Source organism: Actinacidiphila sp. bgisy160, from assembly GCF_057707815.1.
This window is the reverse complement of sequence record NZ_JBYIQW010000048.1, coordinates 1-56,855: the sequence shown is the minus strand read 5'-3', so window position 1 is coordinate 56,855 and position 56,855 is coordinate 1. Positions and strand designations below refer to the sequence as shown.

At 72.3% G+C, this 56,855-nt stretch carries 48 protein-coding genes and 1 riboswitch (1 of these 49 running past the window's edge); of the genes, 13 read left to right on the top strand and 35 right to left on the bottom strand.

Annotation, left to right across the window (positions count from 1 at the left end; all coding sequences use genetic code 11):
* Positions 1-273, top strand: the final stretch of a protein-coding gene (locus AC3EUJ_RS28995) for a M23 family metallopeptidase (protein WP_431966465.1). It extends 1,110 nt beyond the left edge of the window; only the last 273 of its 1,383 coding nucleotides appear in the window; its start codon lies off the left edge, out of view; the stop codon is at positions 271-273.
* A 54-nt stretch (positions 274-327) separates the two neighbouring features.
* Here the strand turns inward: AC3EUJ_RS28995 and pcrA are convergent, their stop codons facing one another.
* Positions 328-2,769, bottom strand: a complete 2,442-nt coding sequence (gene pcrA, locus AC3EUJ_RS28990) for a DNA helicase PcrA (protein ID WP_431966463.1) — start codon at positions 2,767-2,769, stop codon at positions 328-330.
* Positions 2,770-2,991: 222 nt separating this feature from the next.
* Positions 2,992-3,150, top strand: a riboswitch (cyclic di-AMP (ydaO/yuaA leader).
* Between the two features lie 8 nt (positions 3,151-3,158).
* Between pcrA and AC3EUJ_RS28985 the strand changes: the two genes are divergently transcribed.
* A complete protein-coding gene (locus AC3EUJ_RS28985; RefSeq protein ID WP_431966461.1) occupies positions 3,159-4,295 on the top strand; it encodes a C40 family peptidase in 1,137 nt (378 codons plus the stop codon).
* A gap of 51 nt (positions 4,296-4,346) precedes the next feature.
* On the opposite strand, the gene AC3EUJ_RS28980 is transcribed toward AC3EUJ_RS28985, so the two are convergent.
* Positions 4,347-4,700, bottom strand: a complete 354-nt coding sequence (locus tag AC3EUJ_RS28980; RefSeq protein WP_431966459.1) for a hypothetical protein — start codon at positions 4,698-4,700, stop codon at positions 4,347-4,349.
* Between the two features lie 338 nt (positions 4,701-5,038).
* On the opposite strand from AC3EUJ_RS28980, the gene AC3EUJ_RS28975 reads away from it, so the two are divergent.
* The gene (locus tag AC3EUJ_RS28975) at positions 5,039-6,106 is read left to right on the top strand and encodes a C40 family peptidase (protein ID WP_431966457.1); all 1,068 of its coding nucleotides are present in this window, start codon (positions 5,039-5,041) and stop codon (positions 6,104-6,106) included.
* Positions 6,107-6,153: 47 nt separating this feature from the next.
* Here the strand turns inward: AC3EUJ_RS28975 and AC3EUJ_RS28970 are convergent, their stop codons facing one another.
* Positions 6,154-6,825, bottom strand: coding sequence for a LuxR C-terminal-related transcriptional regulator (locus AC3EUJ_RS28970; protein ID WP_431966455.1), 672 nt, complete (start codon positions 6,823-6,825; stop codon positions 6,154-6,156).
* On the bottom strand, positions 6,822-8,123 hold the full coding sequence (locus AC3EUJ_RS28965; protein ID WP_431966453.1) for a PspC domain-containing protein: 1,302 nt from the start codon (positions 8,121-8,123) through the stop codon (positions 6,822-6,824). Before AC3EUJ_RS28965 ends, AC3EUJ_RS28970 begins: the two co-directional genes overlap by 4 nt.
* Positions 8,124-8,232: 109 nt before the next feature.
* Between AC3EUJ_RS28965 and AC3EUJ_RS28960 the strand changes: the two genes are divergently transcribed.
* Positions 8,233-9,486 (top strand): PspC domain-containing protein, encoded by a 1,254-nt coding sequence (locus tag AC3EUJ_RS28960; RefSeq protein WP_431966451.1) that lies wholly within the window; start codon positions 8,233-8,235, stop codon positions 9,484-9,486.
* Positions 9,483-9,749, top strand: coding sequence for a hypothetical protein (locus AC3EUJ_RS28955; protein WP_431966449.1), 267 nt, complete (start codon positions 9,483-9,485; stop codon positions 9,747-9,749). Before AC3EUJ_RS28960 ends, AC3EUJ_RS28955 begins: the two co-directional genes overlap by 4 nt.
* Here the strand turns inward: AC3EUJ_RS28955 and AC3EUJ_RS28950 are convergent.
* From AC3EUJ_RS28950 to guaA, 3 genes are all read right to left on the bottom strand, one after another.
* Complete coding sequence (locus AC3EUJ_RS28950; RefSeq protein ID WP_431966446.1) at positions 9,687-10,205, bottom strand: DoxX family protein; 519 nt, start codon at positions 10,203-10,205, stop codon at positions 9,687-9,689. The genes AC3EUJ_RS28955 and AC3EUJ_RS28950 overlap by 63 nt on opposite strands.
* Positions 10,206-10,325: 120 nt before the next feature.
* Positions 10,326-11,117, bottom strand: coding sequence for a class II aldolase/adducin family protein (locus tag AC3EUJ_RS28945; RefSeq protein ID WP_431966444.1), 792 nt, complete (start codon positions 11,115-11,117; stop codon positions 10,326-10,328).
* 89 nt (positions 11,118-11,206) lie between these two features.
* Positions 11,207-12,790, bottom strand: coding sequence for a glutamine-hydrolyzing GMP synthase (gene guaA, locus AC3EUJ_RS28940; RefSeq protein WP_431966442.1), 1,584 nt, complete (start codon positions 12,788-12,790; stop codon positions 11,207-11,209).
* A 279-nt stretch (positions 12,791-13,069) separates the two neighbouring features.
* Between guaA and AC3EUJ_RS28935 the strand changes: the two genes are divergently transcribed.
* Complete coding sequence (locus AC3EUJ_RS28935; protein WP_431966440.1) at positions 13,070-13,348, top strand: chorismate mutase; 279 nt, start codon at positions 13,070-13,072, stop codon at positions 13,346-13,348.
* Positions 13,349-13,861: 513 nt separating this feature from the next.
* On the opposite strand, the gene AC3EUJ_RS28930 is transcribed toward AC3EUJ_RS28935, so the two are convergent.
* From AC3EUJ_RS28930 to AC3EUJ_RS28905, 6 genes are all read right to left on the bottom strand, one after another.
* Positions 13,862-15,646, bottom strand: coding sequence for a GMC family oxidoreductase N-terminal domain-containing protein (locus AC3EUJ_RS28930; protein WP_431966438.1), 1,785 nt, complete (start codon positions 15,644-15,646; stop codon positions 13,862-13,864).
* Positions 15,646-17,247, bottom strand: coding sequence for a succinic semialdehyde dehydrogenase (locus tag AC3EUJ_RS28925; protein WP_431966436.1), 1,602 nt, complete (start codon positions 17,245-17,247; stop codon positions 15,646-15,648). The genes AC3EUJ_RS28930 and AC3EUJ_RS28925 overlap by 1 nt, the downstream gene beginning before the upstream one ends.
* A gap of 329 nt (positions 17,248-17,576) precedes the next feature.
* Positions 17,577-19,463 (bottom strand): serine/threonine protein kinase, encoded by a 1,887-nt coding sequence (locus tag AC3EUJ_RS28920; protein WP_431966434.1) that lies wholly within the window; start codon positions 19,461-19,463, stop codon positions 17,577-17,579.
* Positions 19,464-19,544: 81 nt separating this feature from the next.
* The gene (locus tag AC3EUJ_RS28915; RefSeq protein ID WP_431966432.1) at positions 19,545-21,389 is read right to left on the bottom strand and encodes a protein kinase domain-containing protein; all 1,845 of its coding nucleotides are present in this window, start codon (positions 21,387-21,389) and stop codon (positions 19,545-19,547) included.
* Positions 21,390-21,510: 121 nt separating this feature from the next.
* On the bottom strand, positions 21,511-23,145 hold the full coding sequence (locus AC3EUJ_RS28910) for a serine/threonine-protein kinase (RefSeq protein ID WP_431966430.1): 1,635 nt from the start codon (positions 23,143-23,145) through the stop codon (positions 21,511-21,513).
* Positions 23,146-23,247: 102 nt separating this feature from the next.
* Complete coding sequence (locus AC3EUJ_RS28905) at positions 23,248-24,954, bottom strand: glycerol-3-phosphate dehydrogenase/oxidase (RefSeq protein ID WP_431966428.1); 1,707 nt, start codon at positions 24,952-24,954, stop codon at positions 23,248-23,250.
* Between the two features lie 328 nt (positions 24,955-25,282).
* Here AC3EUJ_RS28905 and AC3EUJ_RS28900 point away from each other — a divergent pair, with 328 nt between their 5' ends.
* Positions 25,283-26,518, top strand: a complete 1,236-nt coding sequence (locus tag AC3EUJ_RS28900; protein WP_431966426.1) for a nucleotide sugar dehydrogenase — start codon at positions 25,283-25,285, stop codon at positions 26,516-26,518.
* Between the two features lie 234 nt (positions 26,519-26,752).
* Here AC3EUJ_RS28900 and AC3EUJ_RS28895 read toward each other — a convergent pair whose 3' ends face one another.
* The 9 genes from AC3EUJ_RS28895 to AC3EUJ_RS28855 form a co-directional block, all read right to left on the bottom strand.
* Complete coding sequence (locus AC3EUJ_RS28895; RefSeq protein ID WP_431966424.1) at positions 26,753-28,825, bottom strand: acyltransferase family protein; 2,073 nt, start codon at positions 28,823-28,825, stop codon at positions 26,753-26,755.
* Positions 28,826-28,874: 49 nt separating this feature from the next.
* Entirely contained in the window at positions 28,875-29,975 is a 1,101-nt protein-coding gene (gene manB, locus AC3EUJ_RS28890) for a mannose-1-phosphate guanylyltransferase (RefSeq protein ID WP_431966422.1), read from the bottom strand.
* Between the two features lie 16 nt (positions 29,976-29,991).
* The gene (locus AC3EUJ_RS28885) at positions 29,992-31,230 is read right to left on the bottom strand and encodes a glycoside hydrolase family 113 (RefSeq protein WP_431966420.1); all 1,239 of its coding nucleotides are present in this window, start codon (positions 31,228-31,230) and stop codon (positions 29,992-29,994) included.
* 20 nt (positions 31,231-31,250) lie between these two features.
* A complete protein-coding gene (locus tag AC3EUJ_RS28880) occupies positions 31,251-32,648 on the bottom strand; it encodes a glycosyltransferase family 2 protein (RefSeq protein ID WP_431966418.1) in 1,398 nt (465 codons plus the stop codon).
* 463 nt (positions 32,649-33,111) lie between these two features.
* Complete coding sequence (locus AC3EUJ_RS28875; protein WP_431966416.1) at positions 33,112-34,377, bottom strand: glycoside hydrolase family 26 protein; 1,266 nt, start codon at positions 34,375-34,377, stop codon at positions 33,112-33,114.
* Between the two features lie 192 nt (positions 34,378-34,569).
* Positions 34,570-35,691 carry a GuaB3 family IMP dehydrogenase-related protein gene (locus AC3EUJ_RS28870; protein ID WP_431966414.1) on the bottom strand — a complete coding sequence of 374 codons (1,122 nt, stop codon included), beginning with the start codon at positions 35,689-35,691 and terminating at the stop codon, positions 34,570-34,572.
* A gap of 108 nt (positions 35,692-35,799) precedes the next feature.
* Positions 35,800-37,302 (bottom strand): IMP dehydrogenase, encoded by a 1,503-nt coding sequence (guaB, locus tag AC3EUJ_RS28865; protein WP_431966412.1) that lies wholly within the window; start codon positions 37,300-37,302, stop codon positions 35,800-35,802.
* A gap of 99 nt (positions 37,303-37,401) precedes the next feature.
* The gene (locus tag AC3EUJ_RS28860) at positions 37,402-38,016 is read right to left on the bottom strand and encodes a sigma-70 family RNA polymerase sigma factor (RefSeq protein ID WP_431966410.1); all 615 of its coding nucleotides are present in this window, start codon (positions 38,014-38,016) and stop codon (positions 37,402-37,404) included.
* A gap of 263 nt (positions 38,017-38,279) precedes the next feature.
* Entirely contained in the window at positions 38,280-38,891 is a 612-nt protein-coding gene (locus tag AC3EUJ_RS28855) for a response regulator transcription factor (RefSeq protein ID WP_003948568.1), read from the bottom strand.
* A gap of 466 nt (positions 38,892-39,357) precedes the next feature.
* Between AC3EUJ_RS28855 and AC3EUJ_RS28850 the strand changes: the two genes are divergently transcribed.
* From AC3EUJ_RS28850 to AC3EUJ_RS28835, 4 genes are all read left to right on the top strand, one after another.
* Entirely contained in the window at positions 39,358-39,672 is a 315-nt protein-coding gene (locus AC3EUJ_RS28850; RefSeq protein WP_319138961.1) for a WhiB family transcriptional regulator, read from the top strand.
* Positions 39,673-40,221: 549 nt separating this feature from the next.
* The gene (locus AC3EUJ_RS28845) at positions 40,222-41,277 is read left to right on the top strand and encodes an aminotransferase class V-fold PLP-dependent enzyme (RefSeq protein ID WP_431966408.1); all 1,056 of its coding nucleotides are present in this window, start codon (positions 40,222-40,224) and stop codon (positions 41,275-41,277) included.
* A gap of 69 nt (positions 41,278-41,346) precedes the next feature.
* A complete protein-coding gene (locus tag AC3EUJ_RS28840) occupies positions 41,347-42,006 on the top strand; it encodes an MOSC domain-containing protein (RefSeq protein WP_431966406.1) in 660 nt (219 codons plus the stop codon).
* 9 nt (positions 42,007-42,015) lie between these two features.
* Complete coding sequence (locus AC3EUJ_RS28835) at positions 42,016-42,801, top strand: SDR family NAD(P)-dependent oxidoreductase (protein WP_431966404.1); 786 nt, start codon at positions 42,016-42,018, stop codon at positions 42,799-42,801.
* A 68-nt stretch (positions 42,802-42,869) separates the two neighbouring features.
* Here AC3EUJ_RS28835 and groL read toward each other — a convergent pair whose 3' ends face one another.
* Positions 42,870-44,498, bottom strand: coding sequence for a chaperonin GroEL (groL, locus tag AC3EUJ_RS28830; RefSeq protein ID WP_431966402.1), 1,629 nt, complete (start codon positions 44,496-44,498; stop codon positions 42,870-42,872).
* A 124-nt stretch (positions 44,499-44,622) separates the two neighbouring features.
* Complete coding sequence (gene groES / locus AC3EUJ_RS28825; RefSeq protein WP_319158003.1) at positions 44,623-44,931, bottom strand: co-chaperone GroES; 309 nt, start codon at positions 44,929-44,931, stop codon at positions 44,623-44,625.
* Positions 44,932-45,228: 297 nt separating this feature from the next.
* Here groES and AC3EUJ_RS28820 point away from each other — a divergent pair, with 297 nt between their 5' ends.
* Positions 45,229-46,479, top strand: a complete 1,251-nt coding sequence (locus tag AC3EUJ_RS28820) for a THUMP-like domain-containing protein (protein ID WP_431966400.1) — start codon at positions 45,229-45,231, stop codon at positions 46,477-46,479.
* 46 nt (positions 46,480-46,525) lie between these two features.
* Here the strand turns inward: AC3EUJ_RS28820 and AC3EUJ_RS28815 are convergent, their stop codons facing one another.
* From AC3EUJ_RS28815 to tsaB, 5 genes are all read right to left on the bottom strand, one after another.
* On the bottom strand, positions 46,526-47,179 hold the full coding sequence (locus AC3EUJ_RS28815; protein WP_431966398.1) for an HAD family hydrolase: 654 nt from the start codon (positions 47,177-47,179) through the stop codon (positions 46,526-46,528).
* 140 nt (positions 47,180-47,319) lie between these two features.
* Entirely contained in the window at positions 47,320-47,580 is a 261-nt protein-coding gene (locus AC3EUJ_RS28810; RefSeq protein WP_431966396.1) for a hypothetical protein, read from the bottom strand.
* Positions 47,577-48,674, bottom strand: a complete 1,098-nt coding sequence (tsaD, locus tag AC3EUJ_RS28805) for a tRNA (adenosine(37)-N6)-threonylcarbamoyltransferase complex transferase subunit TsaD (RefSeq protein ID WP_431966394.1) — start codon at positions 48,672-48,674, stop codon at positions 47,577-47,579. The genes AC3EUJ_RS28810 and tsaD overlap by 4 nt, the downstream gene beginning before the upstream one ends.
* Entirely contained in the window at positions 48,667-49,170 is a 504-nt protein-coding gene (rimI, locus tag AC3EUJ_RS28800; protein WP_431966471.1) for a ribosomal protein S18-alanine N-acetyltransferase, read from the bottom strand. Before rimI ends, tsaD begins: the two co-directional genes overlap by 8 nt.
* Before the next feature lie 8 nt (positions 49,171-49,178).
* A complete protein-coding gene (gene tsaB / locus AC3EUJ_RS28795; RefSeq protein ID WP_431966392.1) occupies positions 49,179-49,832 on the bottom strand; it encodes a tRNA (adenosine(37)-N6)-threonylcarbamoyltransferase complex dimerization subunit type 1 TsaB in 654 nt (217 codons plus the stop codon).
* Positions 49,833-49,996: 164 nt separating this feature from the next.
* On the opposite strand from tsaB, the gene AC3EUJ_RS28790 reads away from it, so the two are divergent.
* On the top strand, positions 49,997-50,542 hold the full coding sequence (locus AC3EUJ_RS28790) for a hypothetical protein (RefSeq protein WP_431966390.1): 546 nt from the start codon (positions 49,997-49,999) through the stop codon (positions 50,540-50,542).
* Between the two features lie 211 nt (positions 50,543-50,753).
* Here the strand turns inward: AC3EUJ_RS28790 and AC3EUJ_RS28785 are convergent, their stop codons facing one another.
* The 6 genes from AC3EUJ_RS28785 to AC3EUJ_RS28760 form a co-directional block, all read right to left on the bottom strand.
* Positions 50,754-50,933: a hypothetical protein gene (locus tag AC3EUJ_RS28785; RefSeq protein WP_431966388.1), complete on the bottom strand. Its 180-nt coding sequence runs from the start codon at positions 50,931-50,933 to the stop codon at positions 50,754-50,756.
* Positions 50,934-51,057: 124 nt separating this feature from the next.
* A complete protein-coding gene (gene tsaE / locus AC3EUJ_RS28780; protein ID WP_431966386.1) occupies positions 51,058-51,582 on the bottom strand; it encodes a tRNA (adenosine(37)-N6)-threonylcarbamoyltransferase complex ATPase subunit type 1 TsaE in 525 nt (174 codons plus the stop codon).
* A gap of 11 nt (positions 51,583-51,593) precedes the next feature.
* A complete protein-coding gene (locus tag AC3EUJ_RS28775) occupies positions 51,594-52,874 on the bottom strand; it encodes an alpha/beta fold hydrolase (RefSeq protein ID WP_431966384.1) in 1,281 nt (426 codons plus the stop codon).
* A gap of 32 nt (positions 52,875-52,906) precedes the next feature.
* Complete coding sequence (gene alr / locus AC3EUJ_RS28770; protein ID WP_431966382.1) at positions 52,907-54,043, bottom strand: alanine racemase; 1,137 nt, start codon at positions 54,041-54,043, stop codon at positions 52,907-52,909.
* A 35-nt stretch (positions 54,044-54,078) separates the two neighbouring features.
* A complete protein-coding gene (locus AC3EUJ_RS28765) occupies positions 54,079-55,209 on the bottom strand; it encodes a L,D-transpeptidase (protein WP_431966380.1) in 1,131 nt (376 codons plus the stop codon).
* Positions 55,210-55,289: 80 nt separating this feature from the next.
* Positions 55,290-56,756 carry an NAD(P)H-hydrate dehydratase gene (locus AC3EUJ_RS28760; RefSeq protein ID WP_431966378.1) on the bottom strand — a complete coding sequence of 489 codons (1,467 nt, stop codon included), beginning with the start codon at positions 56,754-56,756 and terminating at the stop codon, positions 55,290-55,292.
* Positions 56,757-56,855: the final 99 nt, after the last annotated feature.

Below are 56,855 nucleotides of genomic sequence, written 5' to 3'. Positions count from 1 at the left end.
GCCGCGACCGACGGCGTCGTGCGAACCCAGTGGAACAGCGCCTACGGCAACATGGCGATAGTGACCGCCCCGGACGGCACCGAGACCTGGTACTGCCACCTGAGCAGCACCAAGATCCGCTCGGGTTCGGTCAAGGCGGGCGATGTCATCGCCTACTCCGGCAATTCGGGCAACTCCACCGGACCGCACCTCCACTTCGAGGTGCGGCCCGCCGGCGGAGCGGCCATCGACCCGCTGCAGTGGCTGCTGAAGCACGGGATCGACCCGCGCTGAGCACCGGCCGGTCCCGCCGCCGCGGGACCGGGACGGGGACCGGGACTGCAACCGCTAGAGCTTCTCCACCGGCGCGTACCGCAGCAGCAGCACCTTGGGCCGCTCGTCGCCGAAGTCGATGGTGGCCTTGGCCTTCTCCCCGCTGCCGTCGACCGCGACGACTGTGCCCAGCCCGAACGTGTCGTGCGTGACCCGGTCCCCCACCGCCAGCGAGATGACCGGGCGGTCCTGGGTGCGCCGCGTCGCGAAACCGGAGGGACCGCTCTTCGACGGGGAACGCGACAGCATCGAGGCCGCCGCCGTCACCGAGGCGGAGGGCGCCGCGGAGGCACCCGTGCGCTTCCACTCGATGAGCGGCTCCGGGATCTCCTCCAGGAAGCGCGAGGGCGGGTTGTACGAGGGCTGGCCCCAGGCGCTGCGCATGGTCGACCGCGTCACGTACAGCCGCTGCCGTGCCCGCGTGATGCCGACGTAGGCGAGCCGCCGCTCCTCCTCCAGCTCCTTGGTCTGGCCGAGCGCGCGCATGTGCGGGAAGACCCCGTCCTCCATGCCGGTCAGGAAGACCACCGGGAACTCCAGGCCCTTGGCGGTGTGCAGGGTCATCAGCGTTATGACGCCGCCGCCCTCGTCGTCGTCCGGGATCTGGTCGGAGTCGGCGACCAGCGCGACCCGCTCCAGGAACTCGGCGAGCGTGCCGGGCTCCTCCTCGGTGCGCTCCTGCTCGAACTCCAGGGCCACCGCCGCGAGTTCCTGGAGGTTCTCGATGCGGGTCTCGTCCTGCGGGTCGGTGGAGGCCTGGAGCTCGGCCAGATAGCCCGTGCGCTCCAGCACCGCCTCCAGGACGGTGGCGGGGCCGGCGCCGGAGTCGACGACGGTGCGCAGCTCCTCCAGGAGCTCGTTGAAGCGCTTGACGGCGTTGACCGAGCGCGAGGCCATGCCGAAGGCCTCGTCGACCCGGCGCAGCGCGGCGGCGAAGGAGATCCGCTCGCGTGAGGCCAGGGCGTCGACCATGGCCTCGGCGCGCTCCCCGATACCGCGCTTGGGCACGTTGAGGATGCGGCGCAGCGGGACGGTGTCCTCGGGGTTGGCGAGCACCCGCAGGTAGGCCAGGACGTCCCGGACCTCCTTGCGCTCGTAGAAGCGGACCCCGCCGACGACCTTGTAGGGCAGGCCGACACGGATGAAGACCTCTTCGAAGACACGGGACTGCGCGTTGGTCCGGTAGAAGACCGCGACCTCGCCGGGGCGGGCTTCGCCGGCGTCGGTGAGGCGGTCGATCTCGTCGGCGATGTACTGCGCCTCGTCGTGCTCCTGGTCGGCGACGTAGCCCGTGATGACGGGGCCCTGCCCGGCCTCGGTCCACAGGTTCTTCGGCCGCCGGGAGGCGTTGCGCTCGATGACGGCGTTGGCGGCGGAGAGGATGTTCTGGGTGGAGCGGTAGTTCTGCTCCAGCAGGATGGTGCGGGCCTGCGGGTAGTCCTCCTCGAACTGGAGGATGTTGCGGATCGTGGCGCCGCGGAAGGCGTAGATGCTCTGGTCGGCGTCACCGACCACGCACAGCTCGGCGGGCTCCTCGCCCTCGCCTTGGCCCTCCCCGCTCCCCGTGCCGACCAGTTCGCGCACCAGGGTGTACTGCGCGTGGTTGGTGTCCTGGTACTCGTCGACCAGGACGTGGCGGAAGCGGCGCCGGTAGTGCTCGGCGACGTCCGGGAATGCCTGGAGCAGGTTGACCGTGGTCATGATGATGTCGTCGAAGTCGAGCGCGTTGGCCTCGCGCAGCCGCGACTGATACATCGCGTAGGCCTCGGCGAGCTTCTTCTCGAACGGGTTCTCGGCCTGGTCGGCGAAGGTCTCCTCGTCGATGAGCTCGTTCTTGAGGTTGGAGACCTTGGCGCTGAAGGACTTCGGCGGGAACTGCTTGGGATCCAGGTCCAGGTCGCGGCAGACCAGGGCCATCAGGCGCTTGGAGTCGGCCGCGTCGTAGATCGAGAAGCTGGAGGTGAAGCCGAGCCTCTTGGACTCCCGGCGCAGGATGCGGACGCACGCGCTGTGGAAGGTGGAGACCCACATCACATTGGCTCGCGGACCGACCAGCTGCTCGACACGCTCCTTCATCTCCCCGGCGGCCTTGTTGGTGAAGGTGATCGCCAGGATCTGCCCGGGGTGCACCTTGCGGGCGCCCAGCAGGTACGCGATGCGGTGGGTGAGCACCCGGGTCTTGCCGGAACCGGCACCGGCGACGATGAGCAGCGGGGAGCCGGTGTGCTCGACGGCGGCGCGCTGCTGCTCGTTGAGCCCGTCGAGCAGCGCGGCCGGGTCGACGGCCGGGCGGGGGGCGCCGTCCCGGTAGTAGGCGTCCCTGTCGACGGGCGCGTCGAAGCGCCCCTCGAAGAGGTCGTCGGGGACCGTGCCGGGCTCGTCCTCGGGAGGCGGCGGGGGCTCCTCCTCCCTCGGTTCGAGGCCGGCCAGGAAGCTGTCGTCAAAGAGGCTGCTCATCGCCTCCCGAGTCTAGGCCGTGGGACGGACAGCGTTGCGCCGCTTGCCCGACCCCGACCCCGTCCCCGTCCCCGTCCCCGTCACGACCCTTCGCGGCCCGGATGGTGAAGGTCACGAAATGATTGCGGACAATTCGAGCACCAGGGTTCCCACAGGCCCCCGCAGTTGACTACCGTGCCGGATCAGGCGGTCCGCTCCACGCGGCGGCGACCGTGCCGTCACGGGCCGCCTCCGCTGAGTCCGGCGACCGCCGGAGCCGGGGACCCAACGACCTTGGGGTGAATCGGTCCGTACGAGCGCGACGCGCCCGCACGGACCGTAGGGCGGCCTTCCGAAGCCCGAACCCGACAGCTAACCCGGTAGGCGGTCCACGGAAGGAGCCGCCTGACTTGGCGACGCACCGCAAGCCGCGCCCGCGCGCGCTGACCGTCCCCGGTCCCCGGACCGCGGTGGGCCTCACGACCGCCGCGCTGGCGACCGTCACTCTCTTCGGCGAGAGCGCGAGCGCGGCGCCCGCCTCACCCGACAAACCCTCCATCACCGAGGTCAAGGCCCAGGTCGACAAGCTCTACCACCAGGCCGAGGCCGCCACCGAGCGCTACAACGGCGCCAAGGAGCAGACCGAGCAGCAGCGCACGCGCGCCGACGCGCTGCTCGACCAGGTGGCCCGAAAGACCGAGACGCTCAACGCCGCCCGCCGCACCATCGGCGAGTACGCCGCGGCGCAGTACCGCGGCGGCGGCCTGGACGGGACGACGACCTTCCTGCTCACCTCCGACCCGCAGCAGTTCCTGGACCAGGCGCACCTGATGGACCGCCTGTCCGACCGCCAGGAGCACGCGCTGGAGACCTTCCGCTCCGAGCAGGCCGAGACCACGGCCAAGCGCGCCGAGGCCGTCGAGAGCCTGCAGAGGCTGACCGAGGCGCAGCAGCGGCTGAACGCGGAGAAGACCGCGGTCAAGCAGAAGCTCGCCGCGGCGCAGAAGCTGCTGAACAGCCTCACCGCCCAGGAGAAGGCGCGGCTGGCGGCGCTGGAGAAGAAGCGCCGGGAGGAGGCCGCCGCGAAGGCCGCGGAGATCGCCGCCAAGGAGAAGGCCGCGCAGGAGGCGGCGGCGAAGGAGGGGGCCTCATCGGGCTCGTCCACCGGCTCGACGGCCCCGGCGTCCGGCACCTACGCCGCCAAGGCGGCCAAGGCGATCGAGTTCGCGCGCGCCCAGCTGGGCAAGCCGTATGTGTACGGCGCCACCGGCCCGAACTCCTACGACTGCTCCGGCCTGACCCAGGCCGCCTGGGGCGCCGCGGGCGTCTCGATCCCCCGCACCACCTACGACCAGGTCGACTTCGGCAGCCGCGTCGGCGCGGACCAGCTGCAACCCGGCGACCTGGTCTTCTTCTACTCGGACGTCACCCACGTCGGCCTCTACATCGGCGGCGGCGAGATGATCCACGCCCCCCACACCGGGACCGTGGTGAAGATCGCCCCGATCACGGAGATGCCGATCTACGGCTACGCCCGGATGGCCTGACCCCCGCCCGGACGGCCTGAGCCCGAGCCCGGCCCGTCCCCGCGGCCGGGTTCAGGTCCACAGCACCGCGATGAAGATGTTGGCGGTGGTCAGCGCACCCACGGTGCCGAAGGCCGCCGCCGGCACCTTCTCCTCGTCCCGCTTGACGTAGACCAGGCCGAGGATCACCACCAGGATCGCGAGCTTCACGCCGATCTTGATGTTGTCGACCGGCTGGTCGTCGGCCTGGTTGAGGCCGACCAGCAGCGCGCCGGTGACCAGCATGGTCAGCGCGCCGTGCAGCATGCCCGGCACGAAACGGGCCTCGCCGCGGCCCATGGCCTTCATCTGGGTGAGGAAGCCGCCCAGCAGGGCGGCGATGCCGATGATGTGCAGACCGACGATCAGGTTGATGAGTACGTCCATGACTCAGGACCCTAGCCAGGCTCTTATCAGCAACCGGCACCGAGGTCGCCCTCTCACGTCATATCGGTCACGGCCGGACCACAAGTGACCAGGTCACCCGTCGAACAGCGGTCATCCGTGGGCAGACCGCGGCCGAATCGGACCAGTCCCGTACAGTCCGGAGCCCCCTCGGGCGGCCAGGTTTAGCGTCCTGCACCAGGTGGCCGATCCCCACTGCCGCGAGGACCCCGTCCCCGGCACGGCCGCCCCCGCCGAAGGTCCGGCGGTGGACGGCTCCCCGTCCGCCCGCCGCCGGACCGCCGGGGGGCGTACGGACAGCCCGGAAGGAGTGACGGCGCGTGGCGTCGCACAGAAGGCCCAAGCAACGCGGCCTGTCAGGCACGACCGCGCGCACCGCGGCCGGTCTCGCCCTGGCGGGCGCGGCCTCCGTGACCTTGTTCGGGGAGGCCGGGCACGCCGAGCCCCGGCTGACCACGGACGAGGCCAGGGCTCGGGTGGACCGGCTGTACGAGGAGGCCGAGCAGGCCACCGAGCGGTACAACGGCGCGAAGGAGAAGGCGGACACGGCCACCGAGCGGATCGAGAGCCTGCAGGACGAGCTCGCCCGCAGGACCGAGCGCCTGAACAGCACCCGCGACGGTCTCGGCTCCCTCGTCACCGCGCAGTACCGCAGCGGTGGCATCGACCCCGCCGTCCAGCTGGCCCTCGCCTCCTCCCCCGGCGACTACCTGGAACGCGCCGGGATGCTGGACCGGATGAGCAGCCGTCAGAATGCCGCGCTGCGCGCCCTGTCGGCCCAGCGGCGGGACATCGAGCAGCTGCGCGCCGAGGCGGGCGCCGAGCTCGACGAGCTGCGCGGCACCCGCGCAGAACTCGCCCGCCACAAGCGCACCGTGGAGCAGCGCCTGGCCTCCGCGCGGCAGTTGCTCGGCCGTCTCACCGCCGGCCAGCGCGCCGAGGTACTGTCCTCGGGGGGCCACGGTTCCGCCGACCCGGCCCGCGTCGGCCGCGGCGCCGCCGGCTCCCGCGCCGGCCTGGCGCCCGCCGCCGCCCCCAACGCGCGCGCCGCCCGTGCCGTCTCCTTCGCCTACGACTCCCTCGGGCTGCCCTACGTCTGGGGCGCCACCGGGCCCTCGTCGTACGACTGCTCGGGCTTCACGCAGGCCGCGTGGCGGGCGGGCGGGGTGTCCCTGCCGCGCACGACGTACACCCAGATCAACGCGGGCACCCGGATCCCCCGCTCCCAACTGCAGCCCGGTGACCTGGTGTTCTTCTACTCAGGGATCAGCCACGTCGGCCTCTACGTCGGCAACGGCATGATGATCCACGCCCCCCGCACCGGTGACGTCGTCAAGCTCGCCCCGGTCGACCAGATGCCCTTCGCGGGCGCCACGCGTCCGGCGTGACACCCGCGGCGTGACACCCGCGGCGTGACACCCGCGGCCGCGGGGCCTCAGACCAGCCGGCGCGCGGTCGCCCAGCGGGTGAGTTCGTGCCGGTTGCTGAGCTGCAGCTTGCGCAGCACGGCCGACACGTGCGACTCGACCGTCTTCACCGAGATGTAGAGCTGCTTGGCGACTTCCTTGTACGCGTAGCCGCGCGCGATCAGCCGCAGCACCTCGCGCTCGCGCTGGGTCAGCCGGTCCAGGTCCTCGTCGACCGGCGGGGCGTCGGTGGAGGCGAAGGCGTCCAGGACGAATCCCGCCAGCCGGGGCGAGAAGACCGCGTCGCCGTCGGCGACCCGGAAGACCGAACTGACCAGGTCGGGACCGGTGATGGTCTTGGTGACGTAGCCGCGGGCGCCGCCGCGGATCACCCCGATGACGTCCTCGGCGGCGTCGGAGACCGACAGCGCCAGGAAGCGCACCGGGTGTTCGGCGTCGCCCATGAGCCCCGCACAGCGCTTGAGGACCTCGACCCCGCCGCCGCCCGGCAGGTGGACGTCGAGCAGGACGACGTCGGGCCGCGTGGCGGTGATGACGGAGACCGCCTGGTCCACGTCGGCGGCCTCGCCGACCACGTCGACCCCGGTCCGCTCGGTCTCGCCGATCTCGGCCTGCACCCCGGTGCGGAACATCCGGTGGTCGTCGACGAGGACGACCCTCACGCGTCGCTCCGTGCTCATGACGACCTCCCTGGTCCCTGGGCCCTGTCCATCTCCAGCTCCACTTCCGTCCCCCCGCCCGGTGCGGAGCGCAGCCGCGCCTCGCCGCCGTTGCGCCGCATCCGGCCGATGATCGACTCCCGGACGCCCATCCTGTCCGACGGTACGTCCTCGAGGTCGAAGCCGGGGCCGCGGTCGCGGACCGATACGAAGACCTTGCTCTCCTCGACCTCCGCGTACACCTGCACGGCTTCGTCCCCACCGTACTTGGCGGCGTTGACCATGGCCTCGCGGGCCGCCTGCATCTGCGCCACCAGCCGTTCGTCGAGCGGGCAGTCGCCGACGCACACCACCTCGACAGGGACGCCGTGCGCGTCCTCCACCTCGGCCGCGGCCCGGCGCACCGCCTCGGCCAGCGTGGCGGGCTCGTCGTCCTTGCCGTTGCCCTCGGGCCGGTAGAGCCAGGCCCGCAGCTCCCGTTCCTGCGCGCGGGCCAGCCGGGCGACCTCGCGAGGGTCCTCGGCGTGCCGCTGGATGAGGGTCAGGGTGTGCAGCACGGAGTCGTGGACGTGCGCGGCGACCTCGGCCCGCTCCTGCGCGCGGATGCGGGCGAGACGCTCGGCGGACAGGTCCTGGGTCATGCGCACGAGGTATGGTCCGGCGATCAGCGCCGCGCCGACCAGCACGGCGAGCGCGGCCTGGAGGATGGTGCCCAGGTGGCTGACCGAACCCTGCACGACGAGGAAGCCGGTCACGCCCACGCCGACCAGGATCACCCCGGCGGCGCCGCGGGCGAACGGCAGCAGCCTCTTGCGGCGGCTCAGCTCGGCCCATCGGGCGCGGCGGGCGTTGTCCGCCTGCCGCCACACCAGGGCGACGCCGAGCCCGATCAGCAGCAGCGGCCAGACGTAGGCGTTGGCCCTGCCGAGGTTGAGGTTGTCCAGCAGGATGCCGAGGCCCATGGCGAGCGCGATGAGCGCGACGATCTGGCCCCGGTCGGGCCTGCGTCCGGCGAGCCAGGAGCGGGCGTCGCGCGGCTCCTTGGCCTCGACGACCCCGCCGACGCCGAGCGGCACCACGAACCAGAAGACCGCGTACAGCAGGATGCCGAGGCCCTGGATGGTGGCCAGGACGACGAAGACGACCCGCACCCAGGCCACGGGCAGTCCGAGGTGCCCGGCCAGCCCGCGGGCGACGCCGCCGATCATCCGGCCCTCGGAGCTGCGGTAGAGCCTGCGGACCGGGGACTCGGCCGGGTCCGGCGGCGCGAAGTACGACGCCCCGTTGGGCGGGCTGGTCGGCGGTCCGGCGGCTGGCATGTCCCGATCGTCACACGTTTCGCCCACGGTGGGTATCAGGGTTGGCCCCCATGCGGCGTCAGGGTCGTTCCGGATACCGGCACACGTCCCGGGCCGCCACCATGGAGCCATGACGGAGCAGTACACGCAGACGGAGGCGGCCGGCTCACCGCCGGGCCGGCGGCTGGCGCGCTGCCGCGAGCGCAAGGTGATCGCCGGCGTCTGCGAGGGCGCGGGACGGTACTTCGACATCGACCCGGTGGTCTTCCGGATCGTGCTCGGCGTCCTGGCGCTCACCGGCGGCCTCGGGCTGGTGGCCTACGGCCTGGCGTGGCTGCTCGTCCCGCTGGAGGGGGACACCGAGAGCGAGGCGCACCGGCTGCTGTCCGGGCGGGTGGAGGGGACCGCGCTGACCGCGGTGCTGGTCGCGCTGGTCGGCTGCGGGCTGTTCCTGTCGATGCTGGGCAGCGGTGGCAACCTGGCCTTCTCGCTGGGACTGCTGGCGGCCTTCGCCGGCGCCGTGTACTGGTCGGTGCACCGGCGCCAGGCGACCGAGACGCCGGCGCAGCCGATGGCACCGCCGCCGACCCAGCCGCCGCCGCGCCCCGCCACCGCGGCGTGGTGGAAGGAGCCCTCGGTCGAGGACGCACCCCCGGTACCGGGGCCGGGCGGCTATCTGTGGGGGCCGGACGACGGTCCGGCGGACGCGGAACGCGACCGCCGCGAGTGGCGGGACCGGCGGCGGGCGGTGCGGCGCGAGAGCGCCTGGCTCGGTGTGCTCGTGTTCTTCCTCGCGGCGGCGGCCGCCGCGGGCGGCCTGGCCGCGTCCTGGTCGTCCCAGCCGCTGGCCACCAGCGTGCAGATCGGCCTCGGCTGCGCGCTGGCCGTGTTCGGCCTGGGCTTCGTGGTCAGCACCTGGTGGGGGCGGCTCGGCGGCGGCACCGTCTTCGTGGTGCTGCTGACCGCGGCGCTGCTGGTGGGCTCCACGACGCTGCCGCGGTCGGTCGGCACCGACTGGAAGCAGCGCACCTGGACGCCCGCCACGCTCTCGGCGGTGCGGGACTCGTACGAGCTGGGCACCGGCCGGGCGACGCTGGACCTGTCGAAGCTGCAGCCGGGCGGACGCACCGTCGCGACGCGGGCCCAGGTCGGCGCGGGGCAGCTGGTGGTCAGGGTCCCGGAGGACGTCACGCTGCGGATGCACGTCCAGGTGGGCGTGGGCGACGTGCAGTTGCCCGGCGAGAAGGAGAAGGACATCGACGTCCAGCCCGGCCTGAACCGCAAGGTGACCCTGGACCCGGTGGACGGACGGAAGTCCGAGGGCACGGTGGAGCTGGACGTCGAAGTGGGCGTCGGACAGGTGAAGGTGGTGCAGTTCCCGTGAGACGGCATCGGTTCGCGCCCTCGGCGCTCCTGACCGGCCTGGTCCTGCTGGGGCTGGCCGCGGTGTTCCTGCTCGACGCCGCGGGCGAGGTGTCGCTGTCCCCGCGCGCCGCGGTGCCCCTGACCTGTGCGGGTCTGGGACTCGCGGCACTCGGGGCGGTCACCGCGCGGGTGGCCCGGGGACGGGCCGCCGCCCGGCGCTCAGGCCGGCCCGCGCCGTCCCCCGCCGCGCCGTCCGGCGATCATGGCGTCGAGGGACAGTAGCGGGGCGCCGGCGAGGAGCAGCGGCAGCCAGGCCATCAGGTAGGCCAGGTCGTTGCCGTAGTAGTACGGCTGGGTGGCCCAGCTGACGGTGAGCCACAGGCTCAGCGAGATCAGCACCCCGCCCAGGGCGGCGATCCTGCTGAGCAGGCCGACCAGCGTGCCGATGCCGACGGCGATCTCGCCGAGGGCGATCGCGTAGCCGAAGCCGTGCGGGTTCTTCAGGGCCAGGTCGACCATGGCCGGGATCGCGGCACTGCCGCGCACCGCGTTCAGGGTGCCCACGAGCGATCCCGGGGCACTGTCGTTGAGGAAGGTGTCGGACATCAGCTTGTCGAAGCCGGCGTAGACGAAGGTCACGCCGAGGAAGATGCGCAGCGGCAGCAGCGCGTAGCGCCGTGCCGTGTCCCGCCACGGTCCCTGGCTGGGGTACCGCTCCGTGTCTCTCGTTCCGCTCATGCCCGTTATGCCCGTCACGCTCATGACGTCCGCCCTCTCACACCGCAGGTGCCGTGAACCCCCTCCCGGACCGATTCTCCAGGAGCGCCCTGAGAGATACGTGGGCGAAGCGGCCGTTGTTCAATCGAAAAGCTCTGAATTATCGCGAGCTATCCGTTCGTAGGTGGGCTGGTAGTTGATCCAGGCGACCAGATCGTGTCCCAATTGCTCGCGCGTGGCGAGCGCGTCCTCGTGCGCGATCCACACCGGCTTGCCCGCCGCCTTGGCGCTGAGCTGCACCTGGCAGGACTTCTCCATCGTCATGAACCACCACGCCGCCGCGTCCACGGTCTCGCCGACCGTCAGGAGCCCGTGGTTGCGCAGCACGACCGCCTTGTACGCGCCCAGGACCTCCGCGATGCGCCGGGCCTGCGCCTCGTCCACGACGACCCCGGTGTAGGTGTCGAACAGGGCGTGGTCCTCGTAGAAGGCGCAGGCGTCCTGGGTGATCGGCTCCAGCCGTTCCCCGACCGCGGCCAGCGCCCGGCCGTAGGTCGAATGGCTGTGCGCGACGGCCGTCACGTCGGGCCGTGCGGTGTGCACATGGGCGTGGATGGTGAAGGCCGCCTGGTTGACGTGGTGCCGGCCCTCGACGACGGCGCCGTACTGGTTGACCAGGATCAGCTCGCCCACGGTGAGGTGCCCGAACGGCACCCCGAAGGGGTTCACCCAGAAGTGGTCCGGCAGCTCCGGATCGCGCACGGTGATGTGCCCCGACACTCCGTCCTCGAACCCCAGCTCCGCGAACGCCCGCAGCGCCACGACCAGCCGCTCCTTGCGGTGCCTGCGCTCGGCCGCGGGGTCCTCGAAGGTGGGCGGGAGGGCGAAGTGCAGCTGATCGGGGGGTACGGGTCGGGGCGCGGTGTCGGTCATGGCGCGGAAGTTACCCCGAGGTACCGCAGATGAACAGGGGCGATACCAGGTTTCCCCGGTATCGCCCCAAGCCTGCCCCACGCCTGGGGCTACTCCCACTCGATGGTGCCCGGGGGCTTGCTGGTGACGTCCAGCACGACGCGGTTGACGTCGGCCACCTCGTTGGTGATCCGGGTCGAGATCCGGGCCAGCACCTCGTACGGCAGCCGCGACCAGTCCGCGGTCATGGCGTCCTCGCTGGAGACCGGGCGCAGCACGATGGGGTGACCGTAGGTGCGGCCGTCACCCTGCACGCCCACCGAGCGGACGTCGGCGAGCAGGACGACCGGGCACTGCCAGATGTCGCGGTCGAGGCCGGCCGCGGTCAGCTCCTCGCGGGCGATCGCGTCGGCCTCGCGCAGCAGGTCGAGGCGCTCCTTGGTGACCTCGCCGACGATGCGGATGCCCAGGCCCGGGCCCGGGAAGGGCTGGCGCTGGACGATCTCCTCGGGCAGGCCGAGCTCCTGGCCGACCATGCGGACCTCGTCCTTGAACAGCTTGCGCAGCGGCTCGACGAGCTGGAACTGCAGGTCCTCGGGGAGGCCGCCCACGTTGTGGTGGGACTTGATGTTGGCCGTTCCGGTGCCGCCGCCGGACTCCACCACGTCCGGGTAGAGGGTGCCCTGCACCAGGAACTCCACCGACTCGCCGTGGGCGCCGGCCTCGGCGACGATCTCGCTCGCGGCCTGCTCGAAGACCCGGATGAACTCCCGGCCGATGATCTTGCGCTTCTCCTCCGGGTCGGACACCCCGGCGAGCGCGGTCAGAAAGCGCTCCTGCGCGTCGACGACCTTCAGCTGGACGCCGGTGGCCGCCACGAAGTCCTTCTCGACCTGCTCGGACTCGCCCTTGCGCATCAGGCCGTGGTCGACGTACACGCAGGTGAGGCGGTCGCCGATGGCCTTGTTGACCAGGGCCGCGGCCACCGCGGAGTCCACGCCGCCGGACAGGCCGCAGATGGCGCGCTTGTCGCCGACCTGGGCGCGGATCGCGGCGATCTGCTCCTCGACCACGTTGTGCGTGGTCCAGTCCGGGGCGATGCCGGCGCCGCGGTAGAGGAAGTGCTCCAGCACCTGCTGGCCGTGGTCGGAGTGCAGGACCTCGGGGTGGTACTGGACGCCGTAGAGCTTCTTCCCGTCGTTCTCGAACGCGGCCACGGGCACCAGGTCCGTGGAGGCGGAGACGGTGAAGCCCTCCGGGGCGGCGGTGCAGGTGTCGCCGTGCGACATCCACACCGACTGCTCCGCCGGGGTGCCCTCGAAGAGCGTGGAACCGGTCTTGCCGACGTGCAGCGGGGTACGGCCGTACTCACGGGCCCCGGTGTTGTCGACGGTGCCGCCGAGGGTGATCGCCATCAGCTGGAAGCCGTAGCACATGCCGAAGACGGGGACGCCCGCCTCGAACAGGGCCCGGTCCAGCCGCGGGGCGTGCTCGGCGTACACGGACGAGGGGCCGCCCGACAGGATGATCGCCGCGGGCCGCTTGGCCAGCATCTCCTCGACCGGCATCGTGCTCGGCACGATCTCGCTGTAGACCCGGGCCTCGCGGACGCGGCGGGCGATGAGCTGGGCGTACTGCGCCCCGAAGTCAACGACGAGGACGGTGTCGGGGGCGGCTGGGGTCGCTGATGCCACGGTGGGCCTTCCGGCGGTGTCGAACGTGGGGTCCCCACCGAGTCTACCGGGGCCCACGGCTTTACTTCCCCGGCCCAAGGGCCCACACTGTGCGACATGCTGCACAGCACGCACTTCGCGTTTACCTATGGCACCGGCTGGTCCGGCTGCCACGGTCGTGCTGTCTGAGCGAGGAAACGCATCCAGACGTCACCAGGCGCCCCGGGCCACAAGGCCCGGGGCGCCTGGCGTTTCCCGTCCCGGGCGGCCCGGGGGGCCCGGCCCCCGAGGAGGAACCCCATGAGCGGCACCCCGGCAGCACCGCGCACCACCGACCCGACCGCCGTCATCGCGGACGCCCGCGAGCGGATCGACGACCTCGACGCGCGGATCATCGCGCTGGTGAGGGAACGGATGACGGTCTCGGCCGGCATCCAGCGCGCCCGCATCGAGTCCGGCGGCCGCCGGGTGCACCTCTCCCGCGAGATGGACATCCTCCGCCGCTACAGCGACCAGCTGGGCAAGCCCGGCACCGCCCTCGCCATGACCCTGCTGGAGCTGTGCCGCGGCCGGGTCTGAAACCCGCGTGGCACCGGCCCTGTGACCCGTTCGGGGGGCATCACCCGTACGGCACGTGACCGCCTACGGATGCCTTCGTTGAATCCGGTGTCCGTGCCAGCCAGGCGCGGTCACCCTGGGCCAGGGAAGCAAGGACGTCGAACACCACGCGTGGACACCGCTCAGACGCAGCTGGGCGGGGTGCCACCGGAGCGATGAGGCGCGCCCGCGCGAGTGGAAGCAATGCGGCCGCGTCGTGGGACCTCGCTCCGGTGATCAGTGACCGGACGGCAGGGGACAGCAGCCCGGTCGCGACTCAAAGTGGCGGTCGGTTCCGGGGACGCCGGGGACCGGCCGCTCTGCGAGGAACACACTACTCATTTCGCGGCACTTGAGCAGGTATCCGACCCTCGATCGAGTGAGTCGGACCACACGTGGTGCTCCCCGCGCGGTCCGGTACCCCGGCGGAGAACGGCCGAGGGGGCCGGGTCCCGGACGGGCGCGGCCCCCTCGGCGTCCGGGTGTCCGGCGGGGTCAGGCCTTGGGCGGGACCGGCGGGACGGGGAGCACCGGCAGCCGCAGGGCGCCGAAGGCGTCCGCGGGGACGACCGGGTGCTTGGGCTCGACGGCGGCGACGCGCCGGTAGGCGTCGCCCTGCGCCGGACGCGGGTCGGCGTCGCCCTTGTTGGGCCACAGGGACATGGCGCGTTCGGCCTGCGCGGTGATGGTGAGCGAGGGGTTGACGCCCAGATTGGCGGAGACCGCGGCACCGTCCACCACATGGATGCCCGGGTGCCCGAACAGCCGGTGGTACGGGTCGATCACGCCGTGCTCGGCGTCCTCGCCGATCACGCAGCCGCCCAGGAAGTGCGCGGTGAGCGGGGTGCCCATCAACTCGCCGACATTGCTGCCCGCGAAGCCGTTGATCTCCTCGGCGAGCAGGCGCGCGGCCTCCGCGCCCTCGGGGATGAAGGCGGGGTTCGGCGCGCCGTGCCCCTGCCGGGCCGTGAGCAGGCCCTTCCCCAGGCCCTTGGGCTTGCGGAAGGTGGTCAGCGAGTTGTCCAGGGACTGCATGACCAGGCCGATGATGGTGCGCTCGGACCAGCGGCGGTTGGACAGCGACCGCATCAGCAGGACCGGGTGGCGCGCGCAGTGCGCCAGGTAGGCCAGCCCGCGCGGAAGCCGGGTGCCGTGCGGGACCTGCAGGATGGACAGGCCGCCCATCGAGTTGGAGCCCTTCCCGTAGCGGACCGGCTCGATGTGGGTGTTCTCGTCGGGGTGGATCGAGGACGTGATGGCCACGCCGCGCGTGAAGTCCACCCGCTGCTCGCCCGTGCGCTTGCGGTAGCGCCGGCTGTCGGTCTGCGCGCCCACCAGCGCCTCGGAGTTGGTGCGGGTCAGCTCGCCGAGCCGCGCGGACAGGCCGGGCAGCCGGCCCGCGTCGCGCATGCGGTGCAGCAGCGTCTGGGTGCCGTAGGTCCCGGCGGCGACGACCACGTGCCCGGCGCGCAGCACGCGCGGCTTGGCTTTGCGGCGGCGGTCGGTGGGGACGACGGTGACGTCGTAGCCGCCCTCGGGGTTCTCCGACAGGGCAGTGACGGTGGTCATCGGGTGGATCTCGGCGCCCGCCTTCTCGGCGAGGTAGAGGTAGTTCTCGTTGAGGGTGTTCTTGGCGCCGTGGCGGCAGCCGGTCATGCACTCCCCGCACTCCGTGCAGGCCCGCCGGGACGGGCCGGCGCCGCCGAAGTACGGGTCGGGGACCTCGACGCCGGGCGCGGCCTTGGCGTCGCCCGCGGCGTCCCGTCCGTCGCCGAAGAACACGCCGACCGGGGCCATGTGGAAGGAGTCGCCGACGCCCATCTTCTCGGCGGTCGCCTTGAGGTGGACGTCCGAGGGGGTCATGGTCGGGTTGAGCCGCACGCCGAGCATGCGCTTGGCCTGGTCGTAGTAGGGGGCCAGCTCCTCCTGCCAGTCGGTGATGTGGCCCCACTGGCGGTCCTCGAAGAAGGCCTTCGGCGGCACGTAGAGGGTGTTGGCGTAGTTGAGCGAACCGCCGCCGACACCCGCGCCCGCCAGGATCATGACGTTGTCGAGCAGGTGGATGCGCTGGATCCCGTACAGGCCGAGCGCCGGGGCCCACAGGTAGTCCTTGATGTGCCAGGAGTTCTTCGGCAGCGACTCCCGGGTCCAGCGGCGGCCCGCCTCCAGGACGCCGACCGTGTAGCCCTTCTCGGTCAGGCGCAGTGCCGACACCGACCCGCCGAAGCCGGAGCCGATCACGATCACGTCGTAGTCGTAGGACATGCGCTCCCCCTCCATCAGCGGAGCCTCAGCGTCTTCATCACGCGGAGGCTGCGGCTCATGAAGGCCGCGTACGCCGCGTCGTCCATGCCCAGCGACGGGGCCATCGGCAGCAGGCGCTGCGTCGCCACGGTCTGCGCCTCGGTGTACTTGAGGATGCCCTCGGAGCCGTGCCTGCGGCCGAGCCCGGAGTCCTTCATGCCGCCCATCGGGGACTGCACGCTGCCGTAGGCCGGCGCGTAGCCCTCGTTGACGTTGACGGTGCCGCTGCGCAGGCGCGCGGCGATGCGGGCGCCGCGGCGGGTGTCCTTGGTCCAGACGCTGGAATTGAGGCCGTACGGGGTCGCGTTGGCGCGCTCGACCGCCTCGTCCTCGTCGGTGAAGCGGTACACGGACACCACCGGGCCGAAGGTCTCCTCCGCGCACACGGCCATCGGCGGCTCGACGCCGTCCAGGACGGTCGGCTCGAAGAAGTACGGGCCGACGTCGGGCCGCGCCCTGCCGCCGGTGAGGACGGTGGCGCCCTTGGCGACGGCCTCCTCCACGTGCCGGGTGACGGTCTCCAGCTGGCGCTCGCCGGCCAGCGAGCCCATCCCTGCGCCGTAGGCGAGGGCGGTACCGAGCTTGAGGGCCCTGGTGCGCGCGGTGAAGCGCTCCAGGAAGGCGTCGGCGACGGAGGCGTGGACGAAGAGCCGCTCGATGGAGATGCACAGCTGGCCCGCCGAGGAGAAGCAGGCGCGGACCGCGCCCTCGGCGGCCTTGTCGAGGTCGGCGTCCTCCAGCACCAGCAGGGCGTTCTTGCCGCCCAGTTCGAGGGAGGCGCCGATCAGACGGGCCGCGGCGCGCGTCGCCACGTCCCGGCCGGTACGGGTGGAACCGGTGAAGGACACGTAGTCGGCGTGCTCCACGACCGCCGGGCCGACGACCGGGCCCTCCCCGACGACGACCTGCCAGACGTCGGCGGGCAGCCCGGCCTCGATCAGTTGCTCGCGCGCCCACAGGGCGGTCAGGGCGGTCTCGGTGTCGGGCTTCATCACGACGGCGTTGCCGGCGGCGAAGGCGGGCAGCGCGTCGCCGATGGAGAGTTCGAGGGGGTAGTTCCACGGCGCGATCTGGCCGACGACACCGCGCGGGTGCCGCAGCTCCCGCACCTTGGTGAGGGTCGGGATGGCGCCGGTGTGCCGCTTGGGCCTCAGGTACGAGGGGGCCTTGACGCCGTAGTGCCGGGCGGCGACGGCGACCGCCTGCACCTCCTCGTGCGCGTGCAGCCGCGTCTTGCCGGTCTCCAGCTGGATCAGGTCCAGCACCTCGGACTGGCGGGCCAGCACGAGGTCGTGGAAGCGGAGCAGCACCGCGGCGCGCCGGCGCACCGGCGTCGCCGCCCAGGCCTTCTGCGCCTCCCGCGCCCTCTCGTAGGCCGCCGCCACGTCCTGCGGCGTCGCCTCGGGGAGCTCCGCCAGCTTCTCGCCGGTCAGTGGCGTGTGGTTCACGGTCCGGCCGCTGCCGACGACGCCCCGCGTCAGCCGCGCCACGAGGTCCGGGGTCACCACGTCCGCGGCGGTCCTGGTGCCGGAGGGGGCGACCGGATTGCCGTTACCGGCAGTAGGAGAGTCCGTCATGGCGGGAGCGTACGACGGGGTGGCACCGCGTGCATACCCGTCAGTAGCCGGTTTTCACAATTACGCCAGCAAAAGCTGGCACGAACGCCGCGAGCCGTCCCCGGCCCCTCCCCGCCGGGGCGTCACCCGGGGGGGTAGGTGACGCGTGCGGTGCCGGAGTAGTCGCGTCCCCGCTCGGCCGGCTGGAGCGGCGAGGAGACCCCACAGGTCGTACCGGCGGCCGTCCTCATCCCGGCACGACGTCCTGGGCCTCCCGGACCCGTCCCCTGCCGCCCACGGCCCCTGCGACGCGCGCCGGACCCGCACAGTTCCGGTCCGGGCGCCCGCGCTCAGGTGGTGCGGTAGGTCTCCGCGGCTTTCTCGAAGTACCGCTTGACGTCGGCGCGCCGGCCGTCCGGCCCGATGACCAGGACGACGTGGTACCTGCCGTCGCGGATCATCACCAGATTGCGCCCGAACAGCTGCCGCCCGGAGCCGTCGCTCCAGCTGAACTCCCCTTCCGCGGCCGCGATCCCGCCCATGTCGAGCCGGCGCAGCCCGGACGCCGAGGACCAGCCGGAGGCGCGGAAACCCGCCAGCTCCGGCTCGTCGTTCTGGTAGACGATCGGGTCGCTGCCCTTGTCGGCGACCGTGTCGCGGCCGGGCACGACGAGCATCTGGTAGTCGCCGCCGGTGTAGCGGACCTGCCCGTCGCCGTTCCTGCCCGCGCGCTGCCAGCCGTTGGGGACGGCGAGGCTGAAGCCCTCCGGGTCGGTGCGCAGCCGGAAGTCGCCGCCGAGGCCCGTGGTGGCGGCGTCGTCCGCGGGGGCGGACCGCGTGGCCGGTGGGGCGCTCGTGGCGGGGGCCGTGCTCCGCGGGGCCTTGGTGCCCGGCGGCTTGGTCGTCTGTGGCCGCTCGTCGCCGCCGGGCACCTGCGCGGGCAGGGTCCGCGTGGCGCCGGCCGCGCCCTCGTCGTCCGTGGCCCCGCCGCGCGGCATGAAGAGCACGGCGTACAGCACGGCGGCGGCCATCAGCAGCAGCACCAGCCCGACCAGGGTGATCCCGAGGCTGCGCGGCCCGCGCGCCGACCGCTGCCCGGGCTCCTTGGTGCGCTTGTGGCGTCCGTGCGCGGGATGGAGGGGCACGGGGTCGGCGGCGGCCTTGCGGCGGCGCACCAGTTCGCCCCGGCGCCGTACGACGGGCAGCTTGTGCGGATCGTCGACAGGCACCGGCACCGTGCTCAGCCCCAGGTCCGGCTCCGGCGCGGACCGGACGAGCGAGCGCAGCCAGCCGCGCAGCTCCTCCACGCCGGGCCGCTCCTCGGGGTCCTGGCGGAGCAGGGACTCCACGACGGGCCGCAGCGGGCCGCACTCCTCGGCGTACGCGGGCGGCTCGGCGACGACCAGCTGGACCAGTTCCGCGGTGCTCTCCTCCGGGAACGGCGGATGCCCCTGGACGCTGCGGAAGAGCAGCGACCCCAGCGCCCACAGGTCGGCGGCCGGGCCGACGGGCGGGGCGAGCTGCCAGTTCTCGTGGACCTCGGTGGCCTGTTCCGGGGCCCACCGCTCGGTGACCGGTCCGACCACGGTGAGCCGGGCCTGCCGGGCGCGTTCCAGCTCCAGCGCGGAGTGCGGCCCGTCCCAGCCGCCGCCGGGCGTCCGGCCGCCGCCGGCCATGGCGGGCACCGGCACCGGGTTGTACCCGCACAGGGCCTCCTGGGCGGCGCCCACGGCCAGGCCCGAGAGCATCGCCCGGCCGTCGTCGCAGACCAGCACGGTCCGGCCGGTGACATTGCGGTGGACCCAGCCGTGCGCGTGAAGCACGCGCAGCGCGGTCAGCACGTCCGAGGCGACCTCGGCGGCACGATACGGGCTGAGCCGCTTGTCGGCGAGGATCGCGGCGAGCGGGCGGGCGGCGATCAGCTCGCTCACTATCCACACGCTGCCGTCCTCGACGAAGATGTCGAAGACCTGCACCAGCCGGGGGTGGTCGGGTATCGCGGCCGCCGCCCGCGCCGCCTCCAGGGCCCGGCGGGCGGTGTCCCCGCCGTCCCCACCATCACCGTGGTGCGGCCCGGGCTCGGCGCTGACGACCTCGGGCAGCAGGACCTGGCGTATCAGCACCTCCTGGTCGCTGAACGTGTCCCAGGCCCGGGTCTCCACCAGTTCGAACTCGTCGGCGGGCGGCCGCGGCAGGCGGTAGCGGTCGGCCAGTACGCGTCCCGCGTAGTCGTCCACGACGCCTCCCCAAAGCGTCAGATCCGATCCGTTCTGGATGCGGACAGTCCGCAATGATTCACGATACGTGCTCGGGCGGCGTCACTTGGCCGGTTTGAAGGTGTTGAAGAAGCTCGCCAGCATGGCCTGGGTCTTCGGACTGTCCCAGTCCGCGGCGGGCGCCGTGAACAAGATCGCGTAGCCGTGGCGGTCGTCCACCACGAAGCCCCGGTTCACCGCGCGCATCTTCGTGCCGCCGGAGGTGAAGGTGAACTGCCAGTCGGCGGCCGTGCGGTAGCCGCGGTAGTCGACCGTCTTGATGAACAGTTGCTGGTAGCCGGGGTATCCGCTCCTCGACCGCGGCTCCTGGTCGCGCCAGGCGGCCGCCGCGTCCCTGCCGGGCTTGCCGGTCCAGTCGATCTGCACACGCGGCCGCTTGCCGGCGTTGAATATCCGGCCGCTGCCGTATCCGTTGTCGCGGCTGTTCTCGGCCCAGCCGTCGGGCAGCGCTATCGAGAAGTCACCGGCCGAGGAGGTGTAGGTCTTCCAGCCGACCGGAACGGCGCCGGTGCCGTCCTTCCCGTTGCCGGAGCCGTCCGAGGAACCGGAGGAGGAACTGCCCGAACCCTTGCGGGAGTTGTCGTCCTTCCCCTTGCCGGAGCCGTCACCGCCCTTGCCCTGGCCGTCTCCGCCCTTGCCGTCCTGGACGCCGTCGTCGCCGGACTTGGGGTTGGCGGAGGCCGGCGGCTTGGCGGGATTGCGGGAGCCCGCGTCGTCGTCGCCCCGGGCGGCCCAGACGCCGATGCCGGTCCCGAGCAGCGCGAGCGCCACCAGGATCGCCGCGAAGAGCACTCCCCGGCGGCGGCGCTCGTCCAGCGACGCCAGGAGCGGCAACCGGGGGGCGGGGGCCGGGGCGGCCGCCGGCACCGGGGCGGGCGCGACCGGCGCGGACACGGTCGCCGGGGCGGCCGCGGGCTCCGGCTTGGCCTTCGCGGCCCGCAGCGCCGCCTGGTCGGCGGCGGCGGCCCGGGCGGCCGGGGGCGCGTCAGTGGGCGTCGGCTGCGGGTCGGAGGGCGGCAGCGGCATGGTGCGCGTGGCCTCGGCGACCGGGACGTCCGGCGCGTGGGCGACGCCCGTGAGCAGGGGGCGCACGCCCGCGTCGTCCAACCGCAGCTCTGGGTCCTTGTTGAGCAGCCCGTGGATCGCGTCGGCCAGCGGGCCCGCGTTGCGCGGGGTCCGCAGCGGCTCGGTCATGACCGCGGTGAGCGTGGCGATGGCCGATCCCTTGTCGTACGGCGGCCGGCCCTCGACCGAGGCGTACAGCAGCGCGCCCAGCGACCACAGGTCGGCCGGCGGGCCCGGCTTCTGGCCGCGCGCCCGCTCCGGTGAGATGTACGAGGGAGCGCCGACGAGCATGCCGGTGGAGGTGACCGACGGGTCGCCGTCGATCTGGGCGATGCCGAAGTCGCTGAGCACGACGCGGCCGTCGTCGGCGATCAGGACGTTGGACGGCTTCACGTCACGGTGGAGGATGCCCTCCTTGTGGGCGGCCCGCAGGACGTCCAGGACGGTCAGCCCGACCTCGGCGGCCCGCTTCGGGGAGAGCGGCCCGTCCTCGCGGATCGCGTCCGACAGCGAGCGGCCCTCGACCAGCTCCATGACGATCCAGGGCCGGTCGTCCTCCTCGACGACGTCGAAGACGGTCACCGCCCCGGTGTTGCGGATCCGGGCGGTCGCCTTGGCCTCGCGCAGGGTGCGGGTGACCAGGCGGCGCTTCTCGTCCTCGTCGATGTTGTGGGGGAAGCGCAGCTCCTTGACGGCGACCGTGCGACCGAGCGTCTCGTCGACGGCCCGCCAGACGGTGCCCATACCGCCCTTGCCGAGGACTGCGCCGAGTCGGTACCGCTCGGCGATGAGACGCTGGTCGGTGTCGTGCGCCTGACCCATGAATTCCCTCTGCAGTCGCTGAAGATGAAGCTCCCTCATCGCCTGCTTGCGGCGACCGCGGGATGGAGGACTCCATCATCCCTGACTCGGGGCCGTGGTCCCACCCCGGCCCCGCCGTGTGCTAGTCGTGGACGACGAGTCCGGCCATCGCGTTGTCGAAGACCGGCCGGAAATCACCCCATTGGGCAGTCGGCGCGGAGAGGTAGACGGCGAACTCCCGTTCACCGGGCTGCCCGAAGCCGAGGTCGATGGCCTGGAAGCCCCGGGCCTTGCCCTTGAAGGTGAACTCCCAGATGGCCGCCGGTTGACCACGCCACCGGGTGCTCTGCATGCGCAGCCGCTCGTAGCCGTCCAGCTTGGGGATGGTCTGCTGCTCCTCCTCCTCGAAGTGCGCCAGCGGGTCGTTCGCCGCGTAGTCCAGCGTGCCGATCCGCATGCCGGCCAGGCCGGTCGGGTCGACGTAGATGACCTGCCGGCCGTCGTCACTCACCTTGCGGGTCCACCCGTCGGGCACCGGCACGGAGAATCCGCGGTCCGGCTCCTCGGCCAGGTGGTAGCCGGCCGGCACGGGCGACGGGCCCGGCGCGGAGGAGGACGGCGAGGGGGAGGGGGAGAGCGAGGACGGCGAGGACGGCGAGGACGGCGCCGAGTGGCCCGGCCGAGCCCCGTCGTCCCGGGCGCCGGCGGGGCCGCCGAAGTACCGGGCGGCGTAGAACCCGCCGCCGGCGAGGGCCGCGGCCAGTACGACGGCCGTCAGCGCCCGTACGCCGGTGCGGCGCCGGCGCTCCGGGGCCGCCGGCGCGACCGCGCCCCCCGACGGGACCGTGGGCACGTGCGGCGGCGCGGGCCGCGGGGCCGGTGCCGGGGGCCGGACGACGGCGGTCGGAGCGGTGCGCGACAGGGCGAGGCTGTCGCGGGGGACGCTCGCGGTCTCGGTCTCGGCGGCGCTCGCCCGCAGCATCCGCTCGGTCTCCGCCGCCGACAGCCGCCGCTCCGGCTCCCGTACCAGCAATCCGGCGATCACCGGTCCCAACGGCCCGGCACTGGCCGCCACCGGCACCTCATCCGTCGCGATCGCGTACGCCGTCTCGATCGCCGTGTCCCGGCGGAACGGCGAACGCCCCTCCACCGCCTGGAACAACGTCGCCCCCAACGCCCACAGATCCGCCTGAGGCCCCGGCGCACCACCGGTCAGCCGCTCCGGAGCCAGGAAGTCGATCGAACCGATCAGCTCACCGGTCCGCGTCAGCGTCGACGTGCCCGACGCCTGCGCGATACCGAAATCCGTCAGCACCACCCGGCCCGACTCCGACAACAGCACATTGCCCGGCTTCACATCCCGGTGCAGCACTCCCGCCGCATGCGCCGCACGCAACGCCGCGATCATGGCCCGGCCGATCCGCGCCGCCTCCCCCGGCCCCACCGGACCCCGCTCCTTCAGCAGGTCACCCAGCGTCGTGGACGGCACGTACTCCATCACGATCACCGGCAGGCCCTCGTCGTCGACCACGTCATGGACCACCACCACATTGGGATGACTGATCCGCGCGGCACTACGCGCCTCCCGCCGGGTCCGCTCGAACAGCGTCTCCAGCTCGTCGTCCTGCAGATGCGGCTGCGGCGGGTGCAGCCGCTTGACCGCCACCGCACGACCCAGCAGCTCGTCGTCGGCCCGCCAGACCGTGCCCATGCCGCCGCGGCCTATCCGCTCGACGAGCCGGTACCTCCCGGCCACCAGGCGTCCGAGGTCGGACATCGCGCGCCCCTTCCTGCCACGTACCAGAAGGAACGATATCCGGCCGGGCCGCCGACCCCGTCAAGGCCGTGGCCCACGCCTCACCCGGCGTACCGACGGGGGCTACAGCGGCACGATGTCCGGGGCGCCCAGCCGGGCGGCGTCCGCGGTCTGGTCGTCGGGCTGGCGCTGCGACTCGCGCTCGGCCTCGACCCGCTTCTCGTAGTGCTCGACCTCCTTCTCCACCTGGTCCTTGTCCCAGCCCAGCACGGGTGCCATCAGCTCGGCGGCCTCACGGGCGCTGAGCGTGCCGCGGTCGAAGGTCTCGATGGAGATGCGGGTGCGCCGGGTGAGCACGTCGTCCAGGTGCCGCGCGCCCTCGTGCGAGGCGGCGTAGACGACCTCGGCGCGCAGGTAGTCGTCGGCCCCGCCGAGCGGGCGGCCCAGCGAGGGGTCGTCCTCGATCAGCTGCAGAAGTTCCTCGGAGAGCGATCCGTAGCGGTTGAGCAGGTGCTCTATCCGCGCCACGTGCAGACCGGTGCGCGCCGCGATCCTGGCCCGGGCGTTCCACAGGGCGTGGTAGCCCTCCGCGCCGGCCAGCGGGATCTCCTCGGTGACGCACCCGGCGACGCGGTGCGCCAGGCCGTGCACGGCAGCGTCCACCGCGTCCTTGGCCATCACCCGGTACGTGGTGTACTTGCCGCCCGCGACCACCACCAGGCCGGGCACCGGATGCGCCACGGTGTGCTCGCGCGACAGCTGGCTGGTGGCCTCCGACTCCCCCGCCAGCAGCGGTCGAAGGCCCGCGTACACGCCCTCCACGTCGTCCCGCGTCAGCGGCACGGCGAGCACGGAGTTGACGTGTTCCAGCAGGTAGTCGATGTCGGCGCTGGACGCGGCCGGGTGCGACTTGTCCAGGCTCCAGTCGGTGTCCGTCGTCCCGACGATCCAGTGGCGGCCCCACGGGATCACGAAGAGCACGCTCTTCTCCGTCCGCAGGATCAGCCCCGTCGCGGAGTGGATCCGGTCCTTCGGCACGACCAGGTGTATCCCCTTGGACGCCCGCACGTGGAACTGCCCACGCTCCCCGATCAGCGCCTGCGTGTCGTCCGTCCACACCCCGGTGGCGTTCACGATCTGCCGGGTGCGCACCTCGTAGACGCCCCCGGCCTCCACGTCCTCGACCCGGGCGCCCACCACGCGCTCGCCCTCGCGCAGGAAGCCGATCACCCGGGCCCGGTTCGCGGCCAGCGCGCCATAGGCGGCGGCCGTCCTGACCAGCGTCATCGTGTACCGGGCGTCGTCCATCTGCGCGTCGTAGTACTGCAGCGCCCCGACCAGGGCGTCCTTCCGCAGGCACGGCGCCACGCGCAGCGCGCTCTTGCGGCTGAGGTGACGATGGTGCGGCAGGCCCCGCCCGTGCCCGGAGGACAGCGCCATCGTGTCGTACAGCGTCACGCCGGCTCCCGCGTAGAAGCGCTCCCAGACGCGGTGCTGCAGCGGGTACAGGAACGGCACCGGCTTCACCAGGTGCGGCGCCAGGCGCTGGAGCAGCAGACCGCGCTCCTTGAGGGCCTCCCGGACGAGGGCGAAGTCCAGCATCTCCAGGTAGCGCAGCCCGCCGTGGATCAGCTTGCTCGACCGGCTCGACGTCCCGGACCCCCAGTCGCGGGCCTCCACGATGCCGGTCGTCAGCCCGCGCGTCGCGGCGTCCAGCGCCGTTCCGGCGCCCACGACGCCCGCGCCCACGACGAGTACGTCGAGTTCCTGTTCCGCCATCCGGGCAAGCGCGGAGCCACGCTCCGCCGGTCCCAGTGTCGCCGTCAGCATCCTGGCCTCCCGTCGTGACGCGGGGTCGCGCCTCAGCGCATTCCCCGTCCCCACGATCGTTACCCGTGTCGTGCCCCCCGGCTACTCCGGGCTCCGCCGGCGCGGGGGGCGTCCGCGCGGGTGCGTCGCGGTTGCTGTGGGGGTTTCCCCGCCCGCCGCAGGCGCAACGCACCCGCACACGACGACCGGCCGCACCCCGGACGGCAAGGACGAGGCACCGGGGGACACCGGACCGCGTGGCGTGCAGTCATATCAGCTACCTGTCTGGTTAGCCTGATTTCGCGCCATTTGGGTACCAGGACGCACCCCGTCGCAGGAGAGGACCCCCATGCCCGCAGACCTCGCTGTCATCGGCCTCGGCCACACCGGGCTGCCCCTCGCGCAGGCGGCCAGCGCCGCCGGCCTGGGGGTGATCGGGTACGACCGGGACGAGCACGTGGTGGAGGCGATCAACGCCGGCAGCCGGGTGCCCTGCGGCGTGCTGGCCGCCGCCGACGTACGGCGGATGCTCGCGGGCGGCTTCCGCGCGACCGCGGACACGGCCGCCCTGGGCCGGGCGCGGGCAGCCGTGCTGTGCGCGCCGACCCCGCTCGGGGAAGGCGGGGAGCCGGACCTGACGGCGCTGGCGGAGGCCGCCCACGCGCTGGCCCGGCAGCTTCGGCCGCACAGCACGGTGGTCCTGGAGTCGCCGGTGTACCCGGGGACGACGGAGGACTTTTTGCGCCCGCTGCTGGAGGAGGGGTCCGGCCTGCGGGCCGGCCACGGCTTCCACCTGGCGTACGCCCCCGCGCGGCACCCGGGCACGCCGAAGGTGATCGGCGGGCTCACCCCCGCCTGCACGGAGGCCGCGGCCGTCTTCTACGGCCGGTTCACCGAACGGATCGTCCGGGCCCGGGGCGTGCGCGAGGCGGAGACCGTGCAGTTGCTGGAGACCAACTACCGGCACGTCAACATCGCCCTGGCCAACGAGATGGCCGTGTTCTGCCACGACATCGGCGTGGATGTCTGGGACGTCATCCGCTGCGCGGAGACGCGTCCCCACGGTTTCCAGGCCTTCCGCCCCGGCCCCGGGGTCGGCGGCCACACCATGCCGCTGAACCCCGGTCACCCGCCGTACCAAGGCCGGGTGCGCGGCCACCCGCTGCGTCTGGTCGAGTACGCGCAGGAGGTCAACACGCGTATGCCGCGCTACGTGGTGCAGCGCGCCGCGGCCCTGCTGAACGAGCACGGCAAGTCGTTGCGCGGGGCGCGGGTGCTGCTGCTGGGCGTGACGTACAAGCCGGACCTGCCGGACCAGGAGCGCTCGCCGGCCCGTGAGATCGGCGCCCGCCTCGCCGAGCTGGGCGCGCAGCTGAGCTACCACGACCCGTACGCCCCGCAGTGGCGCGTGCTGGACCGCCCGGTACCCCGCGCCGACGCCCTGTGGGAGGCGGCGGCGCACGCCGACCTGACGATCCTGCTCCAGCACCACCGCACCTACGACATGCAGGGCCTGGCGGTGAAGGCCCAGTTGATGCTGGACACCCGCGGGGCCACCCCGGCCGGGGCGGCCGCGCGGCTGTGAGCCTCCCGGGCGTCGCTTCATGGCGCTCGGCGCGGAGGCGAGACCCGTCCTCCATGGAGTAGCGCACGTACACGGATGCGCGCGCCTAGGCGGGCGCCGAGCGGCTTCGACGCCCTTCTCGCCGCATGGACGCCGGTATCCGGGACGGCGCGGTGCACTGAGGACGTCCCGGCCACCGACGACGAGGGCCCCGCGGCGACTGCCGTGGGGCCCTCGATCGGTATGGGTGGTGGGTCAGCTCTTCAGGAACTGCTTGAAGTAGGGCCGCAGGTACGGCTCCAGGGAGGTCGAGTATGCGCCCGCCATGTGGCTGTTGTCCCAGTAGACGACCTCACCGCCGATGACCGCCGGGCAGTAGCCCTCGGCGCAGAACGCCGGAATCGTGTCGATGACGTCGAACCCATACTTCTCGGCCTCCTCACGCTCGGCCTTGCGGAACTCCGGGAAGTCGAGCACGACTGTGGACTTGGGGGAGCAGGCGGCCGCCCCGTCGGAGTTCCGGGCCAGGCAGTCCGGGACGGCGAAGTTCGGGTGCGGGGTGTCGGTCATGTAGACGAGCTTGGCGCCGTTGGCCTGGAGCCGCTCGAACGTCTTGTCGGCTCCGGCCCGGGTGGTGGTCCACTGGACTCGGTTGGTGACGACAATGAGGTCCGGGCGGAGCGCGTCGATCTTGTCCAGGGCGGTCTTCCGCCACGCGGTGCACTCGGTGTACTCGCGTCCGAGGTCCGCACGGGTGATCTGGTACACCTCGGGGGCGCAGCCACTCTTGATCACGGTGATGACCTTGACGTGCAATTTCAGACCGAGGTCGTTGAACGCGTTGCCCCACTGGTAGGCGTGCGAGTCGCCGAACAGGACCATCGTCTTCTTGGCAGAGGTGTCGCCGATGACGCAGCTGTCCTGCACGACGAACGCGGTGACGAGCAACTGGTCGATACATCCGTGGTCGCCGCGGTCGTCGGGCGCCTTCAGCAGGGTGTCCTGGCTGAGCACCGGGTGGTCGCGTTCCTCCACGGCCTGCTTGACGGACGCGGCGCCTTGGTGGCCCTGCGCCACGGCGCCGGCCGTGGTCTGCACCGCGATGTTGAGCGGCACCACACGCACGGCGAGAGTCATGACGACGGCGGCGGTGGCGGTCAGGGACACCCCCATGAGGATGCCGCGCCACGGTATCTGGACCATCCGGACGTTCGCCTTGAAGGGCCGCTCGACGAGGTAGTGCATGCAGACGGCGAGGATGAAGGAGAGCACCGCCACCCGCCAGCGGTCGGAATAGCCGAACTCCCGGCTGATGAACTCCGGGAACAGGATGAGCAGCGGCCAGTGCAGCAGGTACCAGCTGTAGCTGGCGTTGCCGATGAAGTCGAAGACCGGGTTGTCGAGGAGCTTTTCCGCACCGAAGCGGGGCGCGGCGCAACCGCCGGCGATCACCAGCGCGGCGCCCACCACCGGCCCGGCCACCGCGTAGCCGGGCAGTGGGGTGTGCTCGTTGATGAGCAGCGCGGTGCCCACGGCGCCGAGGATGCCGACCCAGGTGAGGAAGCCCGCGAACCACAGGTTCATACGGGAGAGGAGCCTGGCGTTCAGAGCGACGAAGACGCCCAGGGCCAGCTCCCAGACCCGGGTCTGGGTGCCGAAGTAGGCGAGCGGCTGGTCGGACTTGGTCTGGGTGACCGACAGGTAGAGCGAGCCGGCGATGGCCGCGGCGAGGAAGAGTCCTATCAGGAAGCGGCTGCGGGTGAGCACCCGGCTGAGCCAGGCGACGACGACGAGCGCGATCGGCGCGACGACGTAGAACTGCTCCTCGATGCCGAGCGACCAGAAGTGCTGGTAGGGGGACTGGCTTCCGTCGTTGGCGAAGTAGTCGGTGCCGTTCTCGGCGAGCCGCCAGTTGATGAAGCTCAGGGAGGCCGCGAAGCCGTCCTTCATGTAGTCGCGGAAGGAGAACGGACCGGCGAAGAACCAGGCGAAGACAGCGGTGACCACGAGGGTGAGCGAGGCGCCGGGCGCGAGCCGGCGGAAGCGCCGGGCCCAGAACTTGCCCAACGAGACCTTGCCGGTCCGGCTGATCTCACCCAGGAGCTGACTGCCGATGAGGAAGCCGCTCAGAACGAAGCTGATGTCGACGCCGCCGTGGATGTCGACGATGCCGCAGTGCATCGCGACCACCATCATGATGGCGACGGCGCGCAGACCCTGGAGGTCCGGGCGGTACTTGCGCAGGCGGTCCGTCTTCTCCGGCTGCGGCTCCGCCCGATGCTGGTGCGGGAGCTGCGGACTGACGGCCGTTGAGGCGTGGGTGGTCACGATTCTCCAGAAAATGCCCGGTTGGGCCCGCGAGGGCCGACCGGCTGCTTCAGTGGACCGTCGGGCAGGCGACAGCCGTTCCGCTGACGCGCACCCCTTGGGCGGGAATGCGGATGCCGCACGACAGCCGCAGCTGGGCGGGCAGCTCGTTCTGCGCGCCGATGTGGGCGTGGCAACCCACGACGACCTCGTGAAGGAACGATTCGCTGCCGATCGAGGAGTCGTGGTCGACCACGGACTCCCGGATGCGGGCGCCCTCGGCCACGGTGACGTTCGCACCGATGATGGAGCGATCGACGACCACGTGCGGACCGATGAGGGCATGCGGGCCGATCGTCGAGCCGCCTGTGACGAGGGCGGTCGGGTCGACGGAGGCCGTGGGATGGATCAGGTTGTCGGCGGGCGTCTCCACGAGGGGGGAGGTCGCCTTGCCGGCGACCAGGTCGGCCGAGCCGTGGACGAAGGCCAGCGGCGTACCGAGGTCGCGCCAGTAGTCATCCGTGGTGTGGCCGAACACGCGCCGTCCCTGCGCGACGAGCCGCGGGAAGGTCTCCTGCTCGACCGAGACCTCGCGGCCGGCGGGGATGGTGTCCAGCACGGACCGGCTGAAGACGTAGCAGCCGGCGTTGATCTGGTCGGTGACGCACTCCTCGGCCGTCTTCGGCTTCTCGAGGAAGGACAGCACCCGGCCGTCCTCGTCGGTGGGGACGAGGCCGAAGGCGCGCGGGTCGGCGACCCGCGTGAGGTACAGGGTGACGTCCGCGTCCTTGTCCTCGTGCCGCGCCAGGATGGCGCGCAGGTCCACGCCGGACAGGATGTCGCCGTTGAGGATGAGGACCGGCGCGTCGGCGGGGCCGCCGCGCAGCAGGCGCGCGGCGTTGCGGATGGCCCCGCCCGTGCCGAGCGGGACGTCCTCGACGGCGTAGGAGATCCGCAACTCCCGGGAGAAGTCCTTGAACTCCTCCTCGAAGAGGCCGGCGAGGTACGAGGTGGCGAACACCACGTGCTCGACCCCCGCGTCCATCAGCTTGGCGATCTGGTGCCGGATGAAGGACGAGCCCGCCACATTGAGCAGCGGCTTCGGGGTGTGGTTCGTCAGCGGGCGCAGGCGGGTTCCCTTGCCGCCCACCAGGATGATGGCTTCTTGCATGACTGCCTCCGCTCGGTCAGCTGGTGGGGGCGGTACCGGGCCCCGCGTAGTCTGAGGTGAAGCAGGACTTGATGGCCTTCTCCGAGAGGGGGCGCCCGGCGAAGTCGAGCCGGGAGGCGACCTTGTCGTCGGGCTTGGTGTGCGGGTCGTCGTCGAACGCGAGTGACCACCAGTAGACGCCTTGCATCTTGCGCTCCTGCACGACCTGGCAGACGGCGCTGTACCAATTCGCCTGTACTTGAAGGTTGACGGCCCGCTTGACGTAGAAGTCACCGGGGGCGTGATAGGCGCCGTCCATGGCGCCGATGCCGGTCTCGGAGACGAGGATGTTCGGCAGCGGACCGGTGTCCTTCTTGTCCAGCCAGTGGTTCCAGCCCTTGACCAGGTCCTGTACTGGAGCGGTGTCGGGCACCTTGACGGGGAAGTAGGCGTCGACGCCGAGGTGGTTGACCGGCATGTTGATCCGGCGGGTGACGTAGGCGTCCCAGTTGGCGTCGTAGGCGACCTCACCGGAGAAGTCCTTCTCGGCGTAGGTGACCAGGCTGTCCCAGCCGGGGTCGCCTTCGAGGGAGTTCAGCTCGGTACCGATCACGAAGGTGTCCGCCTTCGTGTCGTCGGCGACCTTGAGGTACGGGGTGAGGAACTGCTTGTACGAGGCGAACCAGGCGGAGCGCGAGTCGGGCTCGATGTTTCCGCGCCAGCCGTTCGACTGCTCCAGGGTGCCTTCGTCCAGGATCGGGCGGACCGTGGTGCGGAACCCGGCGTCCTTGAAGACCTTCAGCACGCGCTCGAGACGGTCCGGGGACGGGGTCTTGGCGCCGGCCGAGAGCTTGTTGGACGTGGAGTTCTCGATGAAGAACGGGAACGAGACCGACACCGCGTTCGCGCCCAGGTCGATGAGGTACTTCGCCTGCTTGCCCGCCTGCGCCTCGATGAACGTGTCGGATCGTTTCCGCTTCTCCTCCTCCCAGTAGAGCTGTACGCCCCACTGCGCCATGCCCTTCTTCCAGGGCTTGGCGACCTGGAGGGCTTCGGCGGGGGAAGACGGGGAATCGGAGGGAGAGGACGCCGACGGTGTGCCGGCGATGTCGCCCTTGGGAGTGGCGGAGTCCCCGGCGTCGCCTACGACGATCTTGGGTATCGCCGAGCCCGACTCCCAGCGAACCGGATGGTCGCCGAGGACGAAGGGGGTGCCCAGCACGACAGTGAGGACGCTCACCGGAAAGACGGCGAGCAGGGGAAGGCGCGAGCGCATGTCAGTTGTCTTCCGGGCGGTCAGGCGGGCTTGGCGATGACGACGAACTTGTTCTCCTCGCGCCGGACGAACCTCAGGAAGCCCTTGAAGCCGCCGAGTCCTTCCAGCACGGAGAAGACGGGGATGAGAGCGACCACGACGATCGGCTCCCACCACTTGCGCCGGCCGCTGGCCGAGGCGACCGCGTTCAGCCGCAGACCTTCCCAGTAGGTCCAGATGACGTAGGCGAAGTTGAGGGCCCAGAGGATGACCACGGACTGGGTCACGGGCGAGGTGTTCATGTCATTGATGAGCCAGCCGAAGAGCAGCACGGCACCGATGTGCTGGAGCGGGCCGAGGATCCAGGTCGCCACACAGATGGCGAGAAACCACCGGTAGCGGAGCGGAATCGTCCGGTTGAAGCACAGGGCGACCAGACCCCAGGCCCACCGGTCGCGCTGCTTCACGAAGTCCTTGGCGGTGGCCGGAGAAGCACCGTAGCAGCGGCCGTTGAACCAGTCGCTGCGTCCCGGATAGCGACGGCAGAACGTGAGGGCGAGTTGCGCGTCCTCGACAATCGCCTTCGGCCCGAAGTCCCAGCCGATCGTCGCCTCGACCGAAGCCCGGAGAACGAGGAGTTCGCCGTGCACGCCGGCTACCGGGGTTCCCATTCCGGTGAGCGCCCGGAATCGCGCGATGTCGTCCGCGGGGCGCACGGCGTCGGCGAGCCAGGTGAACATGTTGACCGCGCTTTCCCGCGGATAGGTGAGAATTCCCTGGGCCATGTGCTTGGCCTCGTCGGGCGTCGCGCGCCGCTGGCGGTTGATGAACTGCGCGAGCGCCGCCGCGGTGTCGGGGCCGACCCCGGTGTCGTCGTCCATGTGCAGCACCCACACGTCGTCGAGCGCCTCGCCCTCGGCGATGCGCAGCTCGTGCGCGTAGTGGTTGGCGCGTGCCTTGAAGCGGGTGCCGTTGGCCGTGGCGTACGCCTTGGGCACCGTGACGACACGGATCAGCGGGTGGAGGGTGGCCAGCCGGTCGATGTCCGCCGCGGCCTCGCAGCCCTCCTCGGTGAGGACGTCCACACGCATGTACGGGAACCATTCCGGCAGGTGCTCGACGTACGAGAGCACGGAGCGCTCAAGCGCCGGATAGGTGTCGTGCCGTCCGATGGTCGGCACCAGCACGATGAGGAAGTCCTGCTCGACAGGGGCGGGCGGCACCATGTTGACGCTGCGCCTGATCCTGCGGCGGATGAGCCACGCGCCCTGGATGCCCACCAGCACGCCCACGACGGGCAGCGACCAGACGATACTCAGCGCCCAACTGAGCGGGGTCCGGCTGGGCGAGTACGACCACAGACCGAAAGCCAGCAGCAGCATGAAGGGGATCAGGAACGGCAGGATCCCCGGCTTCCAAGCGGCGGTGCGTTGTGCCAACTTGGCGTTGTGCCGCGAGTGCGGCACAACCCCATCGACCTGTGTGACGGCCATGGCGACTGTTGAACTCCCCTGAAGATGACAATGCGTTGAGGCAACGAGAATCCCGGTCATGACACGGCTGGGCGTATCACGACAACGTCCCGTCCGAGCCCCTACCCCTCAACGACTTTCGGACGTTTTGGCCAGTGGCGCTCAGATGCCCCCCAGGCGCCGAAGCCGCTGACCGAACAGGAACACGATCCTCGCATGCCTGTGCCATACAAGGGAACCCGATGGAGAACCTGTGTTCAAAAGTTAACCTTATGGTGCACCTGATGCTCCAGAGGCAACCTCGCCGACCTGGGCTTTCAGGGCTCCGCTGATCGACTTCCCCGGGTATGAGAACCTTCACACCACGTCCGTACAACCTTTTACGGTTGCCGTCGCGCGGCTCCTCGCGCATGAGCGCCAGTGCGTTCGATCAGTGATCAAGCGGGGGCTTGTGCAGTGATTCCCAGTCGAAGCGTCCGCCTTGTGTCGAAGTGCCGCCGGTGAGAACCGCCGGCGCGTAGTAGGTCCGCTGCACATCCGATGGCGAGTTGTGCTCTGTCAGTCCGCTTCCCCATACGTTCCAGATCACCCATGGCGTCCCCGTGAGCGTGGCGGGCTGCGCGGCGGACAGCGGGACATGGAAGGACTCCGCCATCATGCGCGGCTTGTCGTAGCGCGCCAATCCCCGGTACCAGATCTGCGTCCACGGCTCCCCCCGGAACGGCCGCTCCGGCGTGTCGCTGTAGTCGTCGACTCCCACCACGTCGACGTATTCACCGCCCGGGTAGTACGCCCGGGGATCGGTACCGTGCTTCCCCGCCCAGGAACTGGGCGCCCAGACGAAGATCAGGTTGTGCAGGCCTCTGGTGCCGACAAGGTAGTCGTACGTCGTCCGCCACAGTTTCCGGTACAACTCGGGGCGCTGGCCGGCCCACCAGAACCCGCTGGAGCAGTCACGCGCGTTCATCTCGTGGTACGGCCGCAGCAGCACCGGTACATCACGAGCAGCGAGGTAGGCCAGGTGGTCGGCGAGGAAGGACAGGTCGACCAGCAGATCGTGCTGCTCGGCCGTGCCGGGCGTCACCACCCGGGCAAACCAGTCCGGGTCGTGGGCCGCGGGTGAGTTACGGCACCGCGTGTGGACGTAGTCCTTCACCGGGCTGCCCGGATAGGGCTCGTGGAACGACATACCGACGATGCCGGCCGGGCCGCCGCCGTTGCCCGGCAGTGTCACCGTGGTGCCGCCGGAGCAGTCCCGGCGGGGGGCGGAGGCGGAGTCCATCCCCTCCCACACGCCGGCGGCCAAGTCCACGGCGTCGTTGGTGTATCCCCAGTACGGGCGGCAACTCGGCCACGCGGCCGAGTAGGGGCGCGGCTCACCGACACCCCAGGACGACTGTCCGTATCCCGGACCCAGGTCCACCTCCAGGAAACCTGGGAGCCGCCCGGTGATGTCGGCGGGCTTGCGGTAGTAGTAGCCGGGCGGCTTGCGCCCCGGGTAATCGCCGTAAGCGGCGTTGTAGCGTTCGTTCTGCAGCTCATCGTGCTGGCCGATGACGGTGTGGGTGGGCCGGCCGGCGCGGGCGTCGTTCTCCAGCCCGGCGAGCATCGCGTACACCGCACGAGCCGACGAGGACGCCTGGGGGTCCCGGGTTCGCACATCCGTCCCGATGTGCTGCGCAGCGACTGTGCCCATCCGCGCCGAGTCCTGCCCGATCAGCGGCAGCAGGACTCCCAGCACTCCGCCGACCAGGGCACATCTGACCCATCTTCTTCGTATCAGGAGAAGTCCCCCCAAGGACTGCGAGGCCGGCCTCCCGAGGCGCCGGCACGATCGTTTGTCAGGTCGCCGGCGCCTCTACTCGGGTTGCAGGCAGGTCACACCCGCTCAGCGGTGGTGCGTCGGCGACACCGTGACCTCGACCCGCTGGAACTCCTTCAGTTCGGAGTAGCCGGTGGTCGCCATCGCGCGGCGCAGCGCGCCGAAGAAGTTCATGGATCCGTCGGGCTCGTGGGAGGGGCCGAGCAGGATCTGCTCGGTCGTTCCCGCGGTGCCCAGGTTCATGCGCTTGCCGCGCGGCAGTTCCTCGTGGGTGGCCTCCATGCCCCAGTGGAAGCCGCGGCCTGGCGCGTCGGTGGCGCGGGCCAGCGGGGAGCCCATCATCACCGAGTCGGCGCCGCAGGCGATCGCCTTCGGCAGGTCGCCGCTGGAGCCGAAGCCGCCGTCGGCGATGACGTGCACGTAACGGCCGCCGGACTCGTCCATGTAGTCGCGGCGGGCCGCGGCCACGTCGGCGACCGCGGTGGCCATCGGCACCTGGATGCCGAGGACGTTGCGGGTGGTGTGGGCGGCGCCGCCGCCGAAGCCGACGAGGACGCCCGCGGCGCCGGTGCGCATCAGGTGCAGCGCGGCGGTGTAGGTGGCGCAGCCGCCGACGATGACCGGGACGTCGAGTTCGTAGATGAACTGCTTCAGGTTGAGCGGCTCGTGGGAGCCCGACACGTGCTCGGCGGAGACCGTCGTGCCGCGGATGACGAAGATGTCCACGCCCGCGTCGACCACGGCCTTGGAGAACTGCGCGGTGCGCTGCGGGGAGAGCGCGGCGGCCGTGACCACACCGGCGTCGCGCACCTCCTTGATGCGCTGGCCGATCAGCTCCTCCTTGATCGGCGCCGCGTAGATCTCCTGCAGCCGCCGGGTGACGGAGGCGTCGTCCAGCTCGGCGATCTCGGCGAGCAGCGGCTCGGGGTCCTCGTAGCGGGTCCACAGACCCTCGAGGTTGAGCACGCCCAGGCCGCCGAGGTTGCCGATGCGGATGGCGGTCTCCGGGGAGACCACGGAGTCCATCGGCGCCGCGAGGAAAGGCAGCTCGAAGCGGTAGGCGTCGATCTGCCACGCGATCGAGACCTCCTTGGGGTCCCGCGTACGGCGGCTCGGGACGACGGCGATGTCGTCGAATGCGTATGCCCTGCGGCCGCGCTTGCCCCGCCCGATCTCGATCTCAGTCACTGTCGCTATGCCTTTCCTTCGTGGCCTGCCCGTCCAGTATCCCAGGCAGGGCAGCCGGAAGCCCGCGGCCGTACGGGGCCGCGGGCTCCGGATTGTCCGCTCGTACCGTCAGCGCGTGTGGTAGTTCGGCGCCTCGGTGGTCATCTGGATGTCGTGCGGGTGGCTCTCCTTGAGGCCGGCCGCGGTGATCCGCACGAAGCGGCCCTTCTCCTTCAGCTCGGGGATCGTCGCGGACCCGACGTACCCCATGGAGGAACGCAGGCCGCCGATCAGCTGGTGGGCCACCGCGGAGAGCGGGCCGCGGTAGGGCACCTGGCCCTCGATGCCCTCGGGGACGAGCTTGTCCTCGGACAGCACGTTGTCCTGGAAGTAGCGGTCCTTGGAGTAGGACTGCGCCTGCCCGCGCGACTGCATCGCGCCGAGCGAGCCCATGCCGCGGTACGACTTGAACTGCTTGCCGTTGATGAAGAGCAGCTCGCCCGGCGACTCCTCGCAGCCGGCGAGGAGGCTGCCCAGCATCACGGTGTCCGCGCCGGCCGCGATGGCCTTGGCGATGTCGCCGGAGTACTGCAGGCCGCCGTCGCCGATCAGCGGGACGCCGGCCGGGCCGGCCGCGAGGGAGGCCTCGTAGATCGCCGTCACCTGGGGCGCGCCGACGCCCGCGACCACGCGGGTGGTGCAGATGGAGCCGGGGCCGACACCGACCTTGATGCCGTCGGCGCCCGCGTCGATCAGCGCCTGGGCGCCGTCACGGGTGGCGACGTTGCCGGCCACCACGTCGATCTTGATGTTGGCCTTGACCTTGGCGACCATGTCGAGGATGCCGCGGCTGTGGCCGTGGGCGCTGTCGATGACCAGGAAGTCGGCACCGGCCTCGACCAGCCGCTGGGCGCGGAGGAAGGACTCGTCGCCGACGCCCACCGCGGCGCCGACCAGCAGACGGCCCTCGGCGTCCTTGGCGGCGTTGGGGTACTGCTCGGCCTTCACGAAGTCCTTGACCGTGATCAGGCCCTTGAGGCGGCCCTCGTCGTCGACGAGCGGCAGCTTCTCGATCTTGTGCTTGCGCAGCAGGTCCATCGCGTCGACGCCGGAGATGCCGACCTTGCCGGTGACCAGCGGCATCGGCGTCATGACCTCGCGGACCTGCCGGGAGCGGTCGCTCTCGAAGGCCATGTCGCGGTTGGTCACGATGCCCAGCAGCTTGCCGGAGGGGTCGGTGACGGGGACGCCGCTGATGCGGAACTTGCCGCACAGGGCGTCGGCCTCGGCGAGGGTGGCGTCGGGGTGGACGGTGATCGGGTCGGACACCATGCCGGACTCGGACCGCTTGACCAGGTCGACCTGGTTGACCTGGTCCTCGATGGACAGGTTGCGGTGGAGGACGCCCACACCGCCCTGGCGGGCCATCGCGATGGCCATCCGCGCCTCGGTGACCTTGTCCATCGCCGCCGACAGCAGCGGGATGTTCACACTGACGTTCCGGGAGACCTTCGAGCGGGTGTCGACCTGGTTCGGCACGACGTCCGACGCACCCGGGAGCAGCAGCACGTCGTCGTAGGTGAGTCCGAGCAGCCCGAACTTCTCGGCTACTCCGTCGGCGTTCAACGTCATGACACCTTCCCCATGGTCTTGCCCGGCGAGATGTTCAATGCTAATGGCTCCCGCGGGTAACCAGTTCCGCCCCTGGAGCGGGGCCGGGGGCGGCGTCCGCTAGGCGCTCAACCCGGGGGCGCCCGCGGCGGCTTCCTCCGCCAGCGCCCGCAGCCGGGACAGCGCACGGTGCTGGGCCACCCGGACGGCGCCCGGCGACATGCCGAGCACCTGACCGGTCTCCTCGGCGGTGAGACCCACGGCGACGCGGAGCAGCACCAGCTCCCGCTGGTGCACCGGAAGGTTGGCGAGCAGCTTCTTCGCCCACTCCGCGTCACTGCTGAGCAGCGCCCGCTCCTCGGGCCCGAGCGAGTCGTCCGGCTGCTCGGGCATCTCGTCGGAGGGCACGGCCGTCGAGCCGGGACCGCGCATCGCGGCCCGCTGGAGGTCGGCGACCTTGTGTGCGGCGATGCCGAAGACGAAGGCCTCGAAGGGCCGCCCCTGGTCCCGGTAGCGGGGCAGGGCGCACAGCACCGCGAGGCACACCTCCTGGGCGAGGTCGTCCACGAAGTGGCGCGCGTCACCCGGCAGCCGCGACAGTCGGGTCCGGCAATAGCGCTCGGCCAGCGGGTGCACATGGGCGAGCAGGTCGTGCGTCGCCTGCTCGTCGCCGTCCACGGCTCGACGTACGAGTGCCCCTATGGCTGTCTCATTGCCGGTGGCCTCGTCGCGCATCCGTCCATAGTGCATCCCCGCAAGCCGCTCCGTGGGCTCGGACCCGTGGTTGTGCTCCGAAGCGTTATGCGGCGCGCCGTGTGGAGCGCTTCGAGGGACCGCACCGGCCGTAGTCATGTCACGCACCCGCCGCCCCGCCCGACCGTGTCCCCGAGAGTCCATACCTCAAGCATGCGCCCTCGGCGCGGAAACCGGTACGAGCGGGGCAGCCGCACGGCCGCCCCGCAGCTCTTCGGCCCCTCAGCCCTCACGAGGCCGCCGCCTCAGCGCACCAGGCCCCAGCGGAAGCCGAGCGCCACCGCGTGGGCCCGGTCCGAGGCGCCGAGCTTCTTGAACAGGCGTCGCGCGTGCGTCTTGACGGTGTCCTCGGAGAGGAAGAGCTCGCGGCCGATCTCGGCATTGGAGCGGCCGTGGCTCATGCCCTCCAGCACCTGGATCTCGCGGGCGGTCAGCGTCGGGGCGGCGCCCATCTCGGCCGAGCGCAGCCGGCGCGGGGCGAGCCGCCAGGTCGGGTCGGCCAGCGCCTGGGTGACCGTGGCCCGCAACTCGGCGCGCGAGGCGTCCTTGTGCAGGTATCCGCGGGCACCGGCGGCGACCGCGAGGGCCACCCCGTCCAGGTCCTCGGCGACCGTGAGCATGATGATGCGGGCGCCGGGGTCGGCGGACAGCAGCCGCCGTACGGTCTCGACGCCGCCGAGGCCGGGCATCCGGACGTCCATGAGAATGAGGTCCGAGCGGTCGGCGCCCCACCGGCGGAGGACTTCCTCGCCGTTGGCCGCGGTCGTCACACGCTCCACGCCGGGCACGGTCGCGACCGCGCGGCGCAGGGCCTCTCGGGCAAGCGGGGAGTCGTCGCAGACGAGAACGGAAGTCATGACCGTCCTCCGCAGCTGATCCGCGTCACGTTGAGCCTCCAGGCTGAATCGTTCACCGGTGGGGACGACAGCCTCGGGCGCCTGCCCGATTAGTTCGACCGCCAACCACTTCCGCACCTTCAACGACCCTCACTCGAAAGAGTTACGGAGTTTGGCGGCCCACTCCCGCACTCTCCGTGCGCGGACCGACACGGATCAGCAACATCGCAGGTCGCGGGCGTTCGCCGGGCCTCAAAAACCGGCACAACGGGCGCCCGCTTGCAGCACACGCCAGCCGCCGACCGGGGGGCAATGTCAGATTTTGCCTGTTTGGAGGCTTTTTACCCGCATGGCGGGAGTTCGTTGGCGATTTTGTGATGAATCATATTTACATCTACTTCGACAGTAGATGTAACGTCGACAACACCTTCCCAGAGCTTCGCGCCTGGACGGTGTCCCTGCAGCCCACCTCTCGAGGAGATGAGCAATGGCAGACTTCTCCCGCCTCCCGGGCCCCAACGCCGACCTCTGGGACTGGCAGCTGGTAGCCGCCTGCCGTGGTGTCGACAGTTCCCTGTTCTTCCACCCCGAGGGAGAGCGCGGCGCCGCCCGGAGCGCGCGTGAGGCGGCGGCGAAGGAGGTGTGCATGCGCTGCCCCGTCCGCGCCGAGTGCGCGACGCACGCTCTGACGGTCCGCGAGCCCTACGGGGTCTGGGGCGGACTCACCGAGGACGAGCGCGAGGAGATGATGGGCCGGTCCCGCAACCGGGTCATGAGCTCGCACGCCACCGGCAGTCACTGACTCACCGGACATCAGCCACAGAGGAAACGTTTCATCACATGCGACGGGGCCCGCGGTGCCGCGGACTCGGACCGTCGGGGGGCGCGCGGGGCCGCGGGTCGCAGCCGCTCCGGCGTACGGTCGTGCCGTGGCTCGCACGCCAATACGCGGCCGTATCCCCTCCAGCGCCCGGCCGCGCCGAGACCCGTCCCCGACGCCACCCGGCCGATCGCCGCCGGACAGTCGTCCGTGGCGAAGTCGATGCGCCGCTCCAAGCGCTCGTGCCCGCGCGCGCGACCGGGTGCCGACGACGTAACCAGCCCGCCGTCCACGGCTCGTCCGCGAGGTCGCACAGCCGCACCCGCTCCAGCGCCTCATCCGCCGGCTGACCGCCTGCTGGGTGCGGCCCCGTTCCCGCTCGGCGCCCGACAGTGAGCCGGCACGGGCCACGGCACGCAGCACACGGAGGTGGCGGGCCTCCAACACGCCCCGAGCGGGGGCGTCCCCCGGGGGTCGCGTTCCGTGATCGACGATGGACTTCGGGCCGCCCGGGGCGCAGGCTGAGGAACCATGGACATCGCCGGGGAATTCGCGCTGGACGCCGGGATCACCTACCTCAACACCGCCTCGTCGGGCATCGGCCCGCTCCGCTCCGTCGAGGTGCTGCGTACCGCCGTGGCCGCCTGGTCCGACGGCACCGACGACTGGGTGCGCGACGAGCGCGCCCTGGGCGCCGCCCGCGCCGCATACGCCCGCCTCACGGGGGTCACCGCCGACCGCGTCGCGGTCGGCTCCTCCGTCACCACCCATGTCGGCATGATCGCCGCGGCCCTCCCCGCCGGGGCCGAGGTCGTGCTGGCCGACGGCGACTTCAGCTCGCTGGTCAACCCCTTCACCTCCCGCGCCGACATCACGGTGCGCACCGTGCCCCTGGAGGGGGTCGCCGACGCCGTACGTCCCACCACCGGCCTCGTGGCGGTCAGCGCGGTGCAGTCCGCGGACGGCCGGGTCGCCGACCTGGCGGCGGTGCGCGAGGCCGCGTCGCGGCACCGGGCGCGCGTGCTCGTCGACGCCACCCAGGCGGTCGGCTGGCTGCCGCTGAGCGCGGACGGCCTCGACTACGTCGTGTGCGGCGGCTACAAGTGGCTGCTCGCCCCGCGCGGGGTGTCCTTCCTGACCGTGCGGGAGGGCGCCGAGGACGGGCTGTCGGCGCAGTTCGCCGGGTGGTACGCGGCCGAGGACCCGTGGGCCGACTGCTACGGGCCGGTCGCACGTCTCGCCGATTCCGCCCGGCGGTTCGACGTGATGCCGCCGCTTCTGCCGTATCTGGCCGGGGCGGCCTCGCTGGGGCTGATCGAGGAGCTGGGCGTCGAGGCCGTCGGCGCCCACGACGTCGCGCTGGCCGAGCGCTTCCGGGCGGGTCTGCTGCGGCTCGGCCACAAGCCGGTGCCCTCCGGCGCGCGGGCCTCGGCGATCGTGGCCGTCCCGGGCCTCGGCGACGCGGCGCGGCGGCTGGCCGCCGCAGGCATCCGGGTCTCGGCCCGCGCGGGGAACCTGCGGGCGGCCTTCCACCTGTACAACACCGAGGCGGACGTGGACCGGCTGCTGCGGGTGCTCGCGGGCTGAGGCCTGTCGTCGCCCCGGCCGCCGGAAAACACCTCGCCGGGGGCCGGGCGGGCGCCGTACCGTCGCGGGATGAAGCTGCTCTCGGTGAACGTGGGCCGGCCCCGTCCGAACCCGTGGAAGACCAGTGGAACGACCGGTATCGACAAGCACCCGGTGCCGGGCCCGGTGGCGGTGACGGCGCCGGGCCCCAAGGGCACCGGCGCGGTCGGCCTGGCCGGCGACCGGGTGTACGACGTGGCGCACCACGGCGGCACCGACCAGGCGGTCTACGCCTACGCCCGGGAGGACCTCGACACCTGGGAACGCGAACTCGACCTGCCGCTGCGCAACGGCATGTTCGGGGAGAACCTGACCACCTGGGGGCTGGACGTCAACAGTGCCCTGATCGGCGAGCGCTGGCGGATCGGCGGGCAGGGCGGCGCCGTCCTGGAGGTGTCCTGCCCGCGGGTCCCCTGCGCCACCTTCCAGGGCTGGCTGGAACAGGGCGGCTGGATCAAGCGGTTCACGCGGGCCGCGCTGCCCGGCGCCTACCTCCGGGTCGCCGAGGCCGGACAAGTCCGGGCCGGCGACCCGGTCGAGGTCGTCCACCGCCCGGACCACGAGGTCACCGTCGCGCTGACCTTTCGGGCGGTCACCCTGGAGCCCGCGCTGCTCCCCCGGCTGCTGGCGGCGGACGCGCTTCCGCGGGACGTGCGCGCCGCGGCCCGCAGACGCACGGGGGCTGACTAGCCTGCGGCCATGACGACTTCACTGATCACGGGAGCCACCGCGGGAATCGGCGCGGCGTTCGCGCGCCGGCTGGCGGAGGACGGTCACGCCCTCGTCCTCGTCGCCCGCGACGAGCAGCGGCTGGAGGAGTGCGCGGAGCGGCTGCGGCGCACGTACGGGGTGGCGGTCGAGGTGCTGCCCGCCGACCTGTCGGCGGACAAGGGCATCGAGGCGGTCGAGGCACGGCTGCGCGACCGGGAGCGCCCGGTCGACGTGCTGGTCAACAACGCGGGCTTCGGCAACCGCGGCGGCTTCGGCGACGTGCCGATGACGGACGAGCTGACCATGCTCAAGGTGCACTGCGAGGCGGTGCTGCGGCTGACCGGCGCCGCGACCGCGGCCATGCGGGAGCGCGGGCGCGGCTTCGTGATCAACGTGGCCTCGGTGGCGGCCTTCCTGCCGCGCGGCACGTACGGGGCGAGCAAGGCGTGGGTGGTGAACTTCACCCAGGGCGTGGCCCGCGAACTGGCGGGCACCGGGGTGCGGCTGCTGGCGCTGTGCCCGGGCTTCGTCCGCACCGAGTTCCACCAGAGGGCCGGGATGGACACGAACGGCATCCCCTCATGGGCGTGGCTGGACGCCGACAAGGTGGTCATCGCCGCCCTGCGGGACCTCGCCCGCGGCCGCTCGCTGAGTGTGCCCGACCCCCGCTACAAGGCCGCGGTGCTCGCGGCCAGGCTGGCGCCGGGCGGGGCGCTCGGCCGGTTCTCGTCGAAGGCGGGGCGGCGCTTCGGGCCGGTCTACCCCCGCGACTGAGGGCCCGTCTCCGGCAGCCCGAAGGCCCCCGTTCCCAGGTGCGGGAACGGGGGCCTTCGCGGTCCAGCTCAGTGGGAGTGGCCGTGACCGTGGCCGTGACCGGCCTCGGCGGGCTCCTCCTCCTTCTTCTCCACCACCAGGGTCTCGGTGGTGAGGAGCAGGGAGGCGATGGAGGCGGCGTTCTCCAGGGCGGAGCGGGTGACCTTGACCGGGTCGATGACGCCGGACTTCACCAGGTCGCCGTACTCGCCGGTCGCGGCGTTGAAGCCGTGGCCCTTCTCCAGCTCGGACACCTTGGAGGTGATGACGTAGCCCTCCAGGCCGGCGTTCTCGGCGATCCAGCGCAGCGGCTCGACCGCGGCGCGGCGGACGACCGCCACACCGGTGGCCTCGTCGCCGGTCTTGCCGAGGCCGTCCTCGAGCACCTTGACCGCGTGGACGAGCGCGGAGCCACCACCGGAGACGATGCCCTCCTCGACCGCGGCGCGGGTCGCGGAGATGGCGTCCTCCAGACGGTGCTTCTTCTCCTTCAGCTCGACCTCGGTGGCCGCGCCGACACGGATGACGCACACGCCGCCGGCCAGCTTGGCGAGGCGCTCCTGGAGCTTCTCGCGGTCCCAGTCGGAATCGGTCGAGGCGATCTCGGCCTTGATCTGGTTGATCCGGCCGGAGATCTCCGAGGACTCGCCGGCGCCGTCGACGATGGTGGTGTCGTCCTTGGTGACGGTCACGCGGCGGGCGGTGCCGAGCACGTCCAGGCCGACCTGGTCGAGCTTGAGGCCGACCTCCTCGGCGACGACGGTGCCACCGGTGAGGGTGGCGATGTCGCCCAGCATGGCCTTGCGGCGGTCGCCGAAGCCGGGGGCCTTGACCGCGACCGCGTTGAAGGTGCCGCGGATCTTGTTGACCACCAGGGTCGACAGGGCCTCGCCCTCGACGTCCTCGGCGATGATCAGCAGCGGCTTGGAGGTGCCGGCCTGCAGGATCTTCTCCAGCAGCGGGAGCAGGTCCTGGATGGAGGAGATCTTGCCCTGGGTGATGAGGATGTACGGGTCCTCCAGGACGGCCTCCTGGCGCTCCTGGTCCGTCACGAAGTACGGCGACAGGTAGCCCTTGTCGAAGGCCATGCCCTCGGTGAAGTCCAGCTCCAGACCGAAGGTGTTGGACTCCTCGACGGTGATGACACCGTCCTTGCCGACCTTGTCGATCGCCTCGGCGATCAGCTCGCCGACCTGCTTGTCCTGGGCGGACAGCGCGGCGACGGCGGCGACGTCGTCCTTGCCCTCGATCGGGCGGGCGGTCGCGAGCAGCTCGTCCGAGACGGCCTTGACGGCCGCGTCGATGCCCTTCTTCAGGGCGGCCGGGGAGGCTCCGGCGGCGACGTTGCGCAGACCCTCGCGGACCAGCGCCTGGGCGAGCACCGTGGCGGTGGTGGTGCCGTCACCCGCGATGTCGTTGGTCTTGGTCGCCACCTCCTTCACGAGCTGCGCGCCGAGGTTCTCGTACGCGTCCTCGATCTCGACCTCACGGGCGATGGTGACACCGTCGTTGGTGATGGTCGGGGCGCCGAACTTCTTGTCGATGACGACATTGCGGCCCTTGGGGCCGATGGTCACCTTCACGGTGTCGGCGAGCTTGTTCACGCCGCGCTCAAGGGCGCGACGCGCGTCCTCGTCGAACTTCAGGATCTTGGCCATACCGGCGGAATTCCTCGTCTTTGGGTTCTCGTCGAAGACCGCGCCCCGGGCCCCCGGTCCGTACGAGGACTCGGTGTGCCCGGGGCGTGGTCACGGCATTTCTCGCTTGCGCGCGGCGCCGGTCCTACTTCTCGACGATCGCGAGGACGTCGCGAGCCGAGAGGACGAGGTACTCCTCGCCGCTGTACTTGACCTCGGTGCCGCCGTACTTGCTGTACAGCACGATGTCGCCGACCTTGACGTCGAGCGGGATGCGGTTGCCGTCCTCGAAGCGACCCGGGCCGACGGCCAGGACGACGCCCTCCTGGGGCTTCTCCTTGGCGGTGTCCGGGATGACCAGACCGGAAGCGGTGGTCTGCTCGGCATCGAGCGGCTGGACCACGATGCGGTCCTCGAGCGGCTTGATGGCAACCTTGGTGCTGGTGGTCGTCACGATCCGACCTCCCCCTTCAAAGGGCTCACGGGAGTGTCTGTCTGGGGTGGCGACCTGGTAGGCCCGTCGTCGCGGGTGCCGGACCTGCCCGTCGCGTTTGTGCTGGCACTCGACATGGCCGAGTGCCAGGTCCGAGATTATGACGCGCTTAGCACTCGGTCAAGCGGAGTGCCAACGCCGCGCCGTACGAGCCGCTCCCCCTGAGCTCAACGGAGTGCCCGGACGCACTGTTCCGGGCGCGCGGCTTCGCCGAGCCGCTCACGGGGCCAGTCCAGGACACGCCGGTCCCGCGGGACAATGGACGGCGTGGATCTTGACGCGTTCTCGGCTCTTCTGACCGACGAGGGGCAGTCACTGCTGGCCTCCCTGCGGGACTACGACCCCGCCGCCGAACTGGCGACCGCGACACGGCTGCGGCGGGAGCACGACGCCGGGCTGGTGGCGGCGGCGCTGACGCAGGCCCGGCTGCGGCAGCGAGCGGCGGCGAAGTTCGGGGAGGACGCGTACCGGATGTACTTCACGCCCGACGGGGTCGAGCAGTCGACGCGGGCCTCCGTCGCCCGGCACCGGGCGGAGCGGTTCGCCGCGCTCGGGGTGCGGCGGCTGGCGGACCTGTGCTGCGGGATCGGCGGGGACGCCGTCCCGCTGGCCCGCGCCGGGGTGGAGGTGCTGGCGGTCGACCGTTCCGAGCTGACCTGCGCGGTGGTGCGGGCGAACGCGGAGGCGCTGGGGCTGGCCGGCCTGATCGAGGTGCGCTGCGCCGACGTGACGGAGACCGCCACGGACGGCTTCGACGCGGTCTTCGTCGACCCGGCCCGACGCGGCGGACAATCAAGAGGTGCAGCGCGCAGCGCTTCGCAAGAAGGGCGGTGGCGGGCGACGGGCGGGCGGATCTTCGACCCCGAGGCGTACTCCCCGCCGCTGTCGTGGGCGGTGGCGGCGGCGCGGAAGGCGCCGCTGGCCGCCCTGAAGGTGGCGCCGGGGATCCCGCACGAGGCGGTGCCGCAGGAGGCCGAGGCGGAGTGGGTCTCCGACCACGGCGACGTGAAGGAGGCCGTGCTGTGGTTCGGCACCGCGCCGGGCGCCCGCCGCGCGACTCTGCTGCCGTCGGGCGCCACGCTGCCGGCGGCCGGCCTGCCCGACCCGCAGGTGCGCCCCGTGGGGCGCTGGCTGTACGAGCCGGACGGCGCGGTCATCCGGGCCCACATGGTGGCCGACGTGGCGGCGCAGGTCGGCGGCGGGCTGATCGACCAGACCATCGCGTACGTCACCTCGGACGAGCCGCACTCGACGCCCTACGCGACCGCCTACGAGATCACCGATGTGCTGCCCTTCAACCTCAAGCGGCTCAAGGCGCTGCTGCGCGAACGCGAGGTCGGCGTGCTGACCGTGAAGAAGCGCGGATCGGCCGTCGAACCCGAGGAGGTACGCCGCCGGGTCAAGCCCCAGGGCCCCCACGCGGCCACGGTCTTCCTGACCCGCGTCGCGGGCGCCCCGAGCATGCTGCTGGGCGCCCCGGCCCCCACGGACACCCGCACCCCCCGCTGACAGCGACCCAGGCACACGCGCGGACCGCTCAACCCTCCACGAACGGCTACAGCGCCCCCAGCAGACCTCTCGCCATCCCCGGCACCTCGGTGAGCGCACCGGCGAGGGCGGTGGGTCCGCAGTCGTCCAGGGCGGGGCCGGTGTAGCCCCAGGCCGCGCCGATCGAAGGGATCCCGGCGGCCGCCGCGGCGGCCACGTCGGAGGGGCTGTCCCCGACGAAGCAGGCGCGCCCCGGCGGCACCCCGAGGCGGTCGAGCGCGAGCAGGACGCCCTCCCCCGAAGGCTTGGGCGCGGCGTCGCCCCACCCGACCACCACGCCGAAGTACGCGGACAGCTCCGCGGGGACGAGCCGCGCCACCCGGCTCGCCGGCTGCATGGTCACCACCCCGATCGCCATGCCGGAGGCCGCGAGCTCGCGCAGCACGCCGGCCGCGTCCGGGAACGGCGACGCCCCCCACCGGGCGAGGGCGAGCGCTTCCTCCCAGGCGGCACCGAAGACGGTCTCCTCGTCGGTCACGCCGAGCCGCGCGAGCAGTTCGTGATGGGGGAGGTGGTCGAGTCCGGCCGGCAGACGGCTCTCGTCCACGGGCGCTCCCAGGGCCGCGCGGGCGACGTCGAGGATCGCCCGCCGCATCGCCCGCCGGCTGTCGAGAAGGACGCCGTCGAGATCGAAGAGGACGGCGCAGCCGGAGTCGGTCATCGGGTCTTCTCGCCACCTGCCGGAACGCCTCCCGGACACCGGTCGTCCGGCAGGACGCCTGCTCAGGAGGCGCCAAGGCAGAAGCCCGGTTGCGATCGACGCCGGGCTCATCATACGACCGGCCGTCCCGCGACCAGGGCCTACGCCCCCTCCGCCACCGACTCGAAGCGCCAGCGGTGCACGGCCCGCCGGGCCAGGCCCTCGGCCGGCTCGGGCAGTTCGGGCAGCTCCGCGTCGTACGGGGCGTCCCACCAGGTGATGACCAGGACCCGGTCCTGCGGGGCGGAGAAGGTCTCCCGGCGCAGCGGGGCCGGCGACAGCGACCGAGCGCGGGCCCACGCCAGCAGTTCGGGCCCGCGCCCCTCGACGGCGCGGGCCTCCCACATCAGGGCGACGGTCATGAGTAGAGGTTGCTCTTGCTGAGCTCGTGGACGTGGTCGTGGTCGTGCGTGTGGCCGGGCACGGACACGTCCGTGACCTGGAGCGAGGAATCCGCCGGCAGGTCCCACGTGGAGGACGGCCGGCCGCGGGCCACCATCTCCGCGCCGAGGGCCGCGACCATGGCGCCGTTGTCGGTGCACAGCTTGGGCCGCGGCACGCGCAGGACGATCCCCGCGCCCTCGCAGCGCTCCTGCGCCAGCGAGCGCAGCCGGCTGTTGGCCGCGACGCCGCCGCCGATCATCAGGTGGTCGACGCCGTTGTCCTTGCAGGCCCGGATCGCCTTGCGGGTGAGCACGTCGACGACGGCCTCCTGGAAGGACGCGGACACGTCCGCGACCGGCACCTCCACGCCCTCGCGCCGCTTGGACTCGATCCACCGGGCCACGGCCGTCTTCAGGCCGGAGAAGGAGAAGTCGTAGAGCGGGTCGCGGGAGCCGGTCAGGCCGCGCGGGAAGCGGATAGCGGCCGGGTCGCCCTCGCGGGCCGCGCGGTCGATGGCCGGGCCGCCGGGGAAACCGAGGCCCAGCACCCGGGCTACCTTGTCGAAGGCCTCGCCCGCCGCGTCGTCGATGGTGGAGCCCAGCGGGCGCACGTCGCCGGTGATGTCGGGCGCCAGCAGCAGCGAGGAGTGGCCGCCGGACACCAGCAGCGCCATCGTCGGCTCGGGCAGCGGCCCGTGCTCCAGCTGGTCCACGCAGATGTGGGAGGCGAGGTGGTTGACCCCGTACAGCGGCTTGCCGAGCGCGTAGGCGTACGCCTTGGCCGCGGACACGCCGACCAGCAGCGCGCCCGCGAGCCCGGGACCCGCGGTGACGGCGATCCCGTCGAGGTCGGAGGCGGCGACGCCGGCCTCCTTCAGCGCGCGCTGGATCGTGGGGACCATCGCCTCCAGGTGCGCGCGGCTGGCGACCTCGGGCACGACGCCGCCGAAGCGGGCGTGCTCGTCGACGCTGGAGGCGATCGCGTCGGCGAGCAGCGTGTGCCCGCGCACGATGCCGACACCGGTCTCGTCGCAGGACGTCTCGATGCCGAGGACAAGGGGCTCGTCAGCCATGGATGGTCTCTGTTCCTTGTAGTCCCGGTACGTCAGTGGATGCCGGCAGCTCGCCGAGCCTCATCACGAGCGCGTCGACGTTGCCCGGCTGGTAGTAGCCGCGCCGGAAACCGATCGGCTCGAAGCCGAAGCGCTCGTACAGCCGCTGGGCGCGGACGTTGTCGACGCGCACCTCCAGCAGCACCTCGTGGCACTCGAAGGCGGTGGCCTGGCGCAGCAGTTCGGCGAGCAGCAGTGTGCCGAGGCCGGTGCCCCACTGCTCGGTGGCGACGGCGATGGTCTGCACGTCCCCGGTGCCGGCGACGGCGGCCAGGCCCCCGTAGCCGGCGATCCGTCCGGCCTCGTCCTCGGCCACCACGTAGTGCCGGGTGGCCGACGGATGCCGCGCGTCGGCCAGTTCGGACCAGAACATGCCGCGCGACCACGCGTCGTCCGGGAAGAGCCGGTGCTCCAGCTCCATCACCGGGTCCAGGTCCCACCAGCGCATCTCGCGCATCACCGCGGTCACTTCGGCAGGACCGCCTTGTAGCCGGCCGGCACCTGGGCGTCCGGACGGCGCAGGTACAGCGGCAGCGCGGGGAGGAAGTCCTCGCCATCCGCCAGCTTCACCGCGGCGAGGGCGGCCAGCGCGGCGGCGGACTGGTCGGCGGGCGGCCGGACGTCGGTGAAGACCCCGGGGTAGAGGGCGGCGCCCGCGCCGACCGCGGGCACCCCGCCGACCTCGCCCGCGATGTCGCCGGGCCGGTCCACGGCCGGGTCGGTCACCCGGGCCCGCGGGCCCTCGTACCGGGCCCAGTAGACCTCCTTGCGGCGGGCGTCCGTCGCCACGACGAACGGCCCCTCGATCCCGGCGGCGTACGCCAGCCCGTCGAGGGTGCAGATCCCGTGGACGGGGACGCCCAGCACGTCGGCGAAGGAGACGGCGGTCACCAGGCCGACGCGCAGCCCCGTGTACGGGCCGGGTCCGACGCCGACCACGATCCCGGTCACGTCGCCCAGCCCGGTCCCCACCTCCCGCAGCACTCGGTCCACGGCGGGCATCAGCAGTTCCCCGTGCCGTCTCGCGTCGATCTCCGTCGACTCTGCGAGCACGCGCCGGCCGTCGTGCAGGGCGACCGTCACGGCGGGGGTTGCGGTATCGAAAGCAAGCAGCAGCACGCGTTCAGCCTACGGCGTTCACCGGGGTGGCCCCGCCAGGACGGGGCCACCACCGCGGCCCGGGACGGCGCTCCCGTCAGCGTGCGGCCCGGCTGCTAACGTCAACCCAGCGTGACGCCCACCTCCGGAGGAAAGCCGTGGCAAGGATCGGTTCAGGGACGATCGTGACCGGACTGACCGCAGCCGCGCTGGCCGGCGTCGGCGTGCTCGCCGTCCAGGCCTCCAGCTCCGCGGACGAGATGCCCAAGGGCGTCCGCAGCACGGACACCGGCGGCGCCCGCGACACCTCCGTGGCCGCCTCCGCCTCGCCCGAGCCGGCGAAGAAGAACGAGCTCCCCGCGGCCTCCGGCAGCGGCACCAGGGTCGTGTACTCGCTCGGCGCGGACCGCGTGTGGCTGGTCGGCGACGACGGGAAGGTGCGCACCACGTACGTGGTCGTGCCCGGCACCGTCGATCCCGCCCCCGGCACCTACTCCGTGACCTCCCGCAGCGCCGGCGGGGTCGGCGGTGACGGTGTGGCCGTCGAGAACGTGGTGCGGTTCACGACCGTGGACAACGTGGTGATCGGCTTCAGCGCGGCGAAGGACGGCTCGCTGCCCGACCCCCCGCCCCCGGGCCGGCAGACGGGCGGCATCCGCGAGAAGCGGAAGGACGGCGCGACGCTGTGGAAGTTCGCGACTGTCGGCAGCAAGATCGTCGTCGTCCGCTGATTCCCCCGGAAGAGTGAACGCCCAAGGGGTCGTTCGGCGGGCGCACAGGGCCTGCCGTCGAATTCACGCCGGTCGCCCGGAGGCCGGGGCCCGCATTGTCCGGCGCGGTGCGTCGCACGGCGGACAGCCGTCCTCGTAGTGGGCCACCCGGACGATTCGACAACGCAGCCGGGCGGCGCGGGGCAGGCGTGAATGTGACGGCAGGCCCTGGCTATGCCGCGTCCGCCTCAGGGCGGGTCCTGGTCTCGTCCTGCGCCGCGTGCGGCTCCGGCTCCTGCTCCTCGGGCTCGCCGCCCGGTGGGGTGCACACCGCGTTCGCCGCCGCGGCCGCCGCGAGCAGCGCCTGCATCGAGTAACCCGGCTCCGGCTCCGGGGCCGTGTGGGCCGACATGGATGCCTCCTGGGTCCGACGGGGTCGGGTCAGGCAGCCCTAACCAGCTCCTGGAGTCCAGCAGAACACGGGAGACGTGCCGTACGCAATATCTTCCCGACACCATGTCGGAACGGTTGCGCGCTCAGACGCCGAGCCCGGCCAGGTCCTCACCGGCCCAGCGCGCGCCGACCCCGGTGACGACGACCTCGCGCACGTCGTGGTCCTCCTGCCCGTTCGCCGCGACCTCGCCCACCGCGCGGTGGATCACCAGCTGCAGCCGGTCGTCGGAGAGCTCCTCGACCTTGCCCTCGCCCCACTCCACCACGACCACCGACTCCGGCAGCGAGACGTCGAGGTCCAGGTCCTCCATCTCGTCCAGCCCGCCGGAAAGCCGGTACGCGTCCACGTGCACCAGCGCCGGACCGCCGCGCAGCGAGGGGTGGACCCGTGCGATCACGAAGGTCGGCGACGTCACCGCGCCCCGCACGCCCATGCCCTCGCCGAGGCCACGGGTCAGCGTCGTCTTGCCCGCCCCCAGGTCACCGCTGAGGACGACGAGGTCGCCGGCGCGCAGCAGCGGCGCCAGACGGTGTCCCAGCTCGCGCATCTGGTCGGGGGTCTTTACCGTGACCCGGATCGCTTCCATGCCGATGGCTTCCATGCCCATGTGCCCGAATGCTACGCGCCGCCGGAGACCACCCGTTCCGCCCTGTCGGGCGTCGCGGGCCGCGGCACCGCCAGTTCACGCAGCGCCTGCGGGACCGGGGCGCGCGAGGCGTCGGCCGCCTCGGCGAGCAGCGCGGCCAGGTGCGTGTTGACCAGCTCGGGGTGTTCCATCATCACCAGGTGCCCGGCCCCGGGCACCACCACCAGCTCGGTGTCCGGCAGACGCTCGGCGATGGCCCGGCTGTGCTCACTGGGCGTCAGGAGGTCCTTGTCCCCGGCCAGTACGAGCCCGGGCAGGCCGTCCAGCACGTCCAGGGCCTCGCTCTTCTCGTGCTCGGTGAAGGCCGGGTAGAACTCGCCGACGACGTCGATCGGGGTCGACTCGATCATCCGCTCGGCGAACCGCGCGACGCCCGGGTCCACGTCGGAGCCGAAGGAGTAGCGCTTGATGATCCCGGCGAAGAGGTCGGCCGTCGCCCGGCGCCCCCGTTCCACCAGGTCGACCTGCGTGCCCAGGATCCGCAGTACCCCCGGCGCCAGCGCCCGCAGCGCCCGCGCGCCCGCCGCCGGCAGGCCGAGCGTCACGCTGGCCAGCCTGCCGGAGGACGTACCGACGAAGGCGAAGCCGGCCACGCGCGCGTCCACCAGATCGGGGAACTGGTCGGCGAACGCCATCACGGTCATGCCCCCCATGGAGTGCCCGACGAGCACCAGCGGGCCCTCCGGCGCGGCGGCGTCGAGGACCGCCTTCAGGTCGCGGCCGAGCTGGTCGATCGTGGCGGGCTCGCCGTCCGCCTGGTCCTTGCCCCGGCCGGAGCGGCCGTGGCTGCGCTGGTCCCAGTAGACGGCGCGTATCGCCCCGCGCAGCGCGGCGCGCTGGAAGTGCCAGGAGTCCTGGTTGAGGCAGTAACCGTGGCTGAAGACGACGGTCAGCGGCGGCGCCTGGCCACCGCGGCGGAAGATCTGCCAGCGTCGCGGCGGCGCGGCCGCGTCGGCCGCCGCCGGGTCCGCCTCCTCGACCTCGTAGTAGAGCTCGGTGCCGTCCTCCGCGGTGACCCGCCCCGGAACGCCGCGCAGCGAGCCGTAGGGCCCGGCCAGGTCGAGGGCGAGCCGGGCACGCTTGCGCATGCCCCGGCCGACCGTGGCGCGCTCCAGCGCCACGCCCGCGGCGGCGCCCGCCGCGACCACGCCGATGGCCGCGCCGACGATCCCGGCGCGCTGCCAGCGACCGGAAGCAGCGGCCGCTTCGGCCACCGCCTCGATCGCCCCCGTTGCCTTGCCGCTGTCCGTCATGGCCGTATCGCTGCTTCCCCTCCGCTACGCGCTCACGTACCCACGTAGACGCGCGGCACCCGGGTCCCGATCCGAGTGACGATCTCGTACGCGATGGTGCCCGCCGCCCGCGCCCAGTCCTCGGCGGTCGGCTCACCGCGGTCACCAGGGCCGAACAGTACTGCCTCGTCTCCCGCGGCGGCACTGTCGCCGCCGAGGTCGACCACGAACTGGTCCATCGCCACCCGCCCGGCGACCGTCCGCCACTTGCCCGACACCAGCACGGGGCCGGTGCCCGAGGCGTGCCGCGGGATGCCGTCGGCGTACCCGACGGGCACCAGGGCGAGGGTCGTCTCGCCGGGCGTCGTGTAGTGGTGCCCGTACGAGACCCCGTGGCCGCCGGGGACGCGCTTGGCCGAGGCCAACCGCGCCGACAGCGTCATCACCGGCCGCAGCCCGAAGTCGGCCGGGCCGCCGACCTGCGGGATCGGCGAGATCCCGTAGATCGCCACCCCGGTCCTGACGAGGTCGAAGTGCGCCTCGGGCAGGGTCAGGGTGGCCGGGGAGTTCGCCATGTGCCGGACCTCGGGGCGCAGCCCGGCGCGCTCGGCGGTCTCCAGGGCGCTGCGGAAGACGGCGAGCTGCGCGGCGATGGAGGGGTGACCGGGCTCGTCGGCGCACGCGAAGTGCGACCACAGCCCGGTGACCGTCACCAGGCCCTCCGTCTCGGCGGCGCGGGCGGCGGCGACCAGGTCGGGCCACTGCGCGGGCTGGGCGCCGCCCCGGCCCAGGCCCGTGTCGGCCTTCAGCTGGACGCGCGCGGTCCGGCCCGCGGCCGCGGCGGCCTCCGAGACCTCGCGCAGCGCCCACGGCGAGCTGACCGTCACGTCGACGTCCGCCTCCACGGCGGCCTGCCACGGCCCGCCCGGCGTCCACAGCCAGCACAGCACGGGGGCCGTGATCCCGGCCGCGCGCAGCGCCAGCGCCTCCTCGGGCGTCGCCGTGCCGAGCCAGCCGGCGCCCGCCTCCAGGGCGGCCCGGGCGCAGGGCACCATCCCATGGCCGTAGGCGTCCGCCTTGACCACGGCCATGAGCCCGGAGCGGGGCGCGCGGGCGCGGAGCGCCGCGACGTTGGACCGCAGGGCGGCGAGGTCGATCGTGGCCTGGGCGCGCAGATTCGTCTCATCCATCGCGCCCAGTGTCTCAGGCCGGCCCCGTGCGGCCGTCACGTGGCGGGTTTCGCGCCCCACACGTACACCGCCTCGTGGAGCTTCAGGAGGTTCCACAGCAGGCGCGCGTTGCGGTTGGAGAGGTTGACGCAGCCGTGCGATCCGGGCGCCTTGTAGACGCTGCCGGGGGTCGCGTGCATCGCCTGGCCACCGCTGAAGAACTGGCTGTACGGCATCGGGGCGTCGTAGATGTCGGAGACGTGGTTCTTGTGGCGCCAGTAGACGGTGAAGTAACCGGTACGGGTGAGGTAGCCCTTGCGGCCGCTGCGGATGGCAACCGGGCCGAAGACGACCTTGGTGCTGCTGCTCTGCACCCACAGCAGCTGGCGGTTGAGGTCGATGCAGACCAGGCGCTTGCCCCGGGCCGGGGCCGGGCACCGGCGGGAGGCGTTCGGGCCCTTCCTGGTGGCCTCGTCGAGCCGGAGCCAGCCCCAGGTGGTGGGGCCCGCGAAGCCGGTGGCGGGGACGATGCCCTTGGACTTCTGGTAGTGGCGGATCTCCGCGCAGTCGGCCTCGGACTGCTTGCCGTTCACACGCAGCCGCAGCCTCTTCTCGACCTCGCGCTGGTAGGGGCCGGTGAAGGCCGTGCAGTACTCGCGACGTTCCGGGTTCTCCCGGTGCTCCTCGGCGTTGTCCGGGGCCTCGTCGGCGTTGTCCCGGTCCTCGTCGGCGTAGTACGGGTCCTCGTCGGCGTTGTCCGGGTCCTCATCGGCGTAGTACGGGTCCTCGTCGGCGGCCCGCTTTTCCTCGGCGGCCCGCTCCTCCTCGGCGGCCCGCTTTTCCTCGGCGGCCCGCTCCCGCTCGAATGTGCGCGCCCGCTCGACGTCCTCGGCCGGAACGAACTCCACCAGCTGCGGGTCCACCCAGTCGTCTTCCGTGTCCTCGGTGGGCACGACACTGCGTGTGGGCTCGGCCGTCGACGTGCCGATCCTGCGGGGCAGGGCGCCCTGGTCGGGGGTGTCGACCTGCCGGGAGGCGTCCGGGCCGAAGGGGACCCCGGGGACGAGACGGTCGACCGGCACCGGCCACTCGTCGTCCGCGGCGGCAGTCGTGTGCATACCGAGTGCGGCGAGGGCGGTCACCGCGGAGGTGAGCAGCCGCACCCTGCTTCTGGCATACGTTCCCATGAACACACAAATTGACGTGCCGATGCCCGGCGGAACGCCGCGTCGGCGGAGTCCACCCGTTTCGCCCAGTTGACGGCGGCTCAGGACCTGATGTCGCGCCAGGCGGCGGGAAGGGCCGCGGCCACGTCGTCCGCGGCGATCGGCGCGCCGACCGGGCCCGCGGCGACCCGCGCCGACAGGCCGTGCAGGTAGGCGCCGGCGGAGGCCGCGTCTCGCGGGGCGAGCCCGGCGGCCAGCAGGGACCCGGTGATCCCGGAGAGCACGTCACCGCTGCCCGCCGTGGCCAGCCAGGACGTCCCCGTGGGGTTGACCCGGACCGGCACCCCGGACTCCGGGGACGCGACGAGCGTCGTGGAGCCCTTGAGCAGCGCCGTCGCGCCGAACTCGTCGGCCAGCCGCCGCACATGGTCCAGCCGCGCCGCCTCCACCTCCTCGCGGGCCACCCCGAGCAGTGCCGCCGCCTCCCCCGCGTGCGGGGTCAGCACGGTGCCGGCGGCGCGGGAGCGCACGACGGCCCGGTCCAGCAGCCGCAGGCCGTCCGCGTCGACGAGCACGGGCACGTCCGAGGCGAGCACGTCGTCCACCGAGCGCTGGGCCTCCGGCCCGTCGCCCAGCCCCGGGCCCACCACCCAGGCCTGCACCCGGCCGGCCTTGTGCGGTGGCCCGGACGACACCAGGGCCTCCGGGAAGCGGGCCAGCACGGCCGCCGCCCCCGGGCCCACGTACCGCACCGCCCCCGCGCCCGCGCGCAGCGCCCCCGCCACCGCGAGCACGGCGGCGCCGGGGTAGCGCTCCGAGCCCGCGACGACGCCGATCACACCGCGCCGGTACTTGTCGCTCTCGGCGTCCGGACCCGGCAGGAGGGCGGCCACGTCGGCGTGCTGCAGCGCCTCCAGGTCGGGCGGCGTGCCGTCCAGCCAGGGGCCGAGGCCGATGTCCACCAGGCGCAGGGCACCCGCGTGCTCGGCGGCGGGGTCCACGAGCAGGCCCGGCTTGTACGTGCCGAAGGTCACCGTCATGTCCGCCCGCACCGCCGCGCCCCGGACCTCGCCGGTGTCGGCGTCCACACCGCTGGGGAGGTCCACGGCGACCACGACCGCCCGGGACGCGTGCGCGGCCTCCGCCAGCGGCGCCGCCTCGGGGCGCAGGCCGCCCTTGCCGCCGATGCCCACGATGCCGTCCAGTACGAGGTCGGCGCGATGGATCAGCGCCTCGGCGCCGTCCGGGGCGACCGCACGGCCGCCCGCGGCGCGCAGGGCCGCCAGGCCCCGGCGGTGCGCCTTCCGGGGCGCCAGCAGGACAGCGGTGACGCCCGCCCCCCGCCGCGCGAGGCGCGCCCCCGCGTACAGGGCGTCGCCGCCGTTGTCCCCGCTCCCGGTCAGCACGACGACGCGGGCCCCGTAGACCCCGCCCGCGGCGCCGAGCGCGTTCGCGCACGCCGCGGCCAGCCCGGCCGCCGCCCGCTGCATCAGGGCCCCCTCCGGAACCCGCGCCATGAGCGCCCGCTCGGCCGCCCGTACGGTCTCCACGCTGTACGCCACCCGCATGCGGCCATGTTCCCACCGCGCGGGGTTCGTTGCGCGCCGGCGGTGCTCGTGGGTGCACCCGGTGGCGGGGGGGGGGGGGGGGGGGGGGGGGGGGAGAGG

Coding starts and splice junctions, on each gene's coding strand:
- AC3EUJ_RS28935 (WP_431966440.1), top strand. CDS start 13,070: ATGAGCGGCACCCCGGCAGCACCGCGCACCACCGACCCGACCGCCGTC.
- AC3EUJ_RS28875 (WP_431966416.1), bottom strand. CDS start 34,377: ATGGGCACAGTCGCTGCGCAGCACATCGGGACGGATGTGCGAACCCGG.
- AC3EUJ_RS28950 (WP_431966446.1), bottom strand. CDS start 10,205: ATGAGCGGAACGAGAGACACGGAGCGGTACCCCAGCCAGGGACCGTGG.
- AC3EUJ_RS28900 (WP_431966426.1), top strand. CDS start 25,283: ATGCCCGCAGACCTCGCTGTCATCGGCCTCGGCCACACCGGGCTGCCC.
- groL (WP_431966402.1), bottom strand. CDS start 44,498: ATGGCCAAGATCCTGAAGTTCGACGAGGACGCGCGTCGCGCCCTTGAG.
- guaB (WP_431966412.1), bottom strand. CDS start 37,302: ATGACGTTGAACGCCGACGGAGTAGCCGAGAAGTTCGGGCTGCTCGGA.
- manB (WP_431966422.1), bottom strand. CDS start 29,975: ATGCAAGAAGCCATCATCCTGGTGGGCGGCAAGGGAACCCGCCTGCGC.
- AC3EUJ_RS28855 (WP_003948568.1), bottom strand. CDS start 38,891: ATGACTTCCGTTCTCGTCTGCGACGACTCCCCGCTTGCCCGAGAGGCC.
- AC3EUJ_RS28860 (WP_431966410.1), bottom strand. CDS start 38,016: ATGCGCGACGAGGCCACCGGCAATGAGACAGCCATAGGGGCACTCGTA.
- AC3EUJ_RS28905 (WP_431966428.1), bottom strand. CDS start 24,954: ATGCTGACGGCGACACTGGGACCGGCGGAGCGTGGCTCCGCGCTTGCC.
- AC3EUJ_RS28845 (WP_431966408.1), top strand. CDS start 40,222: ATGGACATCGCCGGGGAATTCGCGCTGGACGCCGGGATCACCTACCTC.
- AC3EUJ_RS28760 (WP_431966378.1), bottom strand. CDS start 56,756: ATGCGGGTGGCGTACAGCGTGGAGACCGTACGGGCGGCCGAGCGGGCG.
- tsaE (WP_431966386.1), bottom strand. CDS start 51,582: ATGGGCATGGAAGCCATCGGCATGGAAGCGATCCGGGTCACGGTAAAG.
- AC3EUJ_RS28960 (WP_431966451.1), top strand. CDS start 8,233: ATGACGGAGCAGTACACGCAGACGGAGGCGGCCGGCTCACCGCCGGGC.
- AC3EUJ_RS28775 (WP_431966384.1), bottom strand. CDS start 52,874: ATGACGGACAGCGGCAAGGCAACGGGGGCGATCGAGGCGGTGGCCGAA.
- AC3EUJ_RS28840 (WP_431966406.1), top strand. CDS start 41,347: ATGAAGCTGCTCTCGGTGAACGTGGGCCGGCCCCGTCCGAACCCGTGG.
- AC3EUJ_RS28970 (WP_431966455.1), bottom strand. CDS start 6,825: ATGAGCACGGAGCGACGCGTGAGGGTCGTCCTCGTCGACGACCACCGG.
- AC3EUJ_RS28965 (WP_431966453.1), bottom strand. CDS start 8,123: ATGCCAGCCGCCGGACCGCCGACCAGCCCGCCCAACGGGGCGTCGTAC.
- AC3EUJ_RS28850 (WP_319138961.1), top strand. CDS start 39,358: ATGGCAGACTTCTCCCGCCTCCCGGGCCCCAACGCCGACCTCTGGGAC.
- AC3EUJ_RS28980 (WP_431966459.1), bottom strand. CDS start 4,700: ATGGACGTACTCATCAACCTGATCGTCGGTCTGCACATCATCGGCATC.
- AC3EUJ_RS28915 (WP_431966432.1), bottom strand. CDS start 21,389: ATGGGTCAGGCGCACGACACCGACCAGCGTCTCATCGCCGAGCGGTAC.
- AC3EUJ_RS28820 (WP_431966400.1), top strand. CDS start 45,229: ATGGACGGCGTGGATCTTGACGCGTTCTCGGCTCTTCTGACCGACGAG.
- alr (WP_431966382.1), bottom strand. CDS start 54,043: ATGGATGAGACGAATCTGCGCGCCCAGGCCACGATCGACCTCGCCGCC.
- AC3EUJ_RS28815 (WP_431966398.1), bottom strand. CDS start 47,179: ATGACCGACTCCGGCTGCGCCGTCCTCTTCGATCTCGACGGCGTCCTT.
- AC3EUJ_RS28765 (WP_431966380.1), bottom strand. CDS start 55,209: ATGGGAACGTATGCCAGAAGCAGGGTGCGGCTGCTCACCTCCGCGGTG.
- tsaD (WP_431966394.1), bottom strand. CDS start 48,674: ATGGCTGACGAGCCCCTTGTCCTCGGCATCGAGACGTCCTGCGACGAG.
- AC3EUJ_RS28835 (WP_431966404.1), top strand. CDS start 42,016: ATGACGACTTCACTGATCACGGGAGCCACCGCGGGAATCGGCGCGGCG.
- pcrA (WP_431966463.1), bottom strand. CDS start 2,769: ATGAGCAGCCTCTTTGACGACAGCTTCCTGGCCGGCCTCGAACCGAGG.
- AC3EUJ_RS28810 (WP_431966396.1), bottom strand. CDS start 47,580: ATGACCGTCGCCCTGATGTGGGAGGCCCGCGCCGTCGAGGGGCGCGGG.
- AC3EUJ_RS28785 (WP_431966388.1), bottom strand. CDS start 50,933: ATGTCGGCCCACACGGCCCCGGAGCCGGAGCCGGGTTACTCGATGCAG.
- AC3EUJ_RS28945 (WP_431966444.1), bottom strand. CDS start 11,117: ATGACCGACACCGCGCCCCGACCCGTACCCCCCGATCAGCTGCACTTC.
- AC3EUJ_RS28925 (WP_431966436.1), bottom strand. CDS start 17,247: ATGACGGACTCTCCTACTGCCGGTAACGGCAATCCGGTCGCCCCCTCC.
- rimI (WP_431966471.1), bottom strand. CDS start 49,170: ATGCGCGAGATGCGCTGGTGGGACCTGGACCCGGTGATGGAGCTGGAG.
- AC3EUJ_RS28885 (WP_431966420.1), bottom strand. CDS start 31,230: ATGCGCTCGCGCCTTCCCCTGCTCGCCGTCTTTCCGGTGAGCGTCCTC.
- AC3EUJ_RS28910 (WP_431966430.1), bottom strand. CDS start 23,145: ATGTCCGACCTCGGACGCCTGGTGGCCGGGAGGTACCGGCTCGTCGAG.
- AC3EUJ_RS28930 (WP_431966438.1), bottom strand. CDS start 15,646: ATGGAGGGGGAGCGCATGTCCTACGACTACGACGTGATCGTGATCGGC.